Annotated in this window: 59 protein-coding genes and 1 pseudogene (2 of these 60 only partly in view); 45 read left to right on the forward strand and 15 right to left on the reverse strand. The window is 36.4% G+C overall.

Translation table 11 applies throughout. From position 1 onward, the window contains the following. On the forward strand, positions 1 to 723 hold the 3' end of the coding sequence (purH, locus tag OXU93_RS03975) for a bifunctional phosphoribosylaminoimidazolecarboxamide formyltransferase/IMP cyclohydrolase (RefSeq protein ID WP_267384612.1). Its footprint begins 828 nt before the window's first position; the window shows 723 of its 1,551 coding nt (coding positions 829-1,551); the start codon falls outside the window, past its left edge; the stop codon is at positions 721 to 723. A gap of 55 nt (positions 724 to 778) precedes the next feature. Here purH and OXU93_RS03980 read toward each other — a convergent pair whose 3' ends face one another. Beyond that, complete coding sequence (locus tag OXU93_RS03980; protein WP_267384613.1) at positions 779 to 3,040, reverse strand: PBP1A family penicillin-binding protein; 2,262 nt, start codon at positions 3,038 to 3,040, stop codon at positions 779 to 781. Between the two features lie 1,294 nt (positions 3,041 to 4,334). Here OXU93_RS03980 and OXU93_RS03985 point away from each other — a divergent pair. Further along, positions 4,335 to 4,670, forward strand: coding sequence for a hypothetical protein (locus tag OXU93_RS03985; RefSeq protein ID WP_267384615.1), 336 nt, complete (start codon positions 4,335 to 4,337; stop codon positions 4,668 to 4,670). A gap of 834 nt (positions 4,671 to 5,504) precedes the next feature. Here the strand turns inward: OXU93_RS03985 and cysK are convergent. The 4 genes from cysK to OXU93_RS04005 all read right to left on the reverse strand — a co-directional run bounded on the left by cysK (position 5,505) and on the right by OXU93_RS04005 (position 9,396). Then, positions 5,505 to 6,470 carry a cysteine synthase A gene (cysK, locus tag OXU93_RS03990; protein ID WP_267384617.1) on the reverse strand — a complete coding sequence of 322 codons (966 nt, stop codon included), beginning with the start codon at positions 6,468 to 6,470 and terminating at the stop codon, positions 5,505 to 5,507. Positions 6,471 to 6,588: 118 nt separating this feature from the next. Continuing rightward, complete coding sequence (gene purQ / locus OXU93_RS03995; protein WP_267384618.1) at positions 6,589 to 7,281, reverse strand: phosphoribosylformylglycinamidine synthase subunit PurQ; 693 nt, start codon at positions 7,279 to 7,281, stop codon at positions 6,589 to 6,591. A gap of 6 nt (positions 7,282 to 7,287) precedes the next feature. Continuing rightward, positions 7,288 to 7,569 carry a phosphoribosylformylglycinamidine synthase subunit PurS gene (purS, locus tag OXU93_RS04000; protein ID WP_267384619.1) on the reverse strand — a complete coding sequence of 94 codons (282 nt, stop codon included), beginning with the start codon at positions 7,567 to 7,569 and terminating at the stop codon, positions 7,288 to 7,290. A gap of 342 nt (positions 7,570 to 7,911) precedes the next feature. After that, entirely contained in the window at positions 7,912 to 9,396 is a 1,485-nt protein-coding gene (locus OXU93_RS04005) for a site-2 protease family protein (RefSeq protein WP_267384620.1), read from the reverse strand. Positions 9,397 to 9,541: 145 nt separating this feature from the next. On the opposite strand from OXU93_RS04005, the gene OXU93_RS04010 reads away from it, so the two are divergent. After that, a complete protein-coding gene (locus OXU93_RS04010) occupies positions 9,542 to 10,222 on the forward strand; it encodes an MBL fold metallo-hydrolase (protein WP_267384622.1) in 681 nt (226 codons plus the stop codon). A gap of 422 nt (positions 10,223 to 10,644) precedes the next feature. Then, entirely contained in the window at positions 10,645 to 11,790 is a 1,146-nt protein-coding gene (locus OXU93_RS04015) for a hypothetical protein (protein ID WP_267384623.1), read from the forward strand. Between the two features lie 429 nt (positions 11,791 to 12,219). Here the strand turns inward: OXU93_RS04015 and OXU93_RS04020 are convergent, their stop codons facing one another. The 4 genes and pseudogenes from OXU93_RS04020 to OXU93_RS04035 form a co-directional block, all read right to left on the reverse strand. Further along, on the reverse strand, positions 12,220 to 12,357 hold the full coding sequence (locus OXU93_RS04020; RefSeq protein WP_267384624.1) for a hypothetical protein: 138 nt from the start codon (positions 12,355 to 12,357) through the stop codon (positions 12,220 to 12,222). A gap of 360 nt (positions 12,358 to 12,717) precedes the next feature. Continuing rightward, positions 12,718 to 13,062: a nickel-type superoxide dismutase maturation protease gene (gene sodX / locus OXU93_RS04025; RefSeq protein ID WP_267384625.1), complete on the reverse strand. Its 345-nt coding sequence runs from the start codon at positions 13,060 to 13,062 to the stop codon at positions 12,718 to 12,720. A 30-nt stretch (positions 13,063 to 13,092) separates the two neighbouring features. After that, on the reverse strand, positions 13,093 to 13,551 hold the full coding sequence (gene sodN / locus OXU93_RS04030; RefSeq protein WP_267384626.1) for a superoxide dismutase, Ni: 459 nt from the start codon (positions 13,549 to 13,551) through the stop codon (positions 13,093 to 13,095). A gap of 386 nt (positions 13,552 to 13,937) precedes the next feature. After that, positions 13,938 to 14,920 (reverse strand): annotated as a pseudogene (locus tag OXU93_RS04035) (succinate dehydrogenase/fumarate reductase iron-sulfur subunit). Positions 14,921 to 15,451: 531 nt separating this feature from the next. Here OXU93_RS04035 and OXU93_RS04040 point away from each other — a divergent pair. The 3 genes from OXU93_RS04040 (at position 15,452) to OXU93_RS04050 (ending at position 18,912) form a co-directional block, all read left to right on the forward strand. Continuing rightward, positions 15,452 to 15,847: an AbrB family transcriptional regulator gene (locus OXU93_RS04040; RefSeq protein WP_267384627.1), complete on the forward strand. Its 396-nt coding sequence runs from the start codon at positions 15,452 to 15,454 to the stop codon at positions 15,845 to 15,847. A gap of 257 nt (positions 15,848 to 16,104) precedes the next feature. Beyond that, positions 16,105 to 16,920: a CPBP family intramembrane glutamic endopeptidase gene (locus OXU93_RS04045; RefSeq protein WP_267384628.1), complete on the forward strand. Its 816-nt coding sequence runs from the start codon at positions 16,105 to 16,107 to the stop codon at positions 16,918 to 16,920. Positions 16,921 to 18,546: 1,626 nt separating this feature from the next. Further along, a complete protein-coding gene (locus tag OXU93_RS04050; protein WP_267384786.1) occupies positions 18,547 to 18,912 on the forward strand; it encodes a DUF1815 family protein in 366 nt (121 codons plus the stop codon). Positions 18,913 to 19,066: 154 nt separating this feature from the next. Here OXU93_RS04050 and pdhA read toward each other — a convergent pair whose 3' ends face one another. Then, on the reverse strand, positions 19,067 to 20,098 hold the full coding sequence (gene pdhA / locus OXU93_RS04055) for a pyruvate dehydrogenase (acetyl-transferring) E1 component subunit alpha (RefSeq protein WP_267384629.1): 1,032 nt from the start codon (positions 20,096 to 20,098) through the stop codon (positions 19,067 to 19,069). Positions 20,099 to 20,562: 464 nt separating this feature from the next. Between pdhA and OXU93_RS04060 the strand changes: the two genes are divergently transcribed. Both OXU93_RS04060 and rpsU read left to right on the forward strand, forming a co-directional pair. Further along, positions 20,563 to 22,848: an IMS domain-containing protein gene (locus tag OXU93_RS04060; RefSeq protein WP_267384631.1), complete on the forward strand. Its 2,286-nt coding sequence runs from the start codon at positions 20,563 to 20,565 to the stop codon at positions 22,846 to 22,848. 172 nt (positions 22,849 to 23,020) lie between these two features. Beyond that, the gene (gene rpsU, locus OXU93_RS04065) at positions 23,021 to 23,203 is read left to right on the forward strand and encodes a 30S ribosomal protein S21 (protein WP_012596483.1); all 183 of its coding nucleotides are present in this window, start codon (positions 23,021 to 23,023) and stop codon (positions 23,201 to 23,203) included. Positions 23,204 to 23,330: 127 nt separating this feature from the next. On the opposite strand, the gene OXU93_RS04070 is transcribed toward rpsU, so the two are convergent. Next, the gene (locus tag OXU93_RS04070; protein ID WP_267384646.1) at positions 23,331 to 23,678 is read right to left on the reverse strand and encodes a translation initiation factor; all 348 of its coding nucleotides are present in this window, start codon (positions 23,676 to 23,678) and stop codon (positions 23,331 to 23,333) included. A 1,439-nt stretch (positions 23,679 to 25,117) separates the two neighbouring features. Here OXU93_RS04070 and OXU93_RS04075 point away from each other — a divergent pair. After that, positions 25,118 to 26,455, forward strand: coding sequence for a cytosine deaminase (locus OXU93_RS04075; protein WP_267384647.1), 1,338 nt, complete (start codon positions 25,118 to 25,120; stop codon positions 26,453 to 26,455). Between the two features lie 436 nt (positions 26,456 to 26,891). Here the strand turns inward: OXU93_RS04075 and hisC are convergent, their stop codons facing one another. After that, the gene (gene hisC, locus OXU93_RS04080) at positions 26,892 to 27,947 is read right to left on the reverse strand and encodes a histidinol-phosphate transaminase (protein ID WP_267384648.1); all 1,056 of its coding nucleotides are present in this window, start codon (positions 27,945 to 27,947) and stop codon (positions 26,892 to 26,894) included. Between the two features lie 237 nt (positions 27,948 to 28,184). After that, complete coding sequence (gene htpG / locus OXU93_RS04085) at positions 28,185 to 30,176, reverse strand: molecular chaperone HtpG (RefSeq protein WP_267384649.1); 1,992 nt, start codon at positions 30,174 to 30,176, stop codon at positions 28,185 to 28,187. Between the two features lie 468 nt (positions 30,177 to 30,644). On the opposite strand from htpG, the gene OXU93_RS04090 reads away from it, so the two are divergent. Next, a complete protein-coding gene (locus OXU93_RS04090) occupies positions 30,645 to 31,607 on the forward strand; it encodes a hypothetical protein (RefSeq protein ID WP_267384650.1) in 963 nt (320 codons plus the stop codon). 658 nt (positions 31,608 to 32,265) lie between these two features. Here the strand turns inward: OXU93_RS04090 and dusA are convergent. Beyond that, complete coding sequence (gene dusA, locus OXU93_RS04095; protein WP_267384651.1) at positions 32,266 to 33,261, reverse strand: tRNA dihydrouridine(20/20a) synthase DusA; 996 nt, start codon at positions 33,259 to 33,261, stop codon at positions 32,266 to 32,268. A gap of 1,067 nt (positions 33,262 to 34,328) precedes the next feature. Here dusA and OXU93_RS04100 point away from each other — a divergent pair. The 33 genes from OXU93_RS04100 (at position 34,329) to OXU93_RS04260 (ending at position 56,063) form a co-directional block, all read left to right on the forward strand. Further along, positions 34,329 to 34,454, forward strand: a complete 126-nt coding sequence (locus OXU93_RS04100; RefSeq protein WP_267384652.1) for a hypothetical protein — start codon at positions 34,329 to 34,331, stop codon at positions 34,452 to 34,454. Continuing rightward, the gene (gene rplC, locus OXU93_RS04105; RefSeq protein ID WP_267384653.1) at positions 34,429 to 35,067 is read left to right on the forward strand and encodes a 50S ribosomal protein L3; all 639 of its coding nucleotides are present in this window, start codon (positions 34,429 to 34,431) and stop codon (positions 35,065 to 35,067) included. The genes OXU93_RS04100 and rplC overlap by 26 nt, the downstream gene beginning before the upstream one ends. Before the next feature lie 19 nt (positions 35,068 to 35,086). Next, a complete protein-coding gene (gene rplD / locus OXU93_RS04110; protein ID WP_267384654.1) occupies positions 35,087 to 35,719 on the forward strand; it encodes a 50S ribosomal protein L4 in 633 nt (210 codons plus the stop codon). Further along, positions 35,712 to 36,014, forward strand: a complete 303-nt coding sequence (locus OXU93_RS04115; protein ID WP_267384655.1) for a 50S ribosomal protein L23 — start codon at positions 35,712 to 35,714, stop codon at positions 36,012 to 36,014. Before rplD ends, OXU93_RS04115 begins: the two co-directional genes overlap by 8 nt. Positions 36,015 to 36,118: 104 nt before the next feature. Further along, complete coding sequence (gene rplB / locus OXU93_RS04120) at positions 36,119 to 36,949, forward strand: 50S ribosomal protein L2 (protein ID WP_267384656.1); 831 nt, start codon at positions 36,119 to 36,121, stop codon at positions 36,947 to 36,949. Between the two features lie 63 nt (positions 36,950 to 37,012). After that, positions 37,013 to 37,294, forward strand: a complete 282-nt coding sequence (gene rpsS / locus OXU93_RS04125; protein WP_267384658.1) for a 30S ribosomal protein S19 — start codon at positions 37,013 to 37,015, stop codon at positions 37,292 to 37,294. 69 nt (positions 37,295 to 37,363) lie between these two features. Next, positions 37,364 to 37,729: a 50S ribosomal protein L22 gene (rplV, locus tag OXU93_RS04130; protein ID WP_267384660.1), complete on the forward strand. Its 366-nt coding sequence runs from the start codon at positions 37,364 to 37,366 to the stop codon at positions 37,727 to 37,729. A 16-nt stretch (positions 37,730 to 37,745) separates the two neighbouring features. After that, positions 37,746 to 38,471: a 30S ribosomal protein S3 gene (rpsC, locus tag OXU93_RS04135; RefSeq protein ID WP_267384661.1), complete on the forward strand. Its 726-nt coding sequence runs from the start codon at positions 37,746 to 37,748 to the stop codon at positions 38,469 to 38,471. Positions 38,472 to 38,574: 103 nt separating this feature from the next. Next, on the forward strand, positions 38,575 to 38,994 hold the full coding sequence (rplP, locus tag OXU93_RS04140) for a 50S ribosomal protein L16 (protein WP_267384662.1): 420 nt from the start codon (positions 38,575 to 38,577) through the stop codon (positions 38,992 to 38,994). 4 nt (positions 38,995 to 38,998) lie between these two features. After that, on the forward strand, positions 38,999 to 39,265 hold the full coding sequence (rpmC, locus tag OXU93_RS04145; protein ID WP_267384663.1) for a 50S ribosomal protein L29: 267 nt from the start codon (positions 38,999 to 39,001) through the stop codon (positions 39,263 to 39,265). Between the two features lie 9 nt (positions 39,266 to 39,274). Then, complete coding sequence (gene rpsQ, locus OXU93_RS04150; protein WP_267384665.1) at positions 39,275 to 39,517, forward strand: 30S ribosomal protein S17; 243 nt, start codon at positions 39,275 to 39,277, stop codon at positions 39,515 to 39,517. Between the two features lie 16 nt (positions 39,518 to 39,533). After that, the gene (rplN, locus tag OXU93_RS04155) at positions 39,534 to 39,902 is read left to right on the forward strand and encodes a 50S ribosomal protein L14 (protein ID WP_267384667.1); all 369 of its coding nucleotides are present in this window, start codon (positions 39,534 to 39,536) and stop codon (positions 39,900 to 39,902) included. After that, positions 39,903 to 40,253, forward strand: a complete 351-nt coding sequence (gene rplX / locus OXU93_RS04160) for a 50S ribosomal protein L24 (RefSeq protein WP_267384668.1) — start codon at positions 39,903 to 39,905, stop codon at positions 40,251 to 40,253. Positions 40,254 to 40,356: 103 nt separating this feature from the next. Then, positions 40,357 to 40,899, forward strand: coding sequence for a 50S ribosomal protein L5 (rplE, locus tag OXU93_RS04165; RefSeq protein ID WP_267384669.1), 543 nt, complete (start codon positions 40,357 to 40,359; stop codon positions 40,897 to 40,899). Between the two features lie 90 nt (positions 40,900 to 40,989). Next, positions 40,990 to 41,391, forward strand: a complete 402-nt coding sequence (gene rpsH, locus OXU93_RS04170; protein WP_267384670.1) for a 30S ribosomal protein S8 — start codon at positions 40,990 to 40,992, stop codon at positions 41,389 to 41,391. A gap of 55 nt (positions 41,392 to 41,446) precedes the next feature. After that, complete coding sequence (gene rplF / locus OXU93_RS04175) at positions 41,447 to 41,986, forward strand: 50S ribosomal protein L6 (protein ID WP_267384671.1); 540 nt, start codon at positions 41,447 to 41,449, stop codon at positions 41,984 to 41,986. Positions 41,987 to 41,988: 2 nt separating this feature from the next. Next, the gene (gene rplR, locus OXU93_RS04180) at positions 41,989 to 42,351 is read left to right on the forward strand and encodes a 50S ribosomal protein L18 (protein ID WP_267384672.1); all 363 of its coding nucleotides are present in this window, start codon (positions 41,989 to 41,991) and stop codon (positions 42,349 to 42,351) included. Positions 42,352 to 42,389: 38 nt separating this feature from the next. Continuing rightward, on the forward strand, positions 42,390 to 42,911 hold the full coding sequence (gene rpsE, locus OXU93_RS04185) for a 30S ribosomal protein S5 (protein WP_267384673.1): 522 nt from the start codon (positions 42,390 to 42,392) through the stop codon (positions 42,909 to 42,911). Positions 42,912 to 42,989: 78 nt separating this feature from the next. Next, a complete protein-coding gene (rplO, locus tag OXU93_RS04190; RefSeq protein WP_267384674.1) occupies positions 42,990 to 43,436 on the forward strand; it encodes a 50S ribosomal protein L15 in 447 nt (148 codons plus the stop codon). Between the two features lie 78 nt (positions 43,437 to 43,514). Next, positions 43,515 to 44,831, forward strand: coding sequence for a preprotein translocase subunit SecY (gene secY, locus OXU93_RS04195; protein WP_267384675.1), 1,317 nt, complete (start codon positions 43,515 to 43,517; stop codon positions 44,829 to 44,831). Positions 44,832 to 44,914: 83 nt separating this feature from the next. Further along, complete coding sequence (locus OXU93_RS04200; RefSeq protein ID WP_267384676.1) at positions 44,915 to 45,478, forward strand: adenylate kinase; 564 nt, start codon at positions 44,915 to 44,917, stop codon at positions 45,476 to 45,478. Between the two features lie 151 nt (positions 45,479 to 45,629). Next, positions 45,630 to 45,857, forward strand: a complete 228-nt coding sequence (infA, locus tag OXU93_RS04205; protein WP_085433775.1) for a translation initiation factor IF-1 — start codon at positions 45,630 to 45,632, stop codon at positions 45,855 to 45,857. 116 nt (positions 45,858 to 45,973) lie between these two features. Beyond that, positions 45,974 to 46,087: a 50S ribosomal protein L36 gene (gene rpmJ, locus OXU93_RS04210; RefSeq protein WP_015145004.1), complete on the forward strand. Its 114-nt coding sequence runs from the start codon at positions 45,974 to 45,976 to the stop codon at positions 46,085 to 46,087. 71 nt (positions 46,088 to 46,158) lie between these two features. Beyond that, positions 46,159 to 46,542 (forward strand): 30S ribosomal protein S13, encoded by a 384-nt coding sequence (gene rpsM / locus OXU93_RS04215; RefSeq protein ID WP_267384680.1) that lies wholly within the window; start codon positions 46,159 to 46,161, stop codon positions 46,540 to 46,542. Positions 46,543 to 46,590: 48 nt separating this feature from the next. After that, a complete protein-coding gene (rpsK, locus tag OXU93_RS04220; RefSeq protein ID WP_267384681.1) occupies positions 46,591 to 46,983 on the forward strand; it encodes a 30S ribosomal protein S11 in 393 nt (130 codons plus the stop codon). Positions 46,984 to 47,081: 98 nt separating this feature from the next. Continuing rightward, a complete protein-coding gene (locus OXU93_RS04225; RefSeq protein WP_267384683.1) occupies positions 47,082 to 48,026 on the forward strand; it encodes a DNA-directed RNA polymerase subunit alpha in 945 nt (314 codons plus the stop codon). Between the two features lie 94 nt (positions 48,027 to 48,120). Beyond that, positions 48,121 to 48,471, forward strand: a complete 351-nt coding sequence (rplQ, locus tag OXU93_RS04230) for a 50S ribosomal protein L17 (RefSeq protein WP_267384685.1) — start codon at positions 48,121 to 48,123, stop codon at positions 48,469 to 48,471. A gap of 27 nt (positions 48,472 to 48,498) precedes the next feature. Further along, positions 48,499 to 49,398, forward strand: coding sequence for a tRNA pseudouridine(38-40) synthase TruA (gene truA / locus OXU93_RS04235; RefSeq protein WP_267384686.1), 900 nt, complete (start codon positions 48,499 to 48,501; stop codon positions 49,396 to 49,398). A gap of 31 nt (positions 49,399 to 49,429) precedes the next feature. Then, entirely contained in the window at positions 49,430 to 49,888 is a 459-nt protein-coding gene (gene rplM / locus OXU93_RS04240) for a 50S ribosomal protein L13 (RefSeq protein ID WP_267384687.1), read from the forward strand. Then, a complete protein-coding gene (gene rpsI, locus OXU93_RS04245; protein WP_267384688.1) occupies positions 49,888 to 50,301 on the forward strand; it encodes a 30S ribosomal protein S9 in 414 nt (137 codons plus the stop codon). The genes rplM and rpsI overlap by 1 nt, the downstream gene beginning before the upstream one ends. Before the next feature lie 50 nt (positions 50,302 to 50,351). Next, positions 50,352 to 50,609, forward strand: coding sequence for a 50S ribosomal protein L31 (gene rpmE / locus OXU93_RS04250; protein WP_267384689.1), 258 nt, complete (start codon positions 50,352 to 50,354; stop codon positions 50,607 to 50,609). Positions 50,610 to 51,122: 513 nt separating this feature from the next. Continuing rightward, positions 51,123 to 52,235: a peptide chain release factor 1 gene (prfA, locus tag OXU93_RS04255; RefSeq protein WP_267384691.1), complete on the forward strand. Its 1,113-nt coding sequence runs from the start codon at positions 51,123 to 51,125 to the stop codon at positions 52,233 to 52,235. A gap of 1,128 nt (positions 52,236 to 53,363) precedes the next feature. Then, a complete protein-coding gene (locus OXU93_RS04260; RefSeq protein WP_267384693.1) occupies positions 53,364 to 56,063 on the forward strand; it encodes a DNA polymerase III subunit alpha in 2,700 nt (899 codons plus the stop codon). 141 nt (positions 56,064 to 56,204) lie between these two features. Here the strand turns inward: OXU93_RS04260 and OXU93_RS04265 are convergent, their stop codons facing one another. Beyond that, entirely contained in the window at positions 56,205 to 57,041 is an 837-nt protein-coding gene (locus OXU93_RS04265; protein WP_267384694.1) for a phosphoadenylyl-sulfate reductase, read from the reverse strand. A 563-nt stretch (positions 57,042 to 57,604) separates the two neighbouring features. Between OXU93_RS04265 and pyrH the strand changes: the two genes are divergently transcribed. Beyond that, on the forward strand, positions 57,605 to 57,671 hold the 5' end (the start) of the coding sequence (gene pyrH, locus OXU93_RS04270; protein WP_267384695.1) for a UMP kinase. The gene runs 656 nt beyond the window's last position; only the first 67 of its 723 coding nucleotides appear in the window; its start codon is at positions 57,605 to 57,607; the stop codon falls past the right edge of the window.

Consider the following 57,671-nt stretch of genomic DNA (forward strand, 5'->3'; position numbering starts at 1 on the left):
ATTCTTAAACACACAAATCCCTGTGGGATGGCGATGGGAAAAACGTTAGTTGATGCTTATGAAAAGGCATTTAACGCAGATTCAATTTCAGCTTTCGGGGGCATTGTAGCAGTTAATCAACCTCTAGATAAAGATACAGCAAGTCAATTAACAAAAACCTTTTTAGAATGCGTGCTTGCCCCAGGATGCGACGAGGAAGCTAAGATGATCTTGTCTGCTAAACCTAAGATTCGTGTCTTATTATTACCTGGTTTGATTAACGGGCCAAAACACATGGTTAAAGCTATCGCAGGGGGATTTTTGGTGCAAGCATCTGACGATCAGGTAGACACTCCTGAGGAATGGAATATTGCTACAGAAAAACAACCAACTTCTAAACAATTGGCAGAATTGTTGTTTGCTTGGAAAGTAACAAAGCATGTCAAATCAAATGCCATTGTCGTAACAAAAGATCGTACAACCTTGGGGATTGGTGCTGGTCAAATGAATCGGGTCGGTGCCGTCAGAATTGCTCTAGAAGAGGCTGGAAATGCGGCGAAAGGAGGAGTTCTTGCTAGCGATGGTTTTTTTCCCTTTGATGACTCAGTACGCACCGCAGCAGAAGCGGGGATTGTCGCTATTGTACAACCTGGAGGCTCATTACGGGATAAAGATTCTATTGCGGCGGCTAATGAGTTAGGATTAGTTATGATGTTCACTGGAAGAAGACATTTTCTACATTAATTTCTATAAGAGAATCTTCTAAATTGATACAGCTAGAAAGAAAAAAGCAGAGGGATTACCTAGAAACTAACCCTTCCTTCATGTAGTCCCTCCATAGAGCCGCTGCTTGGCTGCTGCTGCCCCTAGTTGAGGAGCTGTCATCATTACCTAACCATACCCCGGTTACTAGATTTTTGCCTGGAATATAGCCCACAAACCAAAGATCTACAGCTTTGTTGGTAGTTCCTGTTTTCCCTACTTCTTCTAACCCAATGCTGGCTGATCTTCCAGTCCCCCTTTGTACAGCTCCCCGTAATAGATTGGTCATAGTTTGAGCCAATTGATAAGATATCACCTTTCTCTGATTAGTTTTATCCTTATTAAGATTGTAATCGTAAATAACTCGACACGTTCGCCAATTATTTACATCGGAACAGTCTCCCCCGTCAAAGATGCGCTGAATTGCATGGGGGCGGTTCCAGACCCCTTGATTAGCAAAGGTAGCATAGGCTCCAGCCATTTCTAAAACAGTGACCTCACTTTGTCCTAAAACCAGTCCTGGTGATCGCGTTAATACTGATTCTACTCCCAACCGTTGAGCCATCTCAATCACTCGATTTAGCCCTGTATCTTTGGCAACTCTGAGGGCAATTGCATTTTCTGACTGTGCCATCCCTCTATACATGTCTATATCTCCACTACTACGTTCACAAGGTTTGTATTGTTGTCCCATCCAGCGTAATCTTCCACAAGAATAAACTTGGCTAGGGGAAATTCCTTGTTCAATTGCCGCCGCATAGCCGAACACCTTAAAAATTGATCCAGGTTGACGTTTAGCCTGAGTAACACGGTTAAATTGACTTTGTCCATAGTCTACTCCTCCCACCAAAGCTAAAATTTCTCCAGTGCGGGTATTTAAGGTGACAATTGCCCCTTGAGAGAACTTGTATGTCGGGCCTATAGTTTTAACATGATCTCGTAGTTTCTTTTCAGCTTTAGACTGTAACTTAAGGTCTAACCCTGTTTCCACAATAAAATTCCCCTCTTTCGCTAATTCATTGCCTAAAAGAGTCCTTAGTTCTTTGAAAATATGACTATAAAGGTATGGAGCAATCAAATTTGATAAAGTTTTTCTAGCTTTAGGACTAATTTCTATGCGTGATCGCCGTTGACGATCAGCTTGTTCAGGCTTGATCATTCCTAGTTTTGCCATGCGAGTGATGACACGATTTCGGAGTTGAACAGAAGTATTATAATTCTGAACAGGGTTGTAGAGATTTGGTGCAGGTAACATCGCCACCAAGGTAGCCGCTTCGGAAATTGTCAAATTTCTGGCTGATTTGTCAAAATAAAATTGGGCTGTATCTTCAAAACCATAGAGACTATTCCCTAGGTAAACTTGGTTGAGATAAGTTTTTAAGATTTCATTTTTACTGTAAACAGCTTCTAATTTTAAGGAAACAATCATTTCCCTTAATTTGCGACCAGTCGTATTTTCCCATCCTACTTCAGCGAAGAGACTACGAGCTAGTTGTTGAGTTAAAGTACTCGCTCCTTGATGAATGCCTTGATCTTTTGAATTAATGATTAAAGCACGAACAATACCGTAGGGATCGACTCCAAAATGCCAATAGAAACGAGTATCCTCTGATGCAATGAGAGCCTTAAGTAAATAGGGAGAAAAATCTTGCAAACTGCTAAGTTCTTGGTGGGTACTTTGAATAATAGGGTTTAAGGGAGTTTTGTTATCTCTTGCATAGACAATCACTGGACCACTGACCCCTGATGGAAGTGGCATTACATCATATTTACGGCTCTCCCAGATAATGATTGCACTCAAAAGGGTAAATAGTCCAACAGTTCCATGTAGGGTATAGGAAATTAATCTACGCCAAATAGGAGGAGGATTATAGTAAGTCAGTTTAGCAGTTTTAGCTAATTCTGGGGGTCCAAGGATAACGACATCTCTATGGCGTAAGGAAAGATTTTGAATGCGTCGTCTGTTATGGTAAATTCCGTTAGTAGAGTGTTCGTCTTTGAGAATAAAGTGTTGCGGATTGTTTTTATCACGGCGTAGAGAACAATGAACTTGACTAACAAAACTATTAGCAATGAAAATGTCACATAACTTTGAACTCCGTCCCACAATATAGCGGTCACCAATTAACGAGTAGACTTGAAATTTATCTCCTTCTTTATTTTGTATTCGTAATTCTGGAACTTTTTCTCCTTTTTTAAGAGTTTCAGGACTGAGTTTTCCTTTTCCAAGTTTTTGTACTACTTGGGTAACTAGTTTACTAAAGGGGGGGTTGGGAGGCGATGACGGTTTTGAGGGCATATCCTACTATTTTATGGCTTTTAGTCTAAATATTTTAAGTAAGCATAAAACGAGTTTGGCTATTACATAGTATGTTTTTTTTTTAGAAAACGCAATAACTTTTTAAAGATAGCTAAAATAAATTTTTAAAAATACATGGTAGGTATTAATTAATTATTTAGGAGTAAAAGTTTTTATACAAAAAGACAGACTTTAAGAAAAAGTCAATAAATGCGGCAATTAAACAAAATATTCATTTAAAGAGCTTCTTTAAAATATCCACTTTAATGAGACTTTAAGCTTATATTACTGCTTAATTAGTTAACTGTGGCTAATGTTTATAACATTCACTTTTTGATAAATAGTATTTATGCCAAAATTTTTAGTAATTTGATCCTCCTTTTAAACTTTTATGCTTTAGTCACTAAATGAATGGTAATATTGCTATGCTATTGTATGATTTGAATTTTTTTTTAAAATTGTCTGATTAGCAACTAAATTCTGTTTTTAATTTTATTAAATATTAGTCAATAATATATATTAAATTTCTTTTTTTAAAGAAGCTAGAAAGGTTCAAATAACTAATTTTAAAAGTAGGAGAAATAGTTATATTTTTAGTTTTTTGAGTAAAGTTTAGTAATTAGTTATTTAGATAAAATCTATTTTTTTAGTATAAAAATACTATTCATATCTTTATTGATAAGTATTTCCATTAATAAAGATATGAATATCGGACAACTTATTTATCACACAAGTGGATTCAGCTTAATAGATCAGAATATTCTTGCTGTTTAATTCTAGAATTGCAATCGCACTATAATTGATTGCACTAATTATCGACGGACTCAAAGTAGTACTCTAAATTTAGAGTTAATATTGATTATATAATCAGTAGAATTATTCCCATTAAAAATAAGTTTGAAAACAAAGAACTATACGCAAAATTTATAAATTTCAAAAATTAAATCTATATCATCATCTTTGTTCTGTATAAAAGATTAATTTATAGTAGCTTTTATAACTTACATAATTGTTCAACTATGTAAGTTATTCATGATAAATAGTCACAGTTAAAATAACATACTGTTATTGAGTAATTATTAGATATATATTTACTTATCATTTTAATAAAATTGAGGCTAAAGTCACTTTTGAGATATTGAACAAATAGTCATAATTAAATTTAGAAGATTAATACTGATTTAAATGCTTACTAACTACGTAAATCATACAAATGGGTGAAGAAACAATAGTAATTACAAATATATAATTTCTACTAGATATCTAATATCTTAAAATATTCCAGCACACTTTTTTGGAAAAACTACTCATGAAAAAAAATTTTATCTTAGAATTACTTGCAACTAGTTTATTTATCAGTTTAATCTCATTATTTGACTTTCCAGTCAAGGCTCAAATTATAGAATTGGGTGATGATATTCACATTAATCTTTCCAATGAACGCCGTCACCGTAGTAGAACTAACATGAGAATATATACCGAAAATGGTCGCCTTAATGTAGGTTTGGAAAACGAAAGAAGACCTCAAACTAGAATACGGGTGTTTGATAAATATAATTATCCTTCCATCGATATTCGTAAGAGAATACCTGTGTATGAAGAAAGAGTTAGGTCTTCACTTCCTTTTTAGTAGATATATGGACAAAATATCCAATTTTAATTTTGGAAGCATAATTTATGACTAGATTTTTTGTATTTATCGCTAACCGATATAATTTTGCTTTAACAAGTACGTAATTCGTTAGATTCTTCACTTTGGACCAAGAGTGGGACTAAAAAAACATAGTAAGCAAAATGTAAACTAATTAAATTTATTAGCATAGGAAAAACCTCTAAGTCAGTAAGTGTATCTAATTGCATCCATTTTGGCAATACTTACAGAAGTTAAATATAGCCAGCTAAAGAATTGTTTTGTGAAGATTTTAATCATTGCAGAGATAAAGATTTAACTGAAATCCCCTAACATGTGAAAATATTATTAGTGAACAGTTTCCTGATGTGATAGTAGACGTAAAAAGTGTTATAGAAAACTTTCTGTCAGGTCGACTAAATCAACAATAATAGGGTTATTGATCTAATTATTTTATTCATATTAAAAAATAGTTATTTACTTAACCAACGTTTTTGATTCTACTTAATAAGCTGCTCAAAATAAAATAATAAAAAAGGGAGTTGTTATTGTAAACAATCAATTTTTAATGAGTTTATTTTATTTATTAGTCCTGTTAAATTTACTTATACACATAACTTATCTAATTAATGATATAACCTAGGGTTATATCATTAATAGGAGACAAACTATCTGAATCTAGTACAAATTTTAATTTCTGAAGGCAGAATTGTATTGTAACGTATCTTTCTTGAAGATCAGAAGTAGAAATAAAGGCTTTAGATGTAGTAAGCAAACTCTCAACAGGTCTGCTAAAAAATTACCGTTAATCTTACTAGCAAATTTATCCTCTGATCAATATTGGTTATGGTTTGGTTGAAATGTCTTTAAATCTTTAAAGAGAGGAGTACTTAGATAACGTTCTCCAAAACTAGGTTGAATCATGACAAGCAATTTACCTGTATTTTCAGGACGTTGAGCAACTTTAATAGCAGCGGCCAAAGCTGCCCCTGTAGAAATTCCTGATAATAGCCCTTCTTCTCTCGCTAAACGACGACTATAAACAATGGCTTCATCATCAGTCACTGTTACTACTTCGTTGATTAACTCTACCTTGAGAACTTCAGGAATAAAACCTGCCCCTATTCCTTGAATTTTATGACCGCCCGGGCTTCCCCCTGATAAGACAGGGCTATTCGCTGGTTCAACAGCTATCGCTTGAAAAGTTGGTTTACGTTGTTTAAGTACTTCGGCCACTCCAGTGATAGTTCCCCCAGTACCCACTCCTGCAATGATAATATCTACCCGTCCATTGGTATCTTCCCAAATTTCTTGAGCAGTGGTTTGGCGATGAATCTCAGGATTAGCAGGATTGTTAAATTGTTGAAGCATATAGGCGTTTGGTAAGGTCTTTACCAGTTCATCGGCACGTCGAATACAGCCACTCATACCCTCAACTCCAGGAGTTAGCTCTAATTGCGCGCCATAGGCTTTTAACATTGCCCGTCGCTCTTGACTCATGGTGTCGGGCATAGTCAAAATTAACTTATATCCTTTTGCGGCTGCGGCCATAGCTAATGCAATCCCAGTATTACCAGAGGTAGGTTCCACTAGGAGAGTCTCACCTGCGACAATTAGTCCTTCACGTTCTGCGGAATTAATCATATTCACCCCAATACGATCTTTGACTGAGGCTGATGGGTTCATTCCCTCTAATTTAACAACAATCTGGGCTACACATCTCTCTGCTTGAGGAATTCGGTTCAATTGTACTAGCGGTGTACGACCAATTAACTCTGTAATATTATGGGCAATTCTCATATTGATTTTTAATTGATGTCTACTTGTTTTATGATCCCTTCGTTTTAATATCTCGACTGCCTGTTTAATCGCATTCTTTAGAATTTCTTTACACTAAGGCATGTCCCCCTATTTTAAGTTATGGCAATTGTTCTTGAATTAACCCTTCGAATAATCTTAGTCCATCTATAGCCCCTAAAAGGGGATCTGAAGCACGTTCTGGATGAGGCATCATCCCTAAAACATTGCCCTTTCGATTGCAAATTCCAGCAATATTATTAAGGGAACCATTAGGATTTTGAGACTCATTAATTTCGCCATTGGATCCACAATAACGAAACAGAATTTGCTCGTTATCTTCTAAACTTTTAAGGGTATTTTGCCCTGCATAGTAACGGCCTTCTCCATGAGCGATAGGGAGAGTAATAATCTGTTTTGATCTATATACTTGTGTCCAAGGCAGACGATTATTTTCAACCCTTAGAGCAATCTGATCGCAAATGAAATGTAAGTTTTGATTACGAATTAATACTCCGGGCAATAACCCAATTTCCGTTAGGATCTGAAATCCATTACATATTCCTAATACCCATTTCCCTTTGTCAGCGTGAATTATGATTTGTTGTATAACCGACGAAAAGCGAGCAATCGCTCCACAGCGTAGATAGTCTCCATAACTAAATCCTCCTGGAATTACCACTACGTCTAAATCGGAAAGATCTGTCTCTTGGTGCCATATCATACGAGTTGGTTGGTGTAACAAACTTCGGGTAACTGTTGCTATATCACGATCACAGTTGGACCCTGGAAAAACTACAATGCCAAATTTCATAGTTGTTCACCTCATTGAGGATTGAATCATATTGACAGGTGTTACCTCAAAACAATAATTTTCAATGACTGGATTAGCTAATAATTGATCACACATTTGTTCAAGTTGTTCTTTAGCATCGATCTCGTTATTAGCTATTAAAGTCAATTCAATATATTTACCAATCCTCACTTTTTCAACCTCTTGATAGCCTAACTGCTTTAATCCTGATTCAACTGCGGTCCCCGCAGGATCCAATACTGATGGTCTAAGGGTAATGTAAATATAACACTGGTATTGTTGAGACATAGAATATTAATTATTACAAAGATAATCTTTAAAGTTTAATACATTTGTTCTTGAGTGTAGGTCTTCTATTTATTCAAGTCTTTGGACTATACTATTTCAACTCCAGTTAAGGACTTATATTTAGGATTCAAAAATTAATATCAACTCTTAAGATCGGTTACAGTTTATTATGCTCTAAAGGCTTGATCAAACAAGGCAAGTAAAAACCTTAACCGGTAGAGAGTTTCCTTGTAGTTTAATCTTTTAAAGCAAATACTATTTTATATAGTAACCTATCTAGTTCAGAGACGATTGGTTTATACGGACTTAATTTATAGTCAATTAATCTAACTTTTAACTAGTTTAAAGATTTAACCATTGGGCTACTGTCCTAGGTAAAGGAAGTAAAATCATTATTAGCAATGCTAATGAAAATAACCCTAAAACATCTCGTTTGTTATCTAATTCGGTTACATCATTTAGGGCAGTCTGCTCAGAGTTGGGCATAAAAAAGAGTAGAATTGCCCATAATAAAAACTCTTGTCTGATGATTCCTAATACCAAGATAAACAATCGAGTAAATTGACCGATAATAATTGCTATTCGTTGCCCGAACATCCCATGAACAATATGTCCCCCATCGAGCTGTCCTACAGGCATTAAATTCAATGCTGTAACAATTAATCCTATATAACCAGCGATGGCTAGAGGATGAAGATGAACGGACTTTTCGGCTATAAAACTACTTCCACAGGCTATTTTAGTTAAAATAGCAAATAAAAAGGAAATTCGAGGATCAAATGCTTGTATATTTAACAGATTGGATTCCTCAATCTGAGGTACGATTTCTGACAGAGATAATCCCCACAATAGGATAGGAACAGTTATAATAAATCCACCTAAAGGTCCTGCTACACCGACATCAAACAAGGCTTTACGGTTAGGAATAGGAGATTTTATTTGAATAAATGCCCCGAAGGTTCCCAGAAAAAAAGGAATGGGGATAAAATAGGGTAGGGTTGTGACAATTTTATAACGAATGGCAGTTAAGTAATGACCTAGTTCATGAGTGCCTAATATGAGAATTACTCCCAAACTATAAGGTAATCCTTTTAATAGCAATTTTAAATTCTCTTGCCATTGTTCCACTGAAATACCAGCTATTTCAGTACCGACAATTGTTGTAGTGAACAATGTTAGTAATAGTAAGCCTAGAGCAAATAATGGACGTACAATAGGTTGTCCAGGTCCTTTTTGCTGAGATTTAGCCCAAGGATTCGCCACTAGAGCAAAAAAAGGTTGTCCCTGTAAACTTTCCTGAAAGAGAATTAAAAATCGATCACCAAAAACCCGCTCAATATTAGTTTTAATGGATTGATATGCTTTTTCTGGGGTTGTCCGTAACTTTCCTCGACAAAGAATGGCTTGGGGACGATAATCTAAATTCTGCAAGTAATAAACGCCCCAAGGGAAACAATCCCTCAATGACTGTTCTTCAGTAACAGTAATTGGACGAATAAAAACGGGACTGCCTAAAGTACTTATGTTTTTTTCATGGTTAGGGGATAAAGAAAAATTATGATTACCTCGGGTTTCTGTGAGGATACGTCCAATAGAAATTAACCATCCATAAGTAATAAAGCAAATCAATAAAGGCAAGATAATCCACATTAAGGAAATCGGCTCTTCTTCTCCCATTACCATATACCATACTGTCCAAGCTATAGGAGGAGTCATAACAACTAACCATAATAGCCAAGCGGGGGTACGAGTGACTGACGTTACAGTGCGCTTAATGAGTATATAAGTAGTAATGCTTAGAGTAAGTAACAATGAAAGTAACCACATAGTTATTTATTAAAGAATGTGTTAAGCAATCATCTCCATCGTTCATGATTGAGATGATTTACTAAATTGAGGAATAATAGGGTTATAAGGCCACACTCAGTTTTAAGATCTCCTGTAATAAATTAACATCTGCTTTTCACCTATTATGTTTCAAAAGACAGCTAGATTTTTTAAACCTCCTCAACAACTATTAGAGGGGTTGTTTGCTTTTCCTCCCAATCAAGATACTTTGGGACTGACAACTTACTTCATTTTAGAAAAAACTGGCAATATCTTAGTGGATTGTCCTAATTGGAATCAACAAGTTGAAGACTTTCTTCAACAACACGGGGGAGTGCGTTATTTATTTATCACTCATCGTGGTTGCATAAGTAAATCAGTAAAATCCTTGCAAAACGCTCTAAAGTGTTCTGTTGTTCTTCAGGAACAAGAAGCCTATCTGCTCCCAGAGATAACGGTGACTTCTTTCAAAGAAGAAATTTTGCTGAGTTCAGACATTAAAGGAATTTGGACTCCTGGTTATTCTCCCGGTTCTTCTTGTCTTTATTGGAGTTTGCATGGAGGAATTCTTTTTACTGGAAGACATCTTTTATTTGATTCCTCAGGAAATCTAACACCTTTACGATCAGCTAAGACGTTCCATTGGTCACGTCAGCTAAATAGTGTTCAGGTGTTACTCAATCACTTCACCTATAGCTCTCTCACTTATATTTGCCCAGGAGCCAATATGAAATTTATGCTAGAAAAAGGGTTGATTGACAGAGCTTATGAGCAATTATCTAATTTAAATTTGGAAAATCTTCGTAAAACTCCCATCAGACGATGATTTCGTGTATGCTTTATTTATTTTCATATTCTTACAATTTTTATTTATTTTTAAGAAAAGATTAAAGATAATATAATATTTTTTTGCAAGTTTAGTTGGATATTGTTTAATTGTCCAAAAATAAAACCAAGAATTCTAATCTTTTTACTTTTTCTGCTATACCCTACGTTAGGAATATTAATTCTAAAGTAGGTAAAAAATAATAGTTCATTTTTCATAAAGTCTTATTTCATTTATGGTGATTATATAAACTATATCAAAAGATAATATAGGTAGTGATATAACTATAAGTAATTATAAATAACGTTCTAAAATATCAAGACAATCTAATTATTAAGATATAGTATTATCTACATCTACATGCCATAAAAATTCCCTAACTGCTTCTCAAATTAATCTAAATATTATCTTTGCAACATAAAATGGATAAGTCATCATTTCAATTTCTTGCCCCTGAAGGCGCATCTATTATTTTAGGAGAACAGTCCTCTGATGCTTTGGTAATGCCCGTAAAACCTGATGCAACTACTATGTTTGGACCAAGAGGTGCTTGTTTAGTCTCCGAAACTGGTCCGTTATGGGTAGCAGATACAGGACATCATCGATTGTTGGGGTGGAAAAACCGACCTAAAATTGATAACGAACCCGCAGACTTCGTAATTGGACAACCAGACTTTTACCAGGAAGGACAAAATGCAAATGGAATTCCTAAAAGCAATACTGTCAGTGTTCCTACGGGCATTTGCAGCTGTGGAGAAGGATTGGCAGTAGCTGATGCTTGGAACCATCGGGTTTTAATTTGGAAGGAACTCCCCCAAGATCATAATGTGCCTGCAGATATTGTATTAGGACAAACAGACTTTCACCAAAATCAAAGTAACCGAGGAGAGATTGATACAGCTGCGGATAGAATGCATTGGCCTTATGGGGTTTTTTACTATCGTGGTTATTTTTTTGTTGCAGATACTGGAAATAGACGAGTTTTGGTATGGAATCAACTTCCAGAATTCAATGGACAACCAGCAGATTTTGTTCTCGGGCAATCCCAGATGAACCTACGAGACGAAAATGGAGGAGGAACTCCAACCGCTTCAAGTATGCGTTGGCCTCATGCGTTGACAATTTGGCAGAATAACCTCGTTGTGACTGACGCGGGAAATAATCGGGTCATGATTTGGGATGGAATACCAGCTGAAAATAATGTTCCCTGTAAACTAGTCTTAGGTCAATTGAATTTTGAAGACGTAGAACTTAATCAAGGAGTTTATTATCCATCCTCTAATACTCTCAGTATGCCTTATGGCATAGCTGTTGGTGAGCAATGGCTAATTGTGACAGATACTGCTAATTCTCGTTTATTAGGATGGATAAATTTACTAGAAATGGGGACAACTTCCCAAGGATTAATGGGCCAACTTGATTTCTCTAGCAAAGGAGAGAATCGTTTCTATGGTAGGACTTATCGTAACAGTTTAAACTGGCCTTATGGCATTTCAGTTTGCAATGACACGGCTATCATTTCTGATTCTGGAAATAATCGGGTTTTACTATGGACTATTAAAAGCTAAAACAAGTAAGTAATCAAGTTCAGATAAACGTGAATAAACATATTTGTTATATCTCATAAACAACAGCAATAGAAAAGTGCTAATCTAAGCAATTTAATTGATATTTTTTATGATGGCGTATCTGAATAATCACTTTTTTAGCTAAATCCTATTTATAATAGTGCATTTTTTTTGCAAGTTTTTATTTGACATCATTTCCTTTCTTCTTTAACTTGCTGAGATTACTCTCTACACTTTTATATAAAAAATTACAAAGCATAAACAATGTTTCATATCTCAATTTTATGATCCTAGCTTTTAGCTAGATTGCTATCTCTCAAAGTTAATAACTTCCAGAATATACATTATCAATCTTAAACTTTAAATTATTTCAGGTAAAGAGTTTAAATAGATAATATCTTACAAAGTAGGAGTAAAATTATACATATTTTATTTGTGTTGATTTTGTTGTTGATATTGACTAATCATATAAACAATCATGCCAGAAGGTAAATCAGGAAATGGAATTAGATCGGCAATACAAAAAACAACTGTACTAGCTAAGACGAACTTGATAAGACAACTCATGATAATCGACCCTCTCACAATCTGTCCTTCATCGTCTCAAAATTAATTTCATTATATCTTCCCCTAATTGGATGAACTATTTTCACTTTTCTTCTTAAGAAAGTTCAGTTAACTAGCCACGGACTCATTAACATAACTAAAATAATTCACGAAGTAATTTGTCAATAATTTTAGTTAAAGTTACGATGTTCTAATGTTGCCAGGAATTAATAATTTTATAGTATTTCTAAAACTAGAAAATAAATTATTATTAATATAGGGTCAATATTCAAACAAGAAAATGTCCAAACACTAATTACAAGAGCAATTTCCTATCTAGCCTATTATAGTGTGAAAGTTTTTTAGAAAAATAATTATGTTTTAAGGGAATTTACTGGTAACTTTACCAATAATGCTATAAATATCTATAAAGCCAAAAGACCTACTATCATTACTTTGTCTCGTATTGTTTCCTAATAAAAAGTAGTTACCATTTTCGTCAACTAAAACAATTCGTTTAATAATCTTTAAGTCCTGATAATAAGGGTGCTTAGCTACAACTAAATCTCCTATTTCTGGTAAACAGCGGCGGTAGGCTCTCGTGTCTACAAGGACCTCCTCTCCCTCTTTAAGTAGGGGAAACATAGAAGGACCTGTAACACGAAAACGTTGACGCAATCTTAACAACCAGAGAAGTAGTTCTTGATTATTACTAGTGAGGATCAACTGTATGCCTACCACCTAAAATAAACAAATTTAACTAGCTTTCACCCAAGCAACATCCCGATTCTTACTAGACCAGAACATATTATGAATTTTCTCAACAGTAACGAGTAATTCATTAGCTCTGTCTAAGTCAACTTCTACCTTGCAAACAGAGCAAAGTTTAGCCGCTTTCCAAAAAGTGTCGTGGAGATCAGGATATTGTTCCAAATGTACAGGCTTAAAGTAATCAGTCCAAAGAATAAGTAATTCTTCTTTAGTCTTTTGTGCTTGCTCTTCCTTAATTGAAATATAGCGGGAAAGAGTATTAGCAGTAGCATGATCTCCAGCGGAAGGATTAAGGTCTAAGATTTTTTTAGTCATAGATAACACTGCTTCAGCGTAAATACGAGCAGAAGCGGAATCATAAACACCGCAAGGTCCATCACAGTGAGCACTAACTTTTGGTGCACGGAAATGCTTTTTAATTTGACTAGCAATTATGTTGAGCATAGTTTTTTGAGATGTATCTAATCTTTCAATAAAATGTTTGGAAACGTTACTATAAGGAGCTGTTTTCAGTAGAAAACATCTCCTTATAACTTCCTTACTAATAATCTTAGTTGAAAAGTGTCGGCATTTCATATATTGAATTCTGGATTCTTGCCCCTATCCTTAATGGCTTACTAATAATCATACTTTAAAAGTTCAACTTAATTACTTGAATATTGTTTTTGAACACAAAGGTTAAAATATTAGAATCAACTAGGATAAAGTCAACTATTTTACAATTTATATGGTTTAGACAAGTTATTTTCTAGGTCATATTACAACTGCCCCTTACACTTATCTCCCTATAAAAAGTGTTATGGGATTGCTAAGTATTTAAAAATAAGTTCTTAACGATTTTTTTTCTGTACTCGCTCAATTAGTAACCGAACTTCATTAGTCCCTTTTGATGGTTCAAAAAAGAGAGGAAATTTACCACTAGCTAACATTCGTACTCCTAGAGGAGCAAGACTAAATAATCCATTTAGATCCCTCAAATAGTTTCCTACAACAAATAATCCAAACTTACGCTCATCGATCCATCCCCCTGTTTAACTAAATTTACCAATACTTTACGGTGTCGGATAACACGACTGTCTTGAGAATCTTTACGGTCCAAAATTTTTTGTTTAATATAACTAATCTGGTCCATGGGAAAAACACCCATAGGACAAACTACATTGCAAAAATGGCAACGAGTACATCCCCAGACTCCTCTTGTTCCAATATCTTGGGCTTCTATGCGAGTATCAGTTGCTGTGTCTCGTGAGTCAACTATCATGCGTTGCGTTTTAGCGAGAGCGTGAGGTCCAACAAAATCAGAGTTGACTTTAAGAGTATTGCATTCGGAATAACAGGCTCCACACATAATACAGCTACTGGACTGATTTAGTTGCAACCGTTCTTCGGAAGTTTGCATAAATTCCCGCTTAGGAATAGAGTGTGCCTTGATACTGACATAAGGGTTTATGGCTTCTAATTTTCTCCAAAAATGGGACATGTTAACTACTAAGTCCTTAACCACTGGGAGATTTTCTAGGGGAGCAATGATCATAGTTGGAGGTGTGTCCTTCCTGGAGTGTCTGAGTTTTTTAAGTTCACCACCCACGTTTTCCTTGCAAGCCAGGGCAGAACGACCATTAATTATCATGCTACAACTACCACAAATTGTATTACGACAATTTTTACGAAAGGCAAGGGTCCCATCCTGTTCCCATTTGATACGATTGAGGCAATCTAAAATAGTTGCACTTAACCCTACGTCTAAATTATAAGTCTGTAAATGAGGCCTTTTGTTAGACTTTTGTCGCAGAATCTTAAATTGAATTTTCATAAGAGAGAAATAGAGTGATTCATAAAAGGGAAATAGGGATAACCTTACCTATCAGTTTAATACACTAACAAATTCACTAAAATCTCTTAGTCATTATTCTATCAAGGATATACTCTATTGTTTAGCTTTCTTTTGAGAATAGAATTAAACGGTGAGGTTCTTTCAACTTCTAGAGTAATTCTATAGATTGAAGTCTAAATAAATTGCTATAGGATCTTAAAGTTTAGTCTTTTCGTTCGTTCGTAAGTATATTTCACAAACTCAGTATTACAAAAAGTATCCAGATTATAAAATCTAACTTTAGAAAACTTATTTTTAGACTGAGTAACTCAAATCCATCACGATCTTAGTGACAAATTTTCTTAAGGGAGAGCGCTTATCCTTGCATTTTATCTCCTTGAACTATCTGCTTCTCCCGTTTATAATTGTTGAAAATTTTCTTGATTTTATTAGGAAGATAACGCTATATTTTTGATATGATCAATAAAGGTAACGATCATTAAACTTCAATCAAGGAACGTTAATAACATCATGACTGACAAACCAATCCCTTTAACGGGAAAAGCCCTACTTCAAAAAGTCAAAGAGCTATCTCACAAACCACGGAGAGAAACAGCCAAAGATTGTGGCTATTACTCTCTTACAAAAGATGGGCAAGTACGCGTCAATTTGACAGAGTTTTATGATGCGGTGTTGGGAGCAAAAGGAGTTCCCCTAGAACCAGGAACTGCTAAAGATGGCCGAGGGCGTGAACCTACTTACCGTGTAAGTGTGCACAAAAATGGACAAATTGTTATTGGATCGACATATACCCAAGAAATGGGATTGAAACCTGGAGATGAGTTTGAAATTAAATTAGGGTACAAACATATTCACCTCAAACAAATTGGGGATGATGGGGAGGTTGTTGAGGAAGAAGCAGCTTAAGAATTGTTTGATCTAGATAAAGATTTAGATGGGTGCACGTTAACTTGTTCTTATTAGGGACTAATAGATGGTTAGTCCTGAAGACCATCGTCTTATCTGGGGCGGCGTAGTATAAGAAACAGACGTTAGCCCCATGTTTTCCTGTGGGAGTTCTGTTTAAACTCGAATATTTTACTAAGGGTTATTATAATAGTCCCTTTTCTAGGAGAACATGAACAGTATAAGAAATAACTTTGTTATCCTAATTGTATGCTTAGATGATTTTACTCTCGACTTTTTCTGGAACAGTCAAAGTGTGTCTCTTTCTAGGCACTTGGATGATACTCTGGCTACCTTTAGCCTGGTTTATAGCCAGAAAAATTGGCTGGCAACCTTTTAATCCCTTAGCCGGTTCGAAGAAACTTCCCCTTGTTTTATCCCTCTATTTAACTGTTCCTCTTCTAGTATGGTTAACTACTCTAGTGGAAGGGTCCTCTATAGTAGATTACGGGCTAAAGTTACAACTGGCTTCCTTGACTTCTGTAATCTTGGGAATAGGATTAGGAATTGTCAGTTTGGGGATTGTTTTCGGACTTGAAGGATGGTTTGGTTTATTAATTTGGCAAAACAGTAACTTATATAGTCTAAGTAAATTAGGATTTCCTTTATTGGGACTAGGACTTTGGGTAGGAATTACTGAAGAATTAATTTTTCGAGGGATTTTGCTTGAATTATTGCAACAAGACTATTCTATAGAAATAGCTGCTATTATTTCCAGTGGTATTTTTGCTCTTTTACATTTGTTATGGGAAAGACAAGAAACAATTCCTCAACTTCCTGGGTTATGGATTATGGGGATAGTTTTAGTCTTAGCTAGAATGATGGATGAAGGAAGCTTAGCTTTAGCATCAGGACTCCATACAGGTTGGATTTGGGGATTATCCTATATTGATGCGGCTGAGTTGATTTCTTATACCAATACAGAAACTGCCGGAGCTGTTGGGAGGAAAAAAACCCCTTTAGCCAGAATGTCCGGAATTCTTTGTTTGCTAGCAATAGGTTTAGTTCTATGGCAATTGTCTCCATTCCTTTGACTCACCTCGGCAAAGAATTCGACTATGGACTTAAATTGTAGGGAGTTGATAAGTCTTTGACTATAATTAATTTTGTACGCGGTCAACTATCGATAGAAATTCATAAGGTCAATTCGATCAAATGATCTATGAAATTAAACTACCCAAGTTAAATAATAGTAATGTCAACTTTAGTATACTGAAAACAATTAGTTGATTGAAATCCCTAAGATAATTGTCAAGTTATTGAGGTAACTTTTTAAACGTGTAAAATGGATTACTCTTGATTTCTACTTTATTTAAGTACTGTTTTACCCAAAGTTGCACTAAGACAATTTAAAAGATTATCCAAACTAATAATACTGCATTAATATATTAGATTTAGTTTCCTTTTTTATCACAGAATTTGATTGATTAAGTTATCTAACTACTTTTAAGATTATTTTTCTTTAAAAATTTATTCAAATCTGTCTAGATCAAGACTTACCTAATTTGGTGATTAAAATACATTTTGATTTCTTCGATTGAAGACTATAGTTTAATTCTTAATTGTTTTACTAAATGTAAAAAAGTAGAAAACCATAATAGGCTGTAGGTAATAAAAAAATACTCTATCTATCGTAAATTATATTATTTTTATTCTTTCTGAATATAAAACGAGAAATTTATTTAAAATTAATTAAACTTCTTGTTTTTTAATGGTTAATTTTAATAGAAATTAATAATATATTTCAGGTAAAAAATATATATCTTCGAAAGATACTATCGGCTTTTCATTAGCATAGCCCTACTTATTCAATAGACTAACATTGACTTACTTGACTAAATCCATAACAAAATGATGACTACTAAAAATAGTGTATTTTAAAAAGTTCGTAAGAAACTTCTTTTCCTTTGAGTTATTCTACTAAATCAGTCAAAAATCGTCCTTTTGCTTGTCTAAAGACAGCAACTTTTTATGTGTATTTTGCAAACAATATTGACATTCTTAACTAATATCTCGCTTAAATTTATTATAAGATTACAAATTTTTCTTAAAAAAAGCACGCTAAAAAAGCACGCTATTAAGTACGGAATGCTTTAGAATTCCTCACAACTTAATAGCACTCTCTAAATAGAGTAAACTATAAATTAATAAGAGATTACCGTCCACATCAATATCAATTAGGTACTTTTGATAATTTTATTGGTCTAGCCTATTGTATGATTAAATTGCAATCGCTAATGACAACACTACTAGACCCGAAGTCGATAGCGTTAAGATATATCAAGTTGTAAAAAAATTAACTATATCAAATATTAATCAGAGAAAAATGATAATTTATTGGAGTGAATAATCTCTAATGATTGAAGTAAAAAGTTTAGATGACATATTGGGTAAATTTTTCCTTTAAATAAATCTAAGACTTTTAGAAACTTTTCATGTGGCGTAAGACTTTGAAAACATGAGAATAAGACAATGGAATGTAGCAGTATGTACCAGAAAAATTGTACCGAACTAGACTAGTGCCAGGTCGCTATTTATTGTACTGAATTAATTTTAGTGTTACCTCGATCATTGGGTAAACATAATCTTGAACACGTTAAATAAAATTGAAAAAGAGCGTTAGGGTTTTACAATGGGGAGTGTTACTCGGAGGAAGAAAAGTGTTTACTCGACTAGCTCAACAACACTGCAGCTTTGTGAGAGATTTAGTAATCAATCTCCAAGCACTGGCTATTGTACTTGAAAAACGAGGTTATTTAGCTTCTTGCTACACTTGTGGTGGGCAGATGAACAGTGCTTCATTTATGGTTAGCTTAGGAGAAAATCACCTGATTCGATTTTTAGTATCGGACTACGGAATTACCTGGACAGAAATGCGGGATGATCTTGAGCTGATGAAACTTGAAGGAGCTGAGGCGATCAGTCAGTTGCAGGAGTTAGCTAATTTGGTTAAATATCAAATTGGCCCATCCAAATCTAATACTCCAGATAGTTTGATTCCTGAGCCTCAGATACAATCAATTTAGACGTTATGACATTTAGAGGAAACACAAATAAGTAAATCCCCTCAACTTTTTTTTGACAGAGATGACTTCCTGCTATAAGGATGTCTAGATGTTGTATATAGTCAGTAAATTGTCCCCTGTTTTAGAGGAGGGGTAGGTATAGGGGCATGACTTATTAATCTTCAGCAAAAACATAACGATAGAGCTCATTAGTATCAGGTTCTGGACTATCTTGAGCAAATTGGACAGCCATGGCAATTTTGTCTTGAATATTCTCTTCAATATGCTTAAGTTCTTGTTTATCAGCCAAGTTATGCCCGATTAAGTAAGTAGATAATTTATTAATGGGATCTAAGCCTCCCCAAAATTCTTTTTCGTCAGGAGATCTGAGTTCATCGGGATCGGCCAAAGAATGTCCCCGAAAGCGATAAGTCAAAGCTTCAATTAAAGTTGGTCCTTCTCCAGCACGGGCACGGGCAATAGCTTGTTGGGCAACGTTACGAACAGCTAGTACGTCCATCCCATTGACTTCCACACCAGTCATATTAAAAACAGAAGCTTTTCGATAGATTTCTGGTTGAGAAGTAGCCCGATCGTGGGACATACCAATTGCCCAATTGTTATTTTCAACTACGTAAATAATGGGTAACTTCCATAATGAGGCCATATTGAGACATTCAAAAAATTGCCCGTTATTGCTGGCTCCATCTCCAAAAAAGCATACAGTGACCTGATCGGATGATTCATCACCCATTGTTTCCCGTCGATATTTACTTTGGAAAGCGGCTCCTGTGGCTACAGGGATCCCTTCAGCAACAAAAGCGTAGCCCCCCAGCAGCCGATGTTGTGCAGAGAACAAGTGCATTGAACCTCCCCGTCCTTTGCTACATCCAGTCTCCTTTCCAAACAACTCCGCCATCACCTCGTGAGGAGGAACCCCACAACTAAGGGCATGGACATGATCACGATAGGTACTAGATACATAGTCTTCGTCAGGACGTAAAGCTTTGATTATTCCAGTAGAAACTGCCTCCTGCCCATTGTACAAATGAACAAAACCGAACATTTTGCCTCTGTAATACATTTCAGCACATTTGTCTTCAAACAAACGCCCCAGCATCATGTCTTCATAGAGGATTAAACCCTCCTCTTTAGTGATTTTGATAGAAGCTTGGTCAAATTCTGGTAATGTTCGTTGGGAAACCATAAATTTTGTAAGATTATAATAATTCGTTAAGACCATTGAGTAATCGAGGTTGACTTAAGTTCAGCCACAAACTCTAAATGGGGGCAAAAAATACCGACTTAAAAATTATAGAGGGAGATGAGATTTTTATGTTAAAAGAATTATGCGATTCCGTATAGACCTAAATTTTGCCTAAATAAACTCTTATTAACTCTATTAGGTTAATGTGGTTAGCATGGAAGAATATCTATTGTTGTTATAAGACTAAGTCTAGTAATAACCATTTTACTAATTAGAATATTTTAGTTATAATCTTGTTCAGCCTTGTCTACGGTTACCAGTAACTGAATCTTTCTGGAGCTTATAGTGTTATCAGTTGTCTTTGATTTGTTTTCTAAGTGTCTTAGACTGGACACATATCTTAATGTAGGCTATAAGAATCAGAATGAGCTTATTGTCTTGACCCGGCTCTGAGGAAATCAACCGTGCGTATCCCTCTCGACTACTATAGAATTTTGGGAGTTCTTCCCCAAGTAACAGATAAGCAGCTTAGTCAGGCTTATCATGATCGTTGTTTGCAATCACCCCGTCGGGAATATAGCAAGACGGCGACCTTATCACGGAAGCAACTACTTACTCAAGCTTATAAAATATTATCGGAATTATCGGACTCAGAGCAAAAAATTGTTCATGAGACCTTGTTTCTAGAAAGCACTTTTGCCAATCAATTAAAATCTAATTCAGAAATTCTTTTAACTACTCCAGAGGAAGAAATACTTCCTAATTCATCGCCATTAGACTCTAAAATATTAGAAATTACGTCTGAGCAATGGATAGGGGCCTTAATGATTCTCCAAGAGTTAGGAGAATATGAGCTAGTCATTAAATTTGGTGAAATTTCTCTTAACATCTTGTTAAGTCCCCAATCAGAATTGTATCCTCTTATCTGCGAGATTCAAACTGATATTATTCTTACCATTGCCTTAGCTGCTTTAGAATTGAGCAGAGAACAATGGCAACAAGAAGAATATGAACAAGCAGGGATTTCAGGAGGAAAGGGGCTCAACATTCTTCAAGAAAATTGTTTATTTCCATCATTGCAAATTGAAATCACCAAAGAACTTTATAAGTTACGTCCCTACCGAGTTTTAGAATTGTTGGCTCAACCTGAAAAAAATCGATATGATCGAGATCGAGGTAAAAGCCTACTTCAAGAAATGCTACAAGAAAGACAGGGAATTGATGGTCAAGGTGATGACAATTCTGGGCTTGGTATAGACGATTTTTTGCGGTTTATTCAACAACTACGGACTTACTTGACAGCTTCTGAACAAGAAGATATTTTTTTTCGTGAAAGCAGTTACCGATCAGCTGTGGCTGCTTATCTAAGAGTATATTCTTTGATTGCCCGTGGTTTTATTGGGAGACAACCCGCTTTTATAGTTGAAGCGAAAAGTATTCTGGAGGGCTTAGAGAAACTTCAGGATGTCTCTTTAGAAAAAGGAATTTGTTCTTTGCTTTTAGGCGAAACTCAAGAGGCTATCCTCGCATTAGAACAATGTAAAGACGAAGAAGTCTTGACTTTCGTTAGACAACAATCCCAAGGGGCACCGGATCTTTTGCCTGGGCTGTGTCTATATGGGCAACATTGGTTACACACGGAAGTGTTTTCTCATTTTCGTGATTTTAAAAAACGGACCGACTCTCTAGAGGATTATTTTGCTGATCAATCAGTTCAGACCTATCTAGAACAATTACCTGCTGACTCTCAAAGGACTTCTCTTGGGGAGAAACAAGAAAATGAAGTGATGCTAAGTAGAGCGATCTCACGAAATGATCACGTTGTTCAGGAAAGGCGGGCTTTCACGAAGGGACGATATCTAAGAAAAGCCCGCTTCCAACATCAAGAACCACAGTTACTTGTCAGTGGAGGTGGGGGAGTTCCTACTCTAGCTACAGGGGCAGCTGTTTCTTCGACTCCATACCGCCGCAGTTTTAGGGAAAATTCTTTAAGAGGAATTAGAGATAGAGCAGTCGTTAAAAGCTCTAATCAAGATTTTCGTCGAAACGCCCAGAATAACCTATCTCTAGATTTCCCAACAACAGTTGGCGAGCCAGAACAAGAAGCTCAATGTGAGTCATATGAACGAACCAATTCCTACAGTTTCAGCAAAACAATCTTTAAACTCCATCCTTGGTTTATTTTGGCTGCGTCATTGATAACTTTGGGAGCACTAGGATCATCAATTAAATGGGTTCAATATATTATGTCCCCCTTGGTTGCTTTGGAGGAAGAACAACTGGTCTTGGAACTACGCCAACCCCCAATTACCATTCCAGCACCAGAGATCTTGGTCACGAAGCAGATAAAAGATCAACCCGAAAAATTGACCGTAGAAGATGCTAAAAAAGTTATTAATATCTGGTTATCTAGTAAAGCTGATGCTTTTGGTCCTGACTATAAGATTGAACCACTAAGTAGAATTTTAGCGATTCCTCTGCTCAATCTCTGGGAAGATAGGGCACAAAATGTCAAGAGAAACAAAAATTATTGGCAGTATAAGCATTATGTTACCATAAAATCTCTCAAAATTCCTGATAATAACCCAAACAAGGCGGTTGTCGAGGCTGATATTAGAGAAGTTGCTGATTTTTACAACAAGGGTCAACGAAGCACAAGTAGATCTTACGATGATAAGCTAAAAGTTCGTTATGGATTACTTCGTAAGCAAGACGGTTGGTTGATTCACTCCCTTGAACTAATTAGTTAAGAAGAATGGAAAGCAGACTTTTTCAGTCATGAAACCAATTAATTTGACAAAAAGTAGTGTAGCTGATAAGCTGGGGAACTGTAACTGGACGGATACTCGTGATGGGAGAGCCAATGATTAGATTGTTGGCATGTTCCTCGTAATAAAAAATAGGAGGTATAAGAGTTAATCAATGACCCAAGTTGTCGTCGGTCAAAATGAGCCCATTGAATCTGCTTTGCGTCGGTTTAAGCGACAGGTTGCTAAAGCCGGAATCTATACAGATTATAAAAAGCATCAATTCTTTGAAACGCCGCAAGAGAAACGAAAGCGTAAAGAAGCGACTCGTAGAAGACAGCGCTCACGCCGCCGTTAGGAGTCGGACTTACGGTGTAGGCTGCATCTTAGTGAGTTAATTTTTCTAGAAGTTATTGATATATTTTGAAGAGTTTTATGGTGTCTATATCCTCTCCTGAGTGGGAGAGGATTAACTTTTCTGATGATTAACCGCCACTAATTTTTACCTTGTAGCCTAATTGAGAAAGAATAGTTATTAGTTTTTGGCAATGATCTCCTTGAATTTCAAGGATGTTATCTTTAATGGTCCCGCCACTACCGCATCGGCTTTTGAATTGTTTTAGCAATTTAGCTAATTTTTCAGCAGAGTGTTGAAAACCAGTTATAACAGTTACAGTTTTGCCCTTTCGTCCTGATCTAGTGAGCTGTATCCGAATATCTTGTTGTTCAGGAAGTAAATCTTGACCCTTGTTTTCCAACATCTTTGAGTTGGAGAATGAACTAAACTCTTGATAGACAATGCGCTTAGAAGAAGACTGACCTTGAGAAGACATAACAAATTATATAAACATAAACTAATTTAGCTTTATCTTAGACTGTAAGTAAAAATTATTTAGTTGCTTTTTTCAGAAACCCCACAGTAAACGGATTAAGTAAAATTACTAGTCCCATTCGTGTCGAACAATTTTAGCCGAACAGTCTACAAAACTGAGTCTTAAGCAGATTTTTTTATGGTCATCGTACCTTTTTAAAATTTTTTCTAAATCCAAAGCAAGGTAATGTTCCTATAGTTAGGTAAATTTTTAAGAGAAGACTGATAGATTTACAATTAGCAGTTTAATATAATGAAGGTTTATTTATTTTTCGAATAGTTAGGTTTGCTATTTCTATCATAAAGAAGGCAACATTACCATTCATACTGAATATTTCAATATCCTAACTAATAACCAGCAATTTGTTTTATTGATTAAGATTAAGGTATGGTTACAAGGAATCTTACATCGAAAGAGTTGTTTGTGATTTTAAACACTTTAATCAAAGCTTTTGCAAATCTAATACAACATAATGTCCTATGCAAAAATAATTTGAACTTAATGCAAGTAAGTTTAGGAGTTATCTAAGAGATCCGACAAAGCAGTTACTTAAAAGAATACTAAGGATTTACGGTAGTTGCGTTTATACAATAATTGAGTCATGCTCAAAAAGGTTTACAGCTCACTAACTACTAAGTTTCAATTAAGATATAAAAAGATAAATTTACTATTTTAACTTCGCCGGTTCTTTGGTCTAAATATTTTACGATTACCAATTAATTTTGAATAATCTGGAGGTAATTGGTAGTTTAGGAGAAAACTTTAGTCTGATCTAAAAAAATTCTTAAAGAGTAGTAAGAATTTTAATAACATATCTTCTCGATTAAAATTTTGGTTGTTTTTCTTACTAAAATTTGATCGAATTTCCATAGTCTATATCTGTTTGTGCTTGATTTCTATCAGGAAACTTATATTGAAGTGAAGTATGGTACAAAACTATTAAGGTATACGCTTTTAGAGGAAGAATGCCTAAATTACATTATATTACTATCAACCCTGCTGCCTCAGTTTAACAATAAAATAGTTAATAAAGTCACTAAAGAAAACATTAGGTAACATAAAAGTTAGCCTTTTGTTTGTAAGTATTATTTACTTTCTTGAAAAGAAGATAACGAAAGCTAGAGACTCTTGCAAATACTCAAGATATACCTGCAGAATGTAACGGACTGCAGTATGACAGGGAACGACTAGGTAGTTTTGAAGTAAATTCCATGACTTGGAGGAGGTTGACTTATCCAATAAGACTACTTTTAGGTGGCTAAGAATAAATTCCATAATAGCATTGAGAATAAATTAACTTAACTTATTTAGATGTTAATGTACTCCCCAGGAACTCTATTTTTAAGCCACTAACTTAGTATTATTTATGGCACAGGTTAAGATAAGCTTTGGTTGTTCCCATGTCTATTATTTCTGATATTTTCTTAAATGATCGCTATTGGCTAAAAAATACACATATTCCTTCATGTTTATTGGATAATAGAGATTTTATCCCTGATACCAGAGAAGGTTTGTGTCAAATTGATTTAGAAATTGCCCAAGGAAAAATTTCCTCAATTATTCTCTCTGACTCTACTGTGATAGAAGATTCTTTTATGGATTTACAAGGAGGTATTATTTTTCCTGGATTTGTCGACATTCATACTCATTTAGATAAAAGCCATATTTGGGAACGATCACCTAATTTGGACGGAACATTTGATACAGCAATGATAACTCTTAGGAAAGATACCGAAGCTTTTTGGCGGCCTGAAGATATTTACGCTCGTATGGAGTTTGGTCTTAAGTGTAGTTATGCTCATGGAACAACAGCTATTAGAACTCATTTAGATTCATTTGGAGAACAAGCTGACTTAGTTTTTAAAGTTTTTAAGGAATTACAAACTCAATGGCAAGAAAAAATTATTCTTCAAGCCGTTTGTCTAGTTTCTTTAGATTATTTTTTGACGGATGAAGGGGTCAGTCTAGCGGATAAAGTCGCTGACCATGGAGAGGTTTTAGGTGGATTTACTTATATGAATCCTCATCTAGATAAACAACTTCACCAAGTTTTCAGGTTAGCTGAAGAACGTAACTTATGTTTAGATTTTCACGTAGATGAAAATAATGATCCTAATTCAATTTGCTTATCTAAAGTTGCTGAAACTGCTATAAAACATAAATTTGTAAAGCAAATTGTTTGTGGTCATTGTTGTAGTTTAGCGGTCCAACCACAAGAAGTCGTTAGTCAAACAATTAAATTGGTTAAACAAGCAAATATTGGAATTGTTAGTTTGCCAATGTGTAATCTATATCTTCAGGATCGAGCCTCAAATACAACTCCTTATTGGCGGGGTATTACAAAAGTCCATGAATTTAAAAAACAAGAAGTTCCTATTACATTTGCTAGTGATAATTGTCGAGATCCTTTTTTTGGTTTTGGTGATCATGATGTGCTAGAAGTTTTTAAAGAGTCTGTAAGAATTGCTCACTTAGATATTCCTTATAGTGATTGGTGTAGTACCGTAACAAAAACACCTGCAACTTTAATGGGACTTTCTAATATTGGTCGAATTTCAGTTGGATTAGATGCAGATTTAATTTTATTTACAGCTCGTTATTTCAGTGAATTATTGTCACGTCCTCAAAGTGATCGAATTGTTTTACGTCGAGGCAAACCAATTAATACTAACTTGCCCAAATATGCGGAATTAGATAATTTAACATTAATAAATCAAAAATATAGTAAAAGTATATAAAGCCTATTTTAAAATGGGCTTTTTAATAAAAATCAAATAAAAAGCTGCTATAGTTAGCATTAATAACAACTAAAAAGTATCTTACCAAACTTATTGAGTTAAAACACTACTTGTCTATGAATAGTTAGTAGAATCTGAGGTTATATTTAATTTCTATGCATAAATCAAGATAAAAAATTGTCTTATATTTTAATAAATTATTCTAATACTCAATATTTATATTATTGCCTGTAATAAAGCAACTACTGAGTTCTAAAATAGACAAGCCTATTAAAAAACACTCTAATATCTCCAGCAAAAATAGAATAACAGAACAATATTACAATCTAGAAGATTATTAAATGATATCGAAACTAGATTGATATCTTCCAATAATATTTTTTGTTTTTATTAAAATAATATGTAATGATTTTGCATTGATTTTATCTCACAAAAATTATCTAAGTTCTAAACTAGATTTAAGTTCTTTAATTATCTCTAACAATAAAAAAATTTCTTGATCGGTTCCAACAGAAATTCTAATATAATCCTTAATACGAGGATTTTCAAAATATCTCACCAATATTTTTCTCTCTTTTAATTTTTCGTAAAGCTCTGACGCAGGCATCCATTGAGAAGATGCAAAAACAAAGTTTGAGTCAGAATCAAAGACTGAGAAATCCAAAGCTTTTAGAGATTCAATAAGATGGCTACGGGTTTGACGAACTTTTTGCCAAATTTTTTTAAAATATTCTTGAAAATTGAGAGCATTTGTACCCAAAAGTTGCGCTACTCTATCTAAATTATAAGAGTCTTTAACTTTGTTCATTTGTTCAATTATAGGAACTGAAGCAATTCCAAAACCTACTCGCATTCCTGCTATACTATAGCTCTTAGACATAGTGCGAGAAATAATGACATTATCATATTTATTCAAAAAATCAAGATGATTTTTATCACTAAAATCTGTATAAGCCTCATCAATTAAAACTATTCCAGTAGCTTTTTCACAAGTTTTTTCTAAGTAATCACGCTTCAAATGTTGTCCTACAGGAGGGTTAGGAGAAGCAACAAATATTAGTTTAGCTTCGGGACAAATAATCGGTCGGTCAATAGTAAATTGATTATTTGTAGAAATTTTAGTAACAGATGCACCATGAACTCGCGCAATTGTCTCGTATAAAGAGTAAGTTAAATCAAGAAAAGTAACACTTTCTCCTGGATTTACAAATGTCCTTACTGCAATATTTAAAATGTCATCGGAACCATTGCCTGCTATGATGTTGTTGGGAGATACTCCAAACACTTTTGCTGCTGCTTTTCGTAGTTTGGAAGATACTGGGTCAGGATATAATCTTACTTTTGTTAGTTCTTCTTGAAGTCCCTCAAAAATATCAAGGGGAGGCGAGTAAGGATTTTCATTAGTATTTAATTTAATAAAATCATCGGTTTGAGGCTGTTCTCCTGGAATATAACCTGACGTTTCTTCAACGCATTCCCGAATAAGTGACATAAAGATGAAATTTGTTGCTATTGCTAGACCCAGAGAGTCTAGCGCGGAATCTTAATGATATATAGATTTCTTAACAATGCTTTAATAAAAATTAAAAACAAAATAGTTGCCCTAAATTTTCTATTTATTTACCTTCTTAAACAAAAAATAATTAACTATATTCTTGTTTTAAGAAAAGTAAGGATGCTATTTACTTATAACATCCTAAGGAAAAATGCATTTATGTAGATAAAAATATTATTTTGTCAGATGAGTTAACATCTGGTTAGAACGTTCTATAAAGGATTTCATTCCTTGTGAACCTAGTCCTTGCTGCGCTATTATTGCTAAGTCATAAACGTGCTGACAAAGCATTTTAGAAATCTCTCCAGAAGGAGATTCACCTGTTCCTTGGATAATACTAGACTGATTTAATCGATAAATATTTTCAATCAAAGGATGGCTAGTATTTATCACTAATACATGCTCTTCTGGAAATTCCATAACTTGTTGTTTCATCATAGCCGTCATTTCCTGTAAACGTCGCATTGCCTCAGGTAATAGAACCATCACAGGAGGAGTACTTTCAGGAGTATTTGATTTTAACGCCTCGGTGCGAACGTTTATCTTGGGTTTATTGATTGCTTTCTCGAACATTTCTTTAATTTGTTCACTTCGTGTTTTATTTGTAGCCGGATCAATAATCTCCTTATTCTCATCATTCTTTAATAAGGTTTTGTCTAATTCTGCATCTACACGGGAGAATTGAACGTCAGAATATTCTCGTTCCAGGAAAGGGATAAAGTAGTTAGTATCAATGAAAGAATCCATAAATAGGACTTCTATTTCTTGATTTTTATAGAGTTCAACATAGGTTGCTTGGGCAGTTTTATCAGTACAATAAAATACCCTATTTTCATGAGTTTTTATATTTCTATCTAAATAAGCTTTTAAGGTAGTAAATCCTGATCTTTCATAGGTTAATTGCGTATTTTTGTTGTTTTCTTCTGTCTCCTGCCAAATATCTTTTTTATCTTCTACTTGAATTACGTCCGCTTTATCCTCAATCTTAGTCAATGTGTCAGTAGGCTGATAAGTGGTCCGATAGATGAGGATATCTTCAACTTGTTTCTTAAATTTATCTTCTTTGAGGGAACCATATTTAACAAATGTTCCTATATCCTCCCAGCAACGAATATATTCTTCTGGTGTTTCCTCCGAAAGTGATTTTAGACGATCAGCAATTTTTTTAGAAATATGATTAGCAATACCTCGAACAGTACGATGATTAGTTAACGCACTACGAGAAACATTCAAAGGGATATCAGGACTGTCAATCACCCCCCGCAATGGCATTAAAAATTCAGGAATAACTTCTTCACAATGATCACTGACGAAAACTTGATTACAAAAGAGTTTAATAGACCCTTTTGAAACATCTACATCAGGACGAAGTTTAGGAAAGTAGAGAATTCCAGTTACCAAAAAAGGGTAGTCAGTATTTAAGTGTATCCAAAGTAAAGGATCTTCTTGGAAAGGGTAGAGATAGCGATAAAATTCCAAGTAATCTTCTTTAGTTAAATTTTGAGCTGATTCATTCCACAAGGAGCGTTGTTTATTGACAGTTTCTCCTTCAAATTTAATGGGAACTGATAAAAAGTCAGAATAAGTTTTAACCAGCTGACGAATACGAGATGGTTCAAGGTATTCTTGCTCCTCATCCATTAAAGTTAAGATGACGGTTGTTCCAATTTCAGTCCGAGAAGAGTCTGTTAATTCAAATTCAGGAGAACCATCACAAGACCAATGTACTGCTTGGGAACCTTCTCGGTAAGAAAGAGTTTCAATTTCAACTTTTTTAGCCACCATAAAAGCAGAATAAAAACCCAAACCAAAATGACCAATTAAATCATTGGTATCTTTCTGATACTTATGAATGAATTCTTCCGCGCTAGAGAAGGCAACCTGATTAATATATTTTTTTATTTCATCAGCTGTCATACCAATGCCATTATCAGTAATAGACAGGGTATTGTTATTTTTATCAACTGAAAGTATAATTTCAGGCTCGGGAACTTCTCCTTTCATTTCTCCAGCAAATACAGCCATTTTAAATTTAGAAATGGCATCAACAGAGTTAGAAATTAACTCACGTAAGAATATTTCGTGATCAGTGTAGAGAGATTTCTTGATAATGGGAAAAATATTCTCAGTATGAATAGTAATATTGCCTTTTTCAAGTATCGTCATAGCTTCTCAATTTTAGAAAGTGTTTACACATTATAAATAATAATTGTGCCCGATTATAAGTTAATATTCACTCAGGGATTGTCCCACTAAACAAATGTGGATTTCCGTACACTTATAATTCACAATCAGACTTCTGCGAATAAATTTGCTTAAATTAGCCAGACTCCCAAGGAACAGATTTTATAAAAACCCGTCAGTCTCCAGATGGTAGTTGATAAAGGATAGGCAACGAGTACTTAAATTTTACTTGATTGGAAAAAATACTGTCCTAGTCTAGGAAAATTTTATCTATAAACTTAACCTAATTTCCTAATATATTTGTCTCTTAAGTTTTACCTAAGCTTATTTTATTCTATTAGCAATTTTTTAAAATTGATCTATACTGCTACAGGTCTTAAAACGACTCTTAATACCAATAACAAAGCGATTTGTTCAACTTTTATCTAAAAAAATACTGAAATAACTTTCATGATCAGTCCTCGCAAAACACCTGCCACTGTTTTTTTTAATAAACTTATTTTTCTTACAATTCTAATTCTTGTTTCAGGAATTCTCGGATGGTTTACAGGAAAAGCTTGGATCTCTCGGGTTATTGGAGTTAATACAGGAAAAAATATTGAAATTCTTTCAACAAAGTCTAATAAAAATAATATCTCTGATATTAATAATGAAGACTTACAACGTAAAAATAAGTTACGTAGCCGTTGCCGAAATTTAGGATTAAATTATAGTTTATTTGCTACCTTAGTAGATGAATATTTTAACAATCAATATCCTAGTCAGAAAGGTCGTTCTTTGAGTAGTAATCCAGACGATGCTTTCTGGCAAAATAAGAGGGATCAAGCTGCGGCTTATTTGCTTGATATTGTAGACTCTTTGAGCCCTGAAGCAGTTCAAAGAATGGGTACTTATACTCAAAATGATAGACATTATTGGAAACAACAGGTTAATAATTTACATCTAAGTAGTCGTGCTCTTTATAACTTAGTTAATACTCGCTTTTTTCAGTTATTTCCTAAACAAAGAAATACACACTTTTTTGAAAAAGCTATTGGTCAAATTTGGAATGGTATGATGTTAGATACTTTACAAGCTCTACAATCTGGTTCACGTTATGAAAACCTTTCTTTTGTAGCTATAGGTTCTGATGTTATTCGACGAGAAGCAACTTTGCAATTAGGAGAAGGAAGAGCATATGTTGTTTTTTTAAAAGCTTCTGATCGAATGAAATTTTACTTAAAAGCAAATCGAGATATTTTATTATCTATTTATTCTCCAACAGGTTCTAATAACTTAATTGAAAACTCTCAAGAAAATCAATGGTCTGGAATACTTCCTGAAACTGGATATTATGAAATAATAATAGTTTCTCGTTCTAAGCAAACAGTTGATTATCAATTTTCTATTGTAGTCGATAGGCATGATTATTGATTTTTAGTTATTTTTTATTTGTTAATTTAGCAAATACATTAATACCTTAAAAGATAGATAATTTATGATTATTTTGTGTCAAAATTATAGTTCTAATTCTGGAGAATTAACAGTATATATTACAAATTATCTTAACAATAGACATTTATAAGTAGTCTGCAATAAACAATTATTTAATCATATTACATTCAGTACTTTGTTGAAATAACAAAAAACAGACTTCGTCATAATAATGTCTAAAAACTGATAATATTTTTTTAAACAATAAAAGTAAAAATTAGTCAAATTTCTATAAATATTGAATAACTTAACAGTCGTTAATTTTGAATAGCAAAAAAATATAAAGCATTATAAACCTAATCTAATCAAAATAAATAGAACAAAAAATAAAGCCAGTAACAGTGTATTTGTTAGCTATAAATAATTTGTTTAATTGTCAACTATTAATCTTAAAAGAATTGAGTCTACTAAGCATGGCTATAGCTGGAATTTCAACATTATCTTAAATTGTTTTTATAAAAGTTTACAAGTTTTAGCTCAAACAAAATAAATAACAATTTACATCAGCTAATTGACAATTAACATCATCCTTAAAGAGGATGCATTAAAGTCAACTATAACTTTATTTTAGAATATTTAAACTAAAACTATTAATTGTCTACTGTTCACTAATTTTAGCTAATGCTCTCTTAATGACCTTAACATCTGCCCCAGGTAAGTGACTATTTTCACTAATATATCGTTTCCAAGACTTAGTCCCTGAAATACCTCCAAAAATAGTTAATAAATGACGACTAATACTGTGAAGTTTGAGACCATTGTTACTCCAATAATCAATATAAGAAAACATCTTTTCAATAATTTCAGGACGCGTTAATGGAGTGACTGTCTTTCCATAGATATCCCGGTCTACTGTAGCAAATAAATAAGGATTATCATATGCTGCGCGACCAATCATAACTCCATCTACAAACTGCAAATGTTCTTTTATTTTTTCTATAGTAACAATCCCCCCATTAATTTCAATAAAAAGTTGAGGAAACTGTTTCTTAAGACGATAAACATCTTCGTATCTTAGGGGAGGAAGGGTGCGATTCTCTTTAGGACTTAATCCTCTTAACCAAGCTTTACGAGCATGAACTATAAACCTTTGACATCCTGCTTCTGAAACGATGCGAACAAAGTTAGTGAGATCTTTATAGCGATCACGCTCATCAATACCAATACGATGTTTAACTGTTACAGGGATATGAACCCGTTTTTGCATTGCTTCAATACACTTTGCTACCAATTTAGGTTGTGCCATTAAACAAGCTCCAAAGTTGCCACTTTGGACACGATCACTAGGACAACCTACATTCAAATTAACTTCATCGTATCCTAAATCTTCGGCAATAATACTACATTCTGCTAATTCTTGTGGATTATCTCCTCCTAATTGTAAAGAGAGAGGTTTTTCTTCTAATGAAAAACCAAGCAACTTAGAGCGATCGCCATAATGAATAGCTGCGGTTGTAATCATCTCTGTATACAACAGAGTATAACGAGTTATCTGACGCATAAAATAACGGAAGTGGCGATCAGTCCGGTCCATCATCGGTGCGATACTGAGCAGGGGTCCTAAAGACTTCTGATTTATAGTATTAACAGTCATTGAATTAGTCCATTCTCTATTATTGAGTATTTATTTTTAAGTTTTAAATGTATTGAGACAATTAGTTGACTATTCTAGTATTACTTTAAATTGTATTTATTCTCCCATAGTTTATTTCCCGAATAACTACATTTCAAGATCTATCTTGATAAGTATAGATCTTGAAATGTAGTTATTCATCTCTATATTTTTATATTCATCAGATACAATATTTAATATAAAAATTATAAAAAACCACTAAGAGTATAAACAAAGTTGGCTAAAAAGGAATATAAATAACCCTTAATAGATAGGAAAACTTAGATTTTAAAATAGTTGTCAATCAACAAAATAGTGTTCTTGTATAAGAACACTATTTTGTATGAATTTAGAAATAAAAAGTATAAATAGTAAGTCTGTTCAATATGTAAAGAATTAACAAAGATATTGACCTGAATACTGAAAATATTTGTAAAGATATTATGAACAAGTTTACTGAGCAAAGGAAACTACTCTTATGGTGCAATGCATCTAAAGAGACGAACTCTTAAAACTTGGATAAAAGTAAAGTCCGATGGCTTTGAAAGAAGAAACAACAGAAATATTTGGAGTTACATAGTTAATACAATATTTTTCTATAATCATAAATACTTTAGCATTACTGTAAAAGGTAACAGGCATAGTTGCGCAATTTTTATTTCTTTTTCTCTATTGCGTTGATGTCTGAAACTGAAAGCCCTGTATAAATTAAGCCTTATAAATTCAGTAACAATTTATTGTTGATGGTTTAAAAAATCTCTATCGTCGAACAGATTATGCCCAGGGGTTGATTTTTATCAGCATTTAATTGTAAAATACTTAATTGTGGACAAAGTGTTAATAGCTATTGTCACGAATAATATCTGTTACCTTAGCTGATAAGGTACTGTGGAAGCATAAAGCAGCTTAGTGTTTTAAGCCGCCTTAGAGATACTGGGGAAACAAACTATCCCTAAGTCTTGGGGAAAAACGGCGCCAAGACCTTAGCCAGACTATGTTCGGCTGGTTAAACGTGTAATCAAGCATACTCTTGATATACCGAATCCAAAATGTCACCCAGAGACGGAGGAGCGCGTATATTCTGTCCCGCACCTCTGGCTTTGATTGATTGCTGCTTACTTATTGTATCAATAAATGAGGGAAAAATCCGTGGCTGTTGGTATCCTCGGAACTAAGCTCGGTATGACCCAGATCTTCGACCAGGAGACGGGACTCGCAATTCCCGTCACTGTGGTTCAAGCAGGTCCATGTACCGTCACACAAATCAAAACATCTAAAACGGATGGATATAGTGCCATCCAACTTGGGTATGTTGAAGTAAAAGAAAAAGCTTTAACCAAGGCTGAATTAGGACATTTGAGCAAAAATGAGATGCCGCCTCTGCGTCATCTAAAAGAATATAGGCTAGATGACCCCAGTCAATATCAGCTGGGGGATGCCATCAAAGCAGACATATTCAACACAGGTGATTTAGTCGATATTGCCGGCAAAAGTATCGGTCGTGGGTTTGCTGGGTATCAAAAACGCCATAACTTTAAACGGGGAAATATGACCCACGGTTCTAAAAACCATCGTCTTCCAGGATCTACTGGAGCCGGAACTACTCCAGGGCGAGTTTATCCAGGAAAACGTATGGCAGGTCAATATGGTGCAACCCAAGTCACCATCCGCAAACTTCAAGTTGTACAAGTTGATGGAGAACAAAACCTAATACTTGTTAGAGGAGCAATTCCGGGTAAGTCTGGAACTTTACTTAATATTACTCCCACTAAGAAAGTCGGTAAATAAAGAGGAGTGATCACTGAAAATGGTTGATTGTATCATTAAAAACTGGCAAGGAGAAGAAACAGGTCAAGCTACTTTAGAGTTAAAAGTAGCAAAAGAAGAAAATGCTGCTCATATAGTTCATCGTGCTTTAGTTCGACAACGTACTAACGGACGTCAAGGAACTGCCTCAAGTAAAACTCGTTCTGAAGTTAGAGGAGGTGGGCGTAAACCCTGGAGGCAAAAAGGAACCGGACGAGCTAGGGCAGGCTCTAATCGTTCTCCTCTATGGAGGGGTGGGGGAGTCATTTTTGGACCAAAACCCAGGGACTTCAACATCAAGATGAACCGCAAAGAGCGACGTTTAGCATTAAGAACTGCCTTCCAGAGCCGTTCTGAAGACCTAGTGATTGTAGAAAACTTTGCCGCTCAATTTACCAAGCCCAAAACTAAAGAACTAGTTTTAGCTTTGAGTCGTTGGGGAGTAGAACAAGGAAAAACAATTATTTTGATATTGCCTGATATTCCCGATAACGTCTACTTATCAGCTCGTAATGTTCCTTGTCTCAAGCTACTAAGGGCTGATAGTTTAAATATTTATGATTTATTAGTAGCCGAAAAAATTATCGCTACCCCGGAAGCCTTAAGCAAAATACAGGAGGTTTACAGTGACTAGCTATGACCCTCGCGATTTGGCTGATTTAATCCTCAAGCCGATTGTTACCGAAAAAGCAACTTTACTTTTAGAAGACAATAAATATGTTTTTGAAGTTGCTCCTAAATCAACCAAGCCTCAAATTAAAGCCGCTATTGAAAGCTTGTTTGAGGTCAGTGTAGTCAAGGTGAACACAGCTCGTCCACCACGCAAAAAAAAGAGAGTGGGCAAATTCATTGGGTATAAGCCCTTATATAAACGTGCGATTATCACCTTAAAAGAGGGGGACTCTATTGTCTTGTTTCCCGATGTATAAAGAGTCAATCAATCGTGATAGTCAATGTAAAAATATTAAAGAAGGCGTTTAAAAAACCCAAGTATTTACCATCAACTACTAACGATTAACTATTAACTACCATTATGGGTATTCGTTCCTATCGGCCTTACACTCCGGGTACTAGACAAGCATCTGTTTCAGATTTCTCAGAAATTACTAAAAGTAAACCGGAAAAATCATTAACCACATCCAAGCACAATCCCAAAGGGCGCAATAACCGTGGAGTAATTACCAGTCGTCATCGGGGAGGTGGACACAAGCGTCGCTATCGCCTAATAGATTTTCGCCGTGACAAGCATAATATTCCAGCGAAAGTCGCCGCTATTGAATACGATCCTAACCGTAATGCCCGCCTTGCTCTTCTATTCTACCAAGATGGAGAAAAGAGGTACATATTGGCCCCCTCTGGCATCACTATGGGAACCATGGTGGTTTCCGGGGAAAATGCTCCATTCGAGATAGGTAATGCTTTACCTCTTATCAGAATTCCTCTAGGAACCGAGGTTCATAATGTTGAACTAACACCAGGTAAAGGAGGACAAATAGTACGTGCTGCCGGAGGAGCTGCTCAAGTTGTAGCTAAAGAGGGGGACTACGTCACCTTAAGATTGCCATCAAAAGAAGTTCGAATGGTCCGCAAAGAATGTTACGCCACCATTGGTAAAGTAGGCAATACTGAGGCTAGAAATCTCAAGCTTGGAAAAGCAGGACGAAGTCGTCATATTGGACGACGTCCTCACGTTAGAGGCAGTGTCATGAACCCAGTGGATCACCCTCATGGTGGTGGAGAGGGGCGTGCCCCCATTGGTCGTAGTGGGCCGATGACACCCTGGGGAAAACCTGCATTAGGAGCCAAAACTCGCAATAAGAAAAAAAGGAGTTCCAAACTAATTGTGCGTCGTCGCACGAAATAATCTGACTGAAAAACGTAATTCCTTTAGGAAATTAATCACTGAATTTTTACCATTGAACTACTTATGGGTCGCTCTCTCAAAAAAGGTCCGTTTGTTGCCGACAGTCTCCTCTCAAAAATTGAAAAACTCAATGAAAAAGGAGACAAACAGGTTATTAAAACTTGGTCAAGGGCTTCAACTATCGTTCCCCAGATGGTTGGTCATACCATTGCCGTACACAATGGGAAACAACATGTTCCAATCTTTGTGTCAGAACAGATGGTGGGGCATAAATTGGGAGAATTCGCTCCCACCCGAACCTTTAGAGGACACGCCAAAAGTGATAAAAAATCGGGTCGTCGATAACCTAGCTAATAGTCAATAGTCAAAAGCTATTAACTGTTAACTATTAACTATTAACTATTAACTAAAAAAATGACAGTTGATACGACAGTAGAAGTAAAAGCGCTTGCTCGTTACATACGAATGTCACCGGCAAAAGTACGACGGGTATTAGATCAGATTCGCGGGCGTTCCTACCGAGAGGCTTTAATTATTCTTGAGTTCATGCCCTACAGGGCTTGTGATCCAATTCTTAAGGTCCTGCGCTCGGCTGCAGCTAATGCAGAACATAACAAAGGATTAGATCGAACAACTTTAGTGGTCAGTAAAGCCTACGCTGATGGTGGTCCAAGTCTAAAACGCTACCGACCTAGAGCCCAAGGGCGAGCTTATCAAATTCGCAAACCCACCTGTCACATTACAGTTGCCGTCGCACCCAATGTAAACGAAAACTCTTAATACTTTCCTCCTTAATATGGGACAAAAGATACATCCAATCGGATTTCGTCTCGGCGTTACAAAAGAACATAAATCATGTTGGTACGCTGATGCTAAGCACTATCCAGAATTATTACAAGAAGATCGTCGAGTTCGCGATTATATTACTAAGAATCTTAGTAATGCCGGTATTTCTGGTATTCGTATTGAACGCAAGGCTGATCAGATCGATCTCGCTATTCATACAGCACGCCCAGGAGTTGTTGTTGGACGAGGAGGTAGTGGTATTGAACAATTACGTGTTGGCTTACAACAGGAATTAGGCGGCAACCGTCAAATTAGAATCAATGTTATTGAAGTATCTAGGGTAGATGCTGACGCAGCTTTGATTGCTGAGTATATTATCCAACAGCTTGAGCGAAGAGTCTCCTTCCGTCGTGTAGTCCGTCAGGCTATTCAACGGGCACAACGGGCAGAAGTAAAAGGCATCAAAATTCAAGTTGGAGGCCGCCTTAACGGAGCAGAGATAGCTAGAACTGAATGGGTAAGAGAGGGGCGGGTTCCTCTGCATACTCTCCGGGCCGATATTGACTATTCTTATCGTACTGCTCAAACTATCTATGGTATCTTGGGTGTCAAGGTTTGGATCTTTAAAGGAGAAATTATTCCTGGTCAAGAGGAACAAGCTGTTCCCATACCTACTCAGACACCCCGCCGTCAACGCCGCCGTCAACAATTTGAGGATCGCTCAAGTGAAGAGTAAGAGTAAGTTGACACTATCTAAGGAAATGATGTAGTCGATAGTGGACTATTTAATAGTTATTAATTACTAACGACTAACTATGAAATGATAACGGATAACCACAATGCTTAGTCCTAGAAGAACTAAATTTCGGAAACAGCAGCGAGGGCGCATGAGAGGTATGGCCTATCGGGGTAATACCCTTAATTTTGGTGAGTATGCCTTGCAAGCCACTGAGCCCTGTTGGATTACCTCCCGCCAAATCGAAGCTGCTCGACGTGCCATGACCCGTTATATCAAAAGGGGTGGGAAAATTTGGATTAGAGTTTTTCCTGATAAACCAGTTACTATGCGCCCTGCAGAGACTAGGATGGGCTCAGGTAAAGGCAATCCAGAATACTGGGTGGCTGTAGTTAAACCTGGTCGTATTATGTTTGAATTGTCGGGAGTGGCTGAACCGATTGCGCGAGAAGCCATGAGATTAGCGGCTCAAAAATTACCCATCAAAACAAAATTTATCACAAAAGAGGAGGAATATACCTAAGGCTATGCCACTACCTAAAATAGAAAATGTGAGAAAGCTTAGGGATGAAGAATTGGTTGATGAAATTTTAGCTACTAAACGTCAGTTATTTAACCTGAGATTTCAACAGGCCACCCGTCGCTTAGAAAAACCTCATGAATTCAAACATACACGCCATCGTTTAGCGCAACTTCTCACCGTGGAACGAGAACGTCAAATTCAGGCAAATCACTTAAATGTATCGCCAAAGACGGAAATCACCCCCCCAGAACAAACCTCAGAGGAGAAATAAAAACAAATCATGGCAGTGAAAGAAAGAGTAGGAGTTGTCGTCAGTGACAAAATGGATAAAACCGTTGTTGTTGCTGTCGAAAACCGTTCTCCTCATCCAAAATATCGAAAAATTGTCGTGAAAACGAACAAATTTAAAGCTCACGATCAAGAAAATCAATGCCAAGAAGGTGATCGAGTTCGTATTCGAGAAACCAGACCCCTCAGCAAAACCAAACGCTGGGTAGTTGCAGAAATCTTAACGTCCCATTAGTTCTTTTGTTAGCCCTGTGATTCAACAGCAAACCTATCTTAATGTCGCTGATAATAGTGGCGCTCGTAAATTAATGTGTTTGCGAGTTTTAGGAACCGGAAACGTCACCTATGGCGGAATTGGCGATGTCATTATTGCCGTCGTCAAAGACGCCATTCCTAATATGCCAATTAAACGCTCTGATATCGTCAGAGCTGTAATTGTACGAACTCGCCAACCACAAAAGCGGGCAAGCGGGATGAGTATACGATTTGACGATAACGCTGCTGTTATTATCAATAGCGACGATAATCCAAGAGGAACCCGTGTTTTTGGACCAGTTGCGCGGGAACTACGCGATAAAAACTTTACCAAAATTGTTTCTCTGGCTCCGGAGGTGCTCTAAATGAGTAATAAAAAAAAAGAAAAGCCCCAACGACATAGAATGCACGTCAGAACAGGAGACACCGTTCAAGTAATTTCTGGTCAAGATCAAGGAAAGGTTGGGAAGATCATTAAAGTAAATCCTAAGACCAGTAAGGTTATTATCCAAGGAGTTAATGTGAAAACAAAACACGTTAAACCTCAACAGGAAGGAGAATCCGGGCAAATTACTACTTTTGAAGCACCGATTCATAGTTCTAACGTCATGTTGTACTCCACTAAAGAAAAAGTTGCTAGCCGAATTTGTTACACTCTCACCGAAGAGGGTCGTAAAGTGCGGATGCTTAAGAAAACTGGGGAAGTTATTGACTAGTATGAGCAAAAACTAATTATTATCCCTGGATAGTTAACCAGTTCATTGATCAATGATTAATTCTTTTCCTGACCAAGCCCAGGGAAATCAAGGATAAAATACCATGACTCAACGCCTGAAAATTTTTTATCAAGACACCATTGTCCCGAAACTCAAAGAACAGTTTGGGTACAAAAATATTCACCAAGTTCCTAAAGTAGTTAAAGTTACTGTTAATAGAGGATTAGGAGAGGCATCTCAAAATGCCAAAGCTCTAGAGTCTTCCATTAATGAACTGTCCACTATTACCGGACAAAAGCCCGTCGTTACCCGAGCAAAAAAAGCGATTGCTGGCTTTAAAATTCGCGAAGGAATGCCTGTCGGGGTCATGGTTACCCTGCGGTCAGATCGTATGTATGCCTTCTTAGATCGTCTGATTAACTTGGCGTTGCCTAGAATTAGAGACTTTCGCGGTATCAGTGACAAAAGTTTTGACGGGCGAGGGAACTATAGTCTAGGCATCCGCGAACAACTTATCTTTCCTGAGATTGACTATGACACCATCGACCAAATTCGGGGGATGGATGTCTCAATTATTACCACGGCAAAGACTGATGAGGAAGGGCGCACTTTACTCAAAGAAATGGGAATGCCCTTCCGCAAGTAGTCACCATATTGCTCCGCTTCATATGAAGCCCGCTTGCTAGCAATTGTGGTTAATCAGCGACCTTATAGGAGAAATTCACCTTAAGCAATAATGGCACCTAACGATACTATCTCAGATATGCTCACTCGCATCCGCAATGCTTGTGCCGTACGGCATCCCACTACCCATGTGCCGACCACAAAAATGACCCGCAGCATTGCTCAAGTTCTCAAGGAAGAGGGCTTTATTGAAGACTTTAAAGAAACTGGAGAAGGAGTTAAACAATTTCTTGTCCTGACTCTGAAGTACAAAGACAAAAGCCGTCAACCCATTATAAATATGCTTAAGCGGGCAAGTAAACCAGGATTACGAGTCTATTCTAAACGGAAGGACTTGCCTAGAGTACTCGGCGGCATTGGTATTGCAATCATTTCTACCTCCAAAGGTGTTATGACTGACCGAGAAGCAAGACGTCAAAATGTGGGTGGCGAAATCTTATGCTACATTTGGTAGCGTTTTCAGTAAACAGTAACTGATAATTTATAACTGATAATTGGTAATTAAACCTATGTCTCGTATTGGTAAACGCCCAATTCTCATTCCTAATAAAGTGACCATCGAGATCAACGGGCAATATATAGCAGCCAAAGGACCTAAAGGATCGTTAGATATAACCCTTTCCGAAAAAGTCAAGGTGGTTAAAGAATCAGACACTCTGTTGATAGAACGAGCAGATAATTCTCGTACTGCCAGAGAACGTCATGGACTTAGTCGTACCCTTGTCGCAAATATGGTTGAAGGAGTATCTAAAGGTTTTGAAAAACGCCTTAGCATCCAGGGAGTGGGCTATCGAGCTCAAGCCCAGGGAAGCAAACTTATTCTGAACGTGGGCTATAGCAAACCCGTTGAAATGATTATGCCCCAAGGGATTCAAGTAGTAGTTGAAAACAACACCCAAGTGGTGGTCAGCGGCATAAATAAAGAAATTGTGGGAAATGTTGCAGCCCAGATTCGTGCTGTACGTCCACCAGAAGTTTATAAAGGCAAAGGTATTCGTTATATGGGCGAATTTGTCAGACGTAAGGCAGGTAAGGCAGGTAAAAAATAAATATGAAACTCACGCGTAGACAATCAGTTCAACGTCGCCATCGACGAATTCGCAAAAAAGTAAGCGGTACGACCGAGTGCCCTCGTCTGGCAGTTTTCCGTTCTAATCAGCATATCTATGCTCAAGTTATTGATGATATAGATCAGCAAACCTTGGCTGCTGCCTCAACTTTAGAACCAGTTTTGAAGAAATCTTTGTTTTCAGGGTCTACTTGTGAAGCATCAGCTGCAGTAGGTAAATTGATTGCTCAACGGACTATCAATAAGGGAATTGAAAAAGTTGTCTTTGATCGAGGGGGGAATCTTTACCATGGGCGAGTTAAAGCATTGGCAGATGCAGCTCGTGAAGCTGGATTACAGTTTTAAACACAACGAAATAATATCTCAATGTAAGGGTAGAAATTATGGCAAAGCGTCGTAAAGGCAGCCGAACAAAAGCAAAAGAGACCAACTGGCAAGAACGGGTAATTCAAATTCGTCGGGTTAGTAAAGTTGTTAAAGGCGGTAAAAAACTTAGTTTTCGAGCTATCGTCGTCGTCGGCAATGAAAACGGACAAGTCGGCGTTGGTGTTGGCAAAGCCGGAGATGTTATTGGAGCAGTTCGTAAAGGAGTTGCTGACGGGAAGAAACAATTAATAGAAGTATCTTTAAACAAAGCTAGCTCTGTTACCCATATTGCTAAAGGTATTTCTGGTGGAGCTAAAGTTGTTGTTAGACCTGCTGCTCCCGGTACAGGAGTAATTGCAGGGGGAGCTGTGCGTACTGTCTTGGAATTAGCAGGTGTAAAAAATATTCTGGCCAAACAACTTGGTTCGAGTAATCCTCTCAACAATGCTAGAGCTGTGATTAACGCGCTTGAAGGCATTCGGACTTTCTCCGATGTCGCACAGGAGCGGGGTGTTCCCCTGGAATATCTTTACACCTAATTCCTAGACTCCAATGGATTGTCAAGGGATCAGGAAATATGACTCGCTAAAAGTTAAATATCCAAAACAAAGAAAATTATGAAAATTAATGAAGCCGTACCAAAAGAAGGCTCCAAAAGACGTCGTCGTCGTGTTGGACGGGGAATTTCTGCCGGACAAGGAGCAAGTTGTGGTTTTGGAATGCGGGGGCAAAAATCTCGCTCAGGGACGGGTACAAAGCCTGGATTTGAAGGGGGACAAATGCCACTATATCGCCGTATTCCAAAATTAAAACACTTTCCCATAGTTAATCCCCATAACTATACCATTATTAATCTAGATAAATTGAATTCTCTGCTTCCTCAAACCGAAGTTACTCTAGAAAGTTTACTCGAGCAAGGGGTTGTTACCAGTAATGATGGTCCATTAAAAGTATTGGGAAATGGAAAACTGGACAGATCTTTGGTAATTAAAGCAGCAGCTTTTACGAAAAGTGCCAAGAAAAAAATAGAAACAGCTGGAGGAAGTTGGCAAGAGTTATCTTAAAAATTTCTCCAAAAAATACCGAAAACGATTAATAATTGATAAGTAATAATTGATCATTGATAACTGAGGTAGCCATTAATGGTTGTCAGTCGAGATAAAACACCTACAGCACAAGAGACATTTTTACAAATGGCTCAAGCAGCCGGTCTTCGAGGTCGGCTTTTGATAACCATTGGATTATTGATTTTGATTCGTTTTGGGATTTTTATCCCCATTCCAGGAATTGATCGTGAAGCCTTTGCCGCCGCTATTAGCAATAGCCCTATTTTAGGTTTTTTGGATATTTTTACGGGGGGAGGGATTGCTGCCTTAGGAATCTTTGCCTTAGGAATTCTCCCGTTTATTAATGCATCCATTATCATGCAGCTATTAACGGCTGCCATCCCTGCTTTAGAAGATTTACAAAAAAATGAAGGAGAAGCAGGAAGACGCAAAATTTCACAGATAACTCGTTATGTTGCCCTAGGTTGGTGTATTGTTCAGAGTTCTGGCATTACTGTTGGTCTATTGAGACAGTATGCCCTTAATAACCAGTTCTGGTTTATCCCCGAAACGGTTTTAGCTCTAACTGCTGGCTCAATGTTTGTCATGTGGGTATCAGAAATTATTACTGAACGAGGAATTGGCAATGGTGCATCTTTATTGATTTTTGTCAATATTGTTGCGAGTCTACCAAGAACCTTAGGCAATACAATAGACTATGCTCAAACAGGCGGACAGCAAGCTGTAGCTCAAGTCATTATTCTTTTGTTAGTATTTCTGGTCATGATTGTGGGGATTGTATTTGTTCAGGAAGGAACCAGACGTATTCCCATCATTTCAGCTCGCCGTCAAGTAGGCAGAAGATTGTACAGGGAAAGAACTAGTTATTTACCTCTAAGGTTGAATCAAGGCGGAGTAATGCCAATTATTTTTGCTTCCGCTGTTTTGATTTTACCTCAGTCCTTAGCAGGATTTTTTAGTAATCAAGGACCAGTCAGTCAAATATTAGTTCGGATAGCTAATACCCTGCGTCCTGGAACTTGGAGTTACATCGGAGTTTACTCATTGTTAATTCTATTTTTTAGTTATTTCTATGCTTCCCTAATCATGAATCCCGAAGATGTATCTAAAAATCTTAAGAAAATGGGAGCAAGTATTCCAGGGATTCGTCCAGGAGATAAAACGAAACAATATTTAGAGGGAGTTCTCAATCGTCTAACTTTCCTCGGGGCAATCTTTTTAAGCATTGTCGCAACCGTACCAACTCTAGTTGAAGGAGCAACTGGGGTGACAACCTTTCGGGGATTGGGTGCAACTTCCCTTTTAATTCTCGTGGGGGTCGCTATTGATACCGCTAAACAAATTCAAACTTATGTTATCTCTCAAAGATATGAGGGAATGATTAAACAGTAGATGATTTAGAAAATAGGGCAATTCAATTACCCCCATTCCCTATTTTTGATAAAGCTTAACTAACCTCGAGATCAACAATAGTTATGAGTCATGCAAAGGGATTAATTTTTTTAGGACCTCCGGGTTCAGGAAAAGGAACCCAAGCCCAACTTTTATCAAAACAATTAGCAATGCCCCATATCTCAACCGGAGAAATATTAAGGGAAGCAATCAGTAAAAAGACAGAATTAGGAGAAAAAGCTCAATTTTACGTTTATCAAGGAGAGTTAGTGCCTGACGAGTTACTGTTAGACTTAATTAGAGAACGATTTAACCAGAATGATATCCAAAGTGGATGGATTTTAGATGGTTTTCCCCGGAACGTTTCCCAGGCAACTTTTTTGGATAAACTTTTATTAGAGTTAGGGAAATTTTCGGAACAAGTTATCAATTTGGAAGTATCCGATAAGCGGCTTGTTGAACGACTTCTATTAAGGGGTCGTAAAGACGATACTGCAGAAACCATTCGTCGTCGATTAGAAGTTTATCGAGAGAAAACACAGCCAGTTATTGATTATTATCGACAACATTGTCGGTTAACTTCTGTGGATGGAAACCACACACTAGAAGAAGTAACTGCCTCTTTGAAAGAGGTTATTACCATTTGATTGAGCGATAGAGTTAAACCTAAATTGATGAACTCCGCGACCTCAAAATTTTTGATAAGATGAGCGGAGAGTATGAACTATAGCGCTCACACGTTTGACTACTGAAATTAACTAATTCCTATTTTTAGTGTACCATTTGAGGCTTAATCTTTTGTCTAAACAAGATTTAATTGAAATGGAGGGAACAGTAACAGAATCTCTCCCTAATGCTATGTTTAGAGTTGATCTTGATAACGGATTTAATGTGTTAGCTCATATTTCAGGGAAAATACGTCGTAACTATATTAAAATTCTGCCAGGTGATCGCGTTAAGGTTGAATTAACTCCTTACGATCTAACTAAGGGGAGAATTACTTATCGGCTAAAGACGAAAAAATAAGGGATCATTTGGCTGAAGCTCGATAACAATTCCTTAAGAAAATTGTTACATTGACTAAATTTGAAGACAATTATTGTTATAATAATAAGCTTGCAGTCGAAGCTGTAGAAACTAAAATGAAAGTTAGAGCATCAGTAAAGAAAATGTGTGAAAAATGTCGGGTTATCCGACGGCGTGGGCGGGTGATGGTCATTTGTACCAATCCTAAACACAAACAACGTCAAGGTTAGTCGTTGTAGTTATACAAGAATGAAACAATTTCTAAAAACGCAAACAGCAATATTGTAGAGGGAGAAAAAACGTGGCAAGGATAGCTGGGGTAGACCTGCCTCGGGATAAACGGGTGGAGATTAGTCTAACTTATTTATTTGGCATCGGTCTATCGAGGTCTCAAAAAATTTTAGCAGAAACAGGAGTTAATCCCGATACTCGGGTTAGAGATTTAAGCGATGAAGAGGTTGCCGCTTTGCGTGCTTACATCGAAACTAACTATCAAATCGAAGGGGATTTGAGACGTTGGGAGGCGATGAACATCAAGCGCCTAGCAGATATTGGTACCTATAGAGGTCGTCGTCATCGCCAAGGGCTACCAGTGCGGGGACAACGTACTAGAACCAATGCTCGTACTCGTCGCGGTAGAAGACTTACCGTTGCTGGGAAGAAAAAGGCCCCCTCTAAAAAATAATAGGTTTCTATTGGTAATTGAGTTAGACAGAAAATTCAGTAAAGAACTATGGCGCGACCAACAAAAAAAAGCGGTGCAAAGAAGCAGAAAAAAAATGTTCCTAATGGCATTGCTCACATCCAATCTACCTTCAATAATACTATCGTTACCATTGCTGATACAAAAGGTGATGTCGTTTCTTGGGCATCAGCTGGCTCAAGCGGTTTTAAGGGAGCAAAAAAAGGGACTCCCTTTGCGGCACAGACTGCGGCCGATTCAGCTGGTCGACGAGCGATTGATCAAGGAATGCGGCAAATTGAAGTTATGGTCAGTGGTCCGGGAGCAGGACGTGAAACAGCTATTCGTGCTCTTCAAGGCGCAGGGCTAGAAATTACCCTTATTCGCGACGTTACTCCTATACCTCACAATGGCTGTCGTCCACCAAAACGACGCCGAGTTTAGCCAACGGTCGTGAATCTTTTAAAGATACAAAAGTTGACGTTGGACAAGGCGCTGATCCGCGTCTTAGAGGCATTTGACAATGAAGGGAGGTCATGGTCGTGGCGCAGTTTCAAATTGAGTGTATTGAGTCTAAGACTCAAAAGAACCAGAGTCAATACAGTAAGTTTATCCTAGAACCTCTAGAACGAGGACAAGGAACAACGATGGGTAATGCTCTAAGACGAGTATTACTAGCTAATTTAGAGGGAACATCGGTCACGGCAATTCGTATTGCAGGAGTTAACCACGAATTTGCAACCATTCCAGGGGTTAGAGAGGATGTATTGGAGATCATGTTAAACATGAAAGAAATTGTCCTTAAAAGTTATAGTGATCAGCCGCAAATTGGTCGTTTAGTAGCGACAGGGGCTGCCACCGTAACTGCGGCTAATTTCGAGTTACCCTCAGAAGTAGAGGCTATTGATCCGACCCAGTACATTGCTACTCTGACAGAAGGGGCAAAGTTGGAGATGGAGTTTCGAGTTGAAAAAGGAACCGGATATAAAGGAATTTCTCGTCAGAAAGATGAATCTTCTTCTCTGGATTTCTTACAAATCGATGCAGTTTTCATGCCGGTCACCAAAGTTAATTATAGTGTAGAAGACATTAGGGGAGATGGGACTGAACCTAAAGATAGACTTATTTTAGAGATCTGGACAAATGGCAGTTTTAATCCAAAAGATGCTCTTTCTGAGGCAGCAGAGATTGTAGTGGACTTATTTAGTCCTCTTAAAGATCTCAATCAACTTGAAACTAGTCCCCCTGATTATCAAGACGACGATAATCCTCAAAGTCAGATTCCTATCGAAGAACTGCAACTTTCGGTGCGAGCTTACAATTGTCTGAAAAGGGCACAGATAAACACAGTCGCAGATTTATTGGATTATAGTCAAGAAGATCTTCTTGAGATCAAGAATTTTGGGCAGAAATCTGCAGAAGAAGTGATTGAAGCATTACAAAAACGCTTGGGCATTACCTTACCTCAGGAAAAAGCTAAGCCATGATTTAAGTCTTCAGATTATAGTGTTGCACGACAAAAATCTGAGGACTTAAACTTGATCCATTACATTACACTTTACTTTAGGAGGAGTAAGAGTTATGCGTCATCAATGTCGTGTCCCCCAATTGGGCAAGCCAGCAGACCAACGAAAAGCTTTGTTGCGAGCACTCACAACGGAGTTGATTCGTCACGGTCAAATCACAACTACTAAAACTAGAGCTAAAGCAGTGCGCTCTGAAGTGGAAAGAATGATTACTTTAGCCAAAGATGGCTCTTTGGCAGCTAGACGCAGAGCAATGGGCTATATTTACGATAAGCAATTGGTCCATGCCCTATTTGCAGAAGCAAAAGATCGCTATAGTAATCGTAATGGTGGTTACACTCGGGTCGCTCGCACTTTACGCCGTCGCGGAGATAACGCGGAAATGGCCATTATCGAGCTTGTCTAAATTGTTTTGAAATTTGTTGCCGAGTTTATGAACCGGACCCAACCACAAGAAAAACAAAGAGTTGCCCTGGTTATTCAGTATCTAGGGAGTTGCTTTCATGGTTGGCAATGGCAGCCTAATCAGCGAACTATTCAAGCAGAAATCGAAACAGTTATTGCGCAAGTTCTTGAAACTAGAGTTACCTTGCACGGTGCAGGACGAACAGATGCTGGAGTACATGCAGCTGCTCAGGTGGCTCACTTTGATTGTTCTAGTCCCATTCCTGCCACTCGATGGGCAAAGATTATCAATTCCCGTCTGCATGAAGATATTCTCATTCGAGCCTCAGCCCTTGTTGCTAAAAACTGGCATGCTCGTTTTTCAGCTCAGTGGCGACGCTATCGCTATACTCTCTATACAGAAAATCTGCCCAACCTATTCATAAAACCCTTTAGTTGGCACTATTATCATTCACCCTTAGATGAATCTCTAATGAACAGAGCTCTGAAACCATTGATGGGAAAACATCACCTAGCGGCTTTTTGTCGTACTGGTTCCCATCGTGAACATTATTGGGTTGAAATTCAAGCGGCTCATTGTTATCGGCAAGGGCCTTTTGTTCATATAGAAATTCAGGCCAATGGTTTTTTGTATGGGATGGTACGTTTATTAGTAGGGATATTAGTTGAAGTAGGCAGTGGTAAGCGTTCTGCCGACGAATTTACCGATATTTGGATGAATCAAAGAAGAGAAGAAGTTAAGTATTCTGCTCCAGCTAAAGGATTGTGTTTGCTGAGGGTCGGTTATCAAAATTTTCCTTTTCCTTCTAGTGTTTGGTTTGATACTCAACCATTTTTTGTATTTCATCAAAATTCTGTACCACAGTTTTCCGTGGATGAGCGGCCTATGGATTTGTGCCATCAGTCCCTAGAAGACTCAATAAAATAAACTTTCTCTTAAATTACTCACTGAGTTATCCATGAATAAAACCCTAACTTCAACTCTAGAAAATATTGAACACGAATGGTATGTTGTCGATGCAACGGACCAACGTTTGGGGCGTTTAGCCTGTGAAATTGCAAAAGTTTTACGAGGAAAAAATAAACCAACCTTCGCTCCCCATATGGACACAGGAGACTTTGTTATTGTAGTCAATGCCGAAAAGGTTATGGTAACTGGTAAAAAAAATTCCCAGAAACTATACCGTCGTCATTCTGGACGACCAGGGGGAATGAAAATAGAGACCTTTGAAAAACTTCAGTCCCGTATTCCTGAGAGAATTGTCGAAAAAGCTGTCAAGGGCATGCTACCAAAGAACGCCTTGGGTCGTAAGTTATTTACAAAACTCAAAGTGTATTCCGGAGAAATTCATCCTCATCAAGCACAACAGCCTAAGCCACTTAATGTTAACACTATTCCTAATGGAGGAAAAAATTAATGCAAACTACTGCATCTGAAGATAAAGTTGTTTATTGGGGAACCGGACGTCGTAAGTCGGCGATCGCAAGGGTTAGGTTGATACCTGGCAGTGGCGGACTCACTGTCAACGGAAAACCTGGTAACATTTACTTTAACCGAATTGCCTCCTATATCCAGTCAATCAAAGCTCCATTGGAAACCTTGGGGTTAGAGAATAATTATGATATTCTAGTTACCTCTCATGGAGGAGGATTGACCGGTCAAGCGGATGCTGTTAAATTGGGGGTGGCGAGAGCATTATGTGAGTTGGCTCCCGAAAATCGCCAACCCTTAAAAGTTGAAGGGTATTTAACTCGTGATCCTAGAGCAAAAGAACGGAAGAAATACGGCTTACATAAAGCGCGTAAGGCTCCGCAATACTCAAAACGATAGTTTACCCATCTTGTTAGGGATTATTAATCAATCATAGTAAAAGGAGTTTTATGGCTAAACCAAACATTCATCCCACTTGGTATCCTGAATCAAAAGTAATTTGCAATGGGGAAGTCGTTATGACAGTAGGCTCGACTCAACCCGAAATTAATGTGGAAGTTTGGTCGGGAAATCACCCTTTTTATACTGGAACTCAAAAAATGATTGATACGGAAGGACGAATTGATCGTTTCCAAAAACGGTATGGGAACTTTGGTAAAGGAGGCAATAAAAAATCTCAAAAAAAGTCTGATGCTTCCCAAAAATAGCAACACATTATATTGAAAACCGTGGACTCAGCATAAGTTATGCTGAGTCCACGGTTTTCAATATAATGTGTTGCTTCTAGAATACAAGCAGTAGTTAACCAAACTTGAGTAAGATATGATCGCAAATCATCAATTTTGCTCTTGACATTTTGGGTAGATTTAATACAATCCAGCAGAAATTGTCAAGGACACAATCACTCTCGTGAAGTGATTGTGTGTGCTAGTTAATAGGTTATTGACTAATTGAGTCGGACAGAAACTCTTCAGTTGAGATTATTTCAAAAGATTCTATCCTATATTATTTTCCAGTCATATCATCAATCACATAGGCAAAAAAATAGTTGATTACTAGGAGCTTGCTTAATTACTCCGAGAAACACTGAAAATATTACCATCTTCAATATACTAAACAGATATCGTAATTTTTAAATTAATTCAAACCGGCTTGAAAACAAAATCCTTGACATAATCTTGTTATTGTTAAATTAGAAGTATTAAAGTTAAGAGAATCTTATGGCTGAGTCCTATTTATTAGAAAAGTTACGATCTGTCGAGCAGGCCTATGAAGAATTAACTCACCGTTTGGCAGATCCTGACATTGCCACTAACCCTGATGAACTTCAACGGGTGGCTAAAGCTCGTTCATCTTTAGAAGACACTGTTCTCACTTATGAGGCTTGGAAAAAAAATCAAGAAGAATTAACGGGGGCTAAGCAAATTCTTAAAGATGCCGGGGGTGATCTCGAGATGAGAGAAATAGCTTCGCTAGAAGTAGAGGAATTACAAAACAAGTCAGAAAATTTAGAAAAAAAGCTAAAAATCATGTTACTTCCTCGTGATCCCAACGATGATAAAAACATTATGTTAGAAATCCGCGCTGGTACTGGAGGTGATGAAGCTAGTATCTGGGCTGGTGATTTAGTACGGATGTATTCTCGTTATGCAGAAGATCAGAAATGGGTAGTTAAACTAGTAAGTGAATCTTTGGCGGATATGGGTGGGTTTAAGGAAGCCATTCTTGAAATTCAGGGAGAACAAGTTTATAGTAAACTTAAATTTGAGGCTGGAGTCCATAGAGTACAGCGTGTACCTGTGACAGAAGCAGGAGGACGAGTTCATACTTCAACTGCAACAGTGGCAATTATGCCGGAAGTAGATGAAGTAGAAATTGAAATTGATCCCAAAGATATTGAGATATCAACAGCACGTTCAGGGGGGGCAGGAGGACAGAATGTTAACAAAGTAGAAACGGCAGTGGATTTATTCTATAAGCCTTTAGGTATTCGTATCTTCTGCACAGAGGAGCGATCACAGCTACAAAACCGTGAACGAGCAATGCAAATTTTGCGAGCAAAATTATACGAAGTAAAGTTACGGGAACAACAAAACGCGGTTAGTTCGATGCGTAAGTCTCAGGTGGGAACCGGGGCACGTTCTGAGAAGATTAGGACTTACAATTACAAAGACAACCGGATAACGGATCATCGCTTAGGTCAGAATTTTGCTCTTGGGGGAGCTTTGGAAGGAGATATTGAGGATATCATCCAAATCTGTATTAGTCAGGATCAACAGGAACGTTTAGAAGAATTAGCAACTTCTCCAGAAATAGCCGATGCAATCAATTAGTAGGCTTGATAATGTCTAAATCGTTAACAAAAATCAAACATTTTTATGTCTAATAGGATTAGAAATGGTCTTTTATATTAAAAATAAATTAATCAAAAGCAAAAAGAATGTTCATTTATATTGATACAAATTGGTGCTTAGTAGTTAGAGCAGATGGTGTTTTTACCTATTTTATTAACTATAGTCACGGAATTTAATGTTCTTAATATCAAGTCTTGATTGTCTTTTTTAAAATTAATGCTGAGTTTCTACTAACGTTAGCAATACTTACCAAAATAATAAGCTAAACAATAGCATAGAAACTATAGTGTATCTATAAATCTATTGAATCCAGATTAACTATAGTACATTATAGGTTAGATTTGATAAATAAAAATTATCAATTTTTTTAAAAAAATAAATATAATTAAAACCATATGAAGTGTCTTTTCAATTATGTATCTATTCTAAATAACACTTCATTATAATTATACTACTCCCCAAAATAAATATTCTATTATAGGTTATGGACATCACTATAACACTACCCGACTTCTGTACAAATCAGTTACTTTGATGGAAAATGTAGAACATAACTTGAGTAATATTTTAGGGTTTACTCCAGCAGCGATGTCAACATTAAGTTGACATTTTTATATGATGGCAGCTGCTATGGAATCGGCTAGGGTTATTTTGTCCGGAGTTAGAATTGTCGTCACTCATTTCGTTAGTTGAATTGTTAGTATATTGATTATTGTCAATATATGAAAATTGTTAAAAGAATTCTTTCAGTTAGTGGTTTATGAAGTTACTACTAAAATTGATAAGTGTGCTGTTCGCACTGATTTCTATAAATTTCTACAAGTGAATCAAATTCATAACCTATATATTTTGGGAATCAATACTACATTCCTAACAGCACATTGAGTTATTTCCCAAGGTTATCTAGTTGACAAATGTTTGGACCACATTGGTCAGGGGTTACATAATGAATTGAGTATTGATCATTTAAGACTACAAGTTGAATCAGACAATTCACAACATCCTTGTACACTAGATCTAACAGAAAGAGTTAGATAGTAAATAATTGAGTTCTTTAATTTATCGTTTATAAATTAAAGAACTATTTTGATTTTTAAGAGGAATCGTATGTCTTTTGTTGGTTTACATATTCACAGTGAATATAGTCTACTTGATGGAGCATCTCAACTTAATGCTTTGGTTGATCGTGCCTTGGAATTAGGAATGCCAGCGATTGCCCTAACAGATCATGGGGTAATGTACGGAGCGATCGAACTTATGAAAGTTTGCCGTGATAAAGGAATTAAACCTATTATAGGCAATGAGATGTATGTTATTAATGAAGATATTGAAGTTAATAAACGTTATCGAAGATATCATCAAGTTGTCTTAGCTAAAAATATTCAAGGCTATAGAAATTTAGTAAAATTAACAACTATATCTCACCTCAAAGGCATTCAAGGCAAGGGCATTTTTTCTCGTCCTTGTATTAATAAGAAATTACTAGAGCAATATCATGAAGGGTTAATTGTTACTAGTGCTTGTATAGGAGGAGAGATTCCCCAAAGAATTTTGGCAGGAGATTTGAAAGGAGCTAAACAAATTGCTGAATGGTATCAGAACTTATTTCAAGATGACTTCTATCTAGAGATTCAAGATCATGGCTCAAGAGAAGATCGAATTGTTAATCGAGAAATTGTAAAAATTGCCGATCAATTAAAGATTAAAATTATTGCAACTAATGACTCTCATTTTATCTCTTGTTATGATGTAGAAGCTCATGATGCCTTACTTTGTATTCAGACACAGAAATTAATTACAGAAGATAAACGACTTAGATATAGTGGAACTGAATATTTAAAATCTGCAGAAGAAATGAGGTTGTTATTTCGAGATCATCTTCCTAATAATGTTATTGAAGAGTCAATAAATAATACTTTAGAAGTTGCCAATAAAATTGAATATTATAAAAATATATTTGGAGAACCTCGCATTCCTAATTACCCTGTTCCTTCAGGACATAATCCTGATAGTTATATTGAAGAAATGGCATGGGAAGGGTTGATAGAAAGGTTAAAATGTTGTTCTCGTAAGGAGATACCAGATAGCTATCAAGAAAGATTAATATATGAATTAAAAATATTACAAAAAATGGGGTTTTCCGGTTACTTTCTAGTAGTTTGGGATTATATTAAGTATGCAAGAGATCACAAAATTCCTGTAGGTCCTGGAAGAGGATCTGCTGCAGGCTCCTTAGTCGCTTATTCCTTAAAAATTACTAATATAGATCCAGTTCATCACGGACTTTTATTCGAAAGATTTTTGAATCCTGAACGAAAATCTATGCCCGATGTTGATACGGATTTTTGCATTGAAAGACGGGATGAAATGATAAAGTATGTCACAGAAAAATATGGAGAAGCTAATGTTGCTCAAATTATTACTTTTAACCGCATGACTTCTAAAGCTGTTTTAAAGGATGTGGCAAGAGTATTAAACATTTCTTACGCAGACTCCGATAAAATGGCAAAAATGATTCCAGTCTCACGGGGAAAACCTACTAAACTAAAAGTAATGATTTCTGGCGAAACACCGGAGCCAAAATTTAAAGAAGCTTATGATAATCAAAAAGTAGATATTAAAGATGATAAAGGAAACGTGATTGGTAAAATCCCTGTAAGTAACTGGGTGGAGATGGCAATTCGTATTGAAGGAACTAATAAAACTTTTGGAGTTCATGCTGCAGGTGTAGTTATTTCTTCTGAACCTTTAGACGAAATTGTTCCCCTTCAAAAAAATAATGAAGGAGCAGTTATCACTCAATATTTTATGGAAGATTTAGAGTCCCTAGGTTTGTTAAAAATGGACTTTTTGGGATTAAGAAATTTGACAACTATCCAGAAAACAGCAGACTTAATTAAGCAAAATAGAAATCTAGATTTAGATTTAGATCAATTACCCCTAGAAGAGAGAAAAGCCTTACAAATTATTGCTAAAGGAACTGCTAAAAAACTTCCAATTGACATAGAAAAAACCTATAAACTTCTAGCAAAAGGAGATTTAGAAGGAATTTTTCAGTTAGAATCATCGGGAATGAAGCAAATTGTTAAAGATCTTAAACCATCAGGAATTGAAGACATTTCCTCTATCCTAGCTCTTTATCGTCCTGGACCTTTAGATGCAGGACTAATTCCTAAATTTATTGATCGTAAACATGGGAAAGAAGCAATTCAATATGAACATTTTTTATTGGAATCTATTCTGAAGGAAACTTATGCTGTCTTAGTTTATCAAGAACAAATCATGAAGATGGCACAAGATTTAGCTGGTTATTCTTTAGGAGAAGCAGATTTATTACGTCGCGCAATGGGGAAAAAGAAAATCTCAGAGATGAAAAAGCATCGAGAGATTTTTATTGATGGATCGACTAAAAATGGCGTTCCTAGAAACATTGCAGAGAATCTATATGAACAAATGGTTAAATTTGCAGAATATTGTTTAAGTTATGAGACAGAAATATTGACTGTCGAATATGGAGCAATTCCCATCGGGAAAATAGTAGAGGAAGGTCTTAACTGTAGCATTTATACCGTGGACAAAAATGGCTTTGTTTATACTCAACCTATTCAACAGTGGCATTCACGAGGTAAACAAGAACTTTTTGAATATTGTCTTGAGGACGGTTCCATTATCCAAGCAACAAAAGACCATAAATTTATGACTGTTGAAGGTAAAATGTACCCCATTAATGACATTTTCGAACAGGGATTAGAATTAAAGAAAATTTTTCCCGGACATAATGATAAAAAAACTCACCGGATTCAATAATAAACTGGGAACCGTACCACAAACTAACTATTCACTGTAAGCTTTATAGTATGAAACCATTGATTTCCACTTATTGTATCTCCATTTTGGTTGATGTTAAAAAACAATTCTATTAACTCAAGTATATATCTAGATTAAAGATTACAATGTACTTGAATCCAAACTTTGTGCAGCCTCAGGAGTTAAGGGTAAATGCAACCCACATTCCTGCTTAAGTCCATGAAAACGACCATCTCGTTCACTTTCATCTCCTGCTATCACAGGACGACTTGAATGCCAATCTCCGACTGAAACATATCCTTTGTCAAAATAAGGATGATAAGGTAGATTATGAGTTTTCAAATACTGATGAATATCACGGGAACTCCAATGTAAAATCGGATAAATTTTATAGTAATTTCCTTGTTTTTCTACTCTTTCTAAAGATTCCCTATGACTCGTTTGAGCTCTACGCAACCCGGCTAACCAAGCTGTAGCATTTAATTCAAGCAACGCCCTTTGCATCGGTTCTACTTTGCGGATATGATCATACTGGTTAAGAGACTCCAAATCCTTTTTATCCCACAGTTTTCCATAAAGAGCTTCCATACGTCCTGGGGTAAGAGAAGACTGATATACTCTCAAATCAAGCTTTAATCGTTTACTTAGTTCTTCAGCAAAACGATAAGTCTCTACGGGAAGATATCCAGTGTCAACCCAGATTACAGGAATATTAGGGATAATTTGAGTTACCAAATGAAGCATGACTGCCGCTTGTATGCCAAAACTAGTACTCATTACCAATCCCTCTTCAAATGTAGTGGAAGACCAATCAACTACATTTTGGGCACTAGCTTCAAGGTGTAGTTGATTGGTTGCTTGTAAGTCAAGACTGGGCCCAATAGTTTTGGAGATGTGGCGTCCTTGAGAACCATAAGTAGAGACAGATTTGGTCCCATTTACTTGTACTTGGGTGTTGAGCAAATTGATATGGGGCATTCGGTAACTGTTTCCCTGGTGTTCAACAAACTTAATATTAAGCAATGGTATCTATCAAAGTTGAACGACCCCATCGACGTCCTCGCCGTTAATTGCTGACGCAATTGTTAAAGAGACTCGGGCATTTCGACATCGAAACTTGTGATCCTTCTAAAATTTGATTTTAACCAAAATTTTATACCTTTATCACTCCATTCTATCCTAGTTCCAAAAAGAACGACTCTTATAGCTAATTCATTATATTTTTTTAAGATTAAGCCTAACTAAAATATTGAATCGATGGACCCAAGAGTCATTGAGCGATATGATTGTCTAGACACTGTAACTGATATGACTTGAGTTGACAGACCTACTTAAATCAATCATGTTGCAAAAAACACTCTGCTGTCGGACAGCCAGTAGAAGTTAACCAAATACTTGTGGCGGGGAATCTCGAGCGAGTTTAGAACCCTTGCTTTTTGAATAAGACAAACCCAATGAAACAAGAACCCTACTTGATTCCACCGGTGGGAGTGTTAATTAAATATAAACTCTAGGTTCAATTCAACAGTGGCAACAAAGGGATGATTTACCAGCGAGTATTAGTTAAACTAAGCGGCGAAGCATTAATAGGCAACCTAGGCTATGGCA

Origin of the sequence: Cyanobacterium sp. uoEpiScrs1, from assembly GCF_947331815.1 — a bacterium.
GTDB lineage: Bacteria > Cyanobacteriota > Cyanobacteriia > Cyanobacteriales > Microcystaceae > Rippkaea.

Excerpts from the sequence above, each read along its gene's own strand:
- rpmC (WP_267384663.1), top strand. The coding sequence starts at position 38,999 with ATGCCACTACCTAAAATAGAAAATGTGAGAAAGCTTAGGGATGAAGAA.
- rplE (WP_267384669.1), top strand. The coding sequence starts at position 40,357 with ATGACTCAACGCCTGAAAATTTTTTATCAAGACACCATTGTCCCGAAA.
- htpG (WP_267384649.1), bottom strand. The coding sequence starts at position 30,176 with ATGACGATACTTGAAAAAGGCAATATTACTATTCATACTGAGAATATT.
- OXU93_RS04005 (WP_267384620.1), bottom strand. The coding sequence starts at position 9,396 with ATGTGGTTACTTTCATTGTTACTTACTCTAAGCATTACTACTTATATA.
- rplP (WP_267384662.1), top strand. The coding sequence starts at position 38,575 with ATGCTTAGTCCTAGAAGAACTAAATTTCGGAAACAGCAGCGAGGGCGC.
- dusA (WP_267384651.1), bottom strand. The coding sequence starts at position 33,261 with ATGACTGTTAATACTATAAATCAGAAGTCTTTAGGACCCCTGCTCAGT.
- OXU93_RS04015 (WP_267384623.1), top strand. The coding sequence starts at position 10,645 with ATGGATAAGTCATCATTTCAATTTCTTGCCCCTGAAGGCGCATCTATT.
- OXU93_RS04010 (WP_267384622.1), top strand. The coding sequence starts at position 9,542 with ATGTTTCAAAAGACAGCTAGATTTTTTAAACCTCCTCAACAACTATTA.
- rpsK (WP_267384681.1), top strand. The coding sequence starts at position 46,591 with ATGGCGCGACCAACAAAAAAAAGCGGTGCAAAGAAGCAGAAAAAAAAT.
- rplQ (WP_267384685.1), top strand. The coding sequence starts at position 48,121 with ATGCGTCATCAATGTCGTGTCCCCCAATTGGGCAAGCCAGCAGACCAA.
- rplV (WP_267384660.1), top strand. The coding sequence starts at position 37,364 with ATGACAGTTGATACGACAGTAGAAGTAAAAGCGCTTGCTCGTTACATA.
- rplM (WP_267384687.1), top strand. The coding sequence starts at position 49,430 with ATGAATAAAACCCTAACTTCAACTCTAGAAAATATTGAACACGAATGG.
- secY (WP_267384675.1), top strand. The coding sequence starts at position 43,515 with ATGGTTGTCAGTCGAGATAAAACACCTACAGCACAAGAGACATTTTTA.
- rpsU (WP_012596483.1), top strand. The coding sequence starts at position 23,021 with ATGACCCAAGTTGTCGTCGGTCAAAATGAGCCCATTGAATCTGCTTTG.
- OXU93_RS04100 (WP_267384652.1), top strand. The coding sequence starts at position 34,329 with ATGTCACCCAGAGACGGAGGAGCGCGTATATTCTGTCCCGCACCTCTG.
- OXU93_RS04260 (WP_267384693.1), top strand. The coding sequence starts at position 53,364 with ATGTCTTTTGTTGGTTTACATATTCACAGTGAATATAGTCTACTTGAT.
- rpmJ (WP_015145004.1), top strand. The coding sequence starts at position 45,974 with ATGAAAGTTAGAGCATCAGTAAAGAAAATGTGTGAAAAATGTCGGGTT.
- OXU93_RS04090 (WP_267384650.1), top strand. The coding sequence starts at position 30,645 with ATGATCAGTCCTCGCAAAACACCTGCCACTGTTTTTTTTAATAAACTT.
- rpsS (WP_267384658.1), top strand. The coding sequence starts at position 37,013 with ATGGGTCGCTCTCTCAAAAAAGGTCCGTTTGTTGCCGACAGTCTCCTC.
- prfA (WP_267384691.1), top strand. The coding sequence starts at position 51,123 with ATGGCTGAGTCCTATTTATTAGAAAAGTTACGATCTGTCGAGCAGGCC.
- rpsQ (WP_267384665.1), top strand. The coding sequence starts at position 39,275 with ATGGCAGTGAAAGAAAGAGTAGGAGTTGTCGTCAGTGACAAAATGGAT.
- OXU93_RS04045 (WP_267384628.1), top strand. The coding sequence starts at position 16,105 with ATGATTTTACTCTCGACTTTTTCTGGAACAGTCAAAGTGTGTCTCTTT.
- sodN (WP_267384626.1), bottom strand. The coding sequence starts at position 13,551 with ATGCTCAACATAATTGCTAGTCAAATTAAAAAGCATTTCCGTGCACCA.
- rpsC (WP_267384661.1), top strand. The coding sequence starts at position 37,746 with ATGGGACAAAAGATACATCCAATCGGATTTCGTCTCGGCGTTACAAAA.
- rpsI (WP_267384688.1), top strand. The coding sequence starts at position 49,888 with ATGCAAACTACTGCATCTGAAGATAAAGTTGTTTATTGGGGAACCGGA.
- pdhA (WP_267384629.1), bottom strand. The coding sequence starts at position 20,098 with ATGGTTTCCCAACGAACATTACCAGAATTTGACCAAGCTTCTATCAAA.
- hisC (WP_267384648.1), bottom strand. The coding sequence starts at position 27,947 with ATGTCACTTATTCGGGAATGCGTTGAAGAAACGTCAGGTTATATTCCA.
- rplR (WP_267384672.1), top strand. The coding sequence starts at position 41,989 with ATGAAACTCACGCGTAGACAATCAGTTCAACGTCGCCATCGACGAATT.
- purQ (WP_267384618.1), bottom strand. The coding sequence starts at position 7,281 with ATGAAATTTGGCATTGTAGTTTTTCCAGGGTCCAACTGTGATCGTGAT.
- OXU93_RS04075 (WP_267384647.1), top strand. The coding sequence starts at position 25,118 with ATGTCTATTATTTCTGATATTTTCTTAAATGATCGCTATTGGCTAAAA.
- OXU93_RS04200 (WP_267384676.1), top strand. The coding sequence starts at position 44,915 with ATGAGTCATGCAAAGGGATTAATTTTTTTAGGACCTCCGGGTTCAGGA.
- rpsH (WP_267384670.1), top strand. The coding sequence starts at position 40,990 with ATGGCACCTAACGATACTATCTCAGATATGCTCACTCGCATCCGCAAT.
- purS (WP_267384619.1), bottom strand. The coding sequence starts at position 7,569 with ATGTCTCAACAATACCAGTGTTATATTTACATTACCCTTAGACCATCA.
- rpsE (WP_267384673.1), top strand. The coding sequence starts at position 42,390 with ATGGCAAAGCGTCGTAAAGGCAGCCGAACAAAAGCAAAAGAGACCAAC.
- cysK (WP_267384617.1), bottom strand. The coding sequence starts at position 6,470 with ATGAGAATTGCCCATAATATTACAGAGTTAATTGGTCGTACACCGCTA.
- OXU93_RS04020 (WP_267384624.1), bottom strand. The coding sequence starts at position 12,357 with ATGAGTTGTCTTATCAAGTTCGTCTTAGCTAGTACAGTTGTTTTTTGT.
- rplX (WP_267384668.1), top strand. The coding sequence starts at position 39,903 with ATGAGTAATAAAAAAAAAGAAAAGCCCCAACGACATAGAATGCACGTC.
- rplB (WP_267384656.1), top strand. The coding sequence starts at position 36,119 with ATGGGTATTCGTTCCTATCGGCCTTACACTCCGGGTACTAGACAAGCA.
- truA (WP_267384686.1), top strand. The coding sequence starts at position 48,499 with ATGAACCGGACCCAACCACAAGAAAAACAAAGAGTTGCCCTGGTTATT.
- rplD (WP_267384654.1), top strand. The coding sequence starts at position 35,087 with ATGGTTGATTGTATCATTAAAAACTGGCAAGGAGAAGAAACAGGTCAA.
- OXU93_RS04040 (WP_267384627.1), top strand. The coding sequence starts at position 15,452 with ATGACTGACAAACCAATCCCTTTAACGGGAAAAGCCCTACTTCAAAAA.
- OXU93_RS03980 (WP_267384613.1), bottom strand. The coding sequence starts at position 3,040 with ATGCCCTCAAAACCGTCATCGCCTCCCAACCCCCCCTTTAGTAAACTA.
- rpmE (WP_267384689.1), top strand. The coding sequence starts at position 50,352 with ATGGCTAAACCAAACATTCATCCCACTTGGTATCCTGAATCAAAAGTA.
- OXU93_RS04265 (WP_267384694.1), bottom strand. The coding sequence starts at position 57,041 with ATGCCCCATATCAATTTGCTCAACACCCAAGTACAAGTAAATGGGACC.
- rplF (WP_267384671.1), top strand. The coding sequence starts at position 41,447 with ATGTCTCGTATTGGTAAACGCCCAATTCTCATTCCTAATAAAGTGACC.
- OXU93_RS04070 (WP_267384646.1), bottom strand. The coding sequence starts at position 23,678 with ATGTCTTCTCAAGGTCAGTCTTCTTCTAAGCGCATTGTCTATCAAGAG.
- rplO (WP_267384674.1), top strand. The coding sequence starts at position 42,990 with ATGAAAATTAATGAAGCCGTACCAAAAGAAGGCTCCAAAAGACGTCGT.